At 69.8% G+C, this 57,671-nt stretch carries 48 protein-coding genes, 1 tRNA gene and 3 pseudogenes (2 of these 52 cut by a window edge); 25 read left to right on the top strand and 27 right to left on the bottom strand.

Annotation, left to right across the window (positions count from 1 at the left end):
* Positions 1-723, top strand: partial view of a phosphoserine phosphatase SerB gene (gene serB / locus ACFMQL_RS15345; protein WP_364062116.1) — the 3' portion only. It extends 498 nt beyond the left edge of the window; only the last 723 of its 1,221 coding nucleotides appear in the window; its start codon lies beyond the left edge, outside the window; its stop codon occupies positions 721-723.
* 4 nt (positions 724-727) lie between these two features.
* Here the strand turns inward: serB and ACFMQL_RS15340 are convergent, their stop codons facing one another.
* From ACFMQL_RS15340 to ACFMQL_RS15325, 4 genes are all read right to left on the bottom strand, one after another.
* The gene (locus ACFMQL_RS15340; protein ID WP_364062113.1) at positions 728-1,195 is read right to left on the bottom strand and encodes a histidine phosphatase family protein; all 468 of its coding nucleotides are present in this window, start codon (positions 1,193-1,195) and stop codon (positions 728-730) included.
* 337 nt (positions 1,196-1,532) lie between these two features.
* Positions 1,533-3,848 (bottom strand): sodium-translocating pyrophosphatase, encoded by a 2,316-nt coding sequence (locus tag ACFMQL_RS15335; RefSeq protein ID WP_378785946.1) that lies wholly within the window; start codon positions 3,846-3,848, stop codon positions 1,533-1,535.
* Between the two features lie 1,430 nt (positions 3,849-5,278).
* Positions 5,279-5,725 carry an ATP-binding protein gene (locus ACFMQL_RS15330; RefSeq protein WP_378785945.1) on the bottom strand — a complete coding sequence of 149 codons (447 nt, stop codon included), beginning with the start codon at positions 5,723-5,725 and terminating at the stop codon, positions 5,279-5,281.
* A gap of 1 nt (position 5,726) precedes the next feature.
* Positions 5,727-6,077, bottom strand: a complete 351-nt coding sequence (locus tag ACFMQL_RS15325) for an STAS domain-containing protein (protein WP_043629845.1) — start codon at positions 6,075-6,077, stop codon at positions 5,727-5,729.
* 409 nt (positions 6,078-6,486) lie between these two features.
* Between ACFMQL_RS15325 and ACFMQL_RS15320 the strand changes: the two genes are divergently transcribed.
* The gene (locus ACFMQL_RS15320) at positions 6,487-9,132 is read left to right on the top strand and encodes a DEAD/DEAH box helicase (protein ID WP_378785944.1); all 2,646 of its coding nucleotides are present in this window, start codon (positions 6,487-6,489) and stop codon (positions 9,130-9,132) included.
* Between the two features lie 2,738 nt (positions 9,133-11,870).
* Here the strand turns inward: ACFMQL_RS15320 and ACFMQL_RS15315 are convergent.
* The 3 genes from ACFMQL_RS15315 to ACFMQL_RS15305 all read right to left on the bottom strand — a co-directional run bounded on the left by ACFMQL_RS15315 (position 11,871) and on the right by ACFMQL_RS15305 (position 13,146).
* Positions 11,871-12,290, bottom strand: coding sequence for an Rv3654c family TadE-like protein (locus ACFMQL_RS15315; RefSeq protein ID WP_364062104.1), 420 nt, complete (start codon positions 12,288-12,290; stop codon positions 11,871-11,873).
* Entirely contained in the window at positions 12,287-12,586 is a 300-nt protein-coding gene (locus ACFMQL_RS15310) for a TadE family type IV pilus minor pilin (RefSeq protein WP_378785943.1), read from the bottom strand. The genes ACFMQL_RS15315 and ACFMQL_RS15310 overlap by 4 nt, the downstream gene beginning before the upstream one ends.
* Positions 12,587-12,663: 77 nt before the next feature.
* The gene (locus tag ACFMQL_RS15305; protein WP_364062098.1) at positions 12,664-13,146 is read right to left on the bottom strand and encodes a DUF4244 domain-containing protein; all 483 of its coding nucleotides are present in this window, start codon (positions 13,144-13,146) and stop codon (positions 12,664-12,666) included.
* A gap of 81 nt (positions 13,147-13,227) precedes the next feature.
* On the opposite strand from ACFMQL_RS15305, the gene ACFMQL_RS15300 reads away from it, so the two are divergent.
* From ACFMQL_RS15300 to ACFMQL_RS15290, 3 genes are all read left to right on the top strand, one after another.
* A complete protein-coding gene (locus ACFMQL_RS15300; RefSeq protein WP_378785942.1) occupies positions 13,228-13,410 on the top strand; it encodes a hypothetical protein in 183 nt (60 codons plus the stop codon).
* A gap of 546 nt (positions 13,411-13,956) precedes the next feature.
* On the top strand, positions 13,957-14,328 hold the full coding sequence (locus tag ACFMQL_RS15295; RefSeq protein WP_364062092.1) for a VOC family protein: 372 nt from the start codon (positions 13,957-13,959) through the stop codon (positions 14,326-14,328).
* A complete protein-coding gene (locus ACFMQL_RS15290; RefSeq protein WP_378785941.1) occupies positions 14,325-15,140 on the top strand; it encodes a tyrosine-protein phosphatase in 816 nt (271 codons plus the stop codon). The genes ACFMQL_RS15295 and ACFMQL_RS15290 overlap by 4 nt, the downstream gene beginning before the upstream one ends.
* 115 nt (positions 15,141-15,255) lie before the next feature.
* Here ACFMQL_RS15290 and ACFMQL_RS15285 read toward each other — a convergent pair whose 3' ends face one another.
* The 5 genes and pseudogenes from ACFMQL_RS15285 to ACFMQL_RS15265 form a co-directional block, all read right to left on the bottom strand.
* Positions 15,256-15,777, bottom strand: a complete 522-nt coding sequence (locus ACFMQL_RS15285) for a type II secretion system F family protein (protein WP_378785940.1) — start codon at positions 15,775-15,777, stop codon at positions 15,256-15,258.
* Positions 15,778-16,457: 680 nt separating this feature from the next.
* Positions 16,458-17,171, bottom strand: a complete 714-nt coding sequence (locus ACFMQL_RS15280) for a type II secretion system F family protein (protein WP_378785939.1) — start codon at positions 17,169-17,171, stop codon at positions 16,458-16,460.
* Positions 17,172-18,073: 902 nt separating this feature from the next.
* Positions 18,074-19,255 (bottom strand): annotated as a pseudogene (locus ACFMQL_RS15275) (TadA family conjugal transfer-associated ATPase); the annotation flags it as partial.
* A gap of 176 nt (positions 19,256-19,431) precedes the next feature.
* On the bottom strand, positions 19,432-20,475 hold the full coding sequence (ssd, locus tag ACFMQL_RS15270; RefSeq protein ID WP_364062080.1) for a septum site-determining protein Ssd: 1,044 nt from the start codon (positions 20,473-20,475) through the stop codon (positions 19,432-19,434).
* Positions 20,476-21,743: 1,268 nt separating this feature from the next.
* Entirely contained in the window at positions 21,744-22,523 is a 780-nt protein-coding gene (locus tag ACFMQL_RS15265; RefSeq protein WP_364062077.1) for an oxidoreductase, read from the bottom strand.
* 813 nt (positions 22,524-23,336) lie between these two features.
* On the opposite strand from ACFMQL_RS15265, the gene acs reads away from it, so the two are divergent.
* The 4 genes from acs to ACFMQL_RS15245 all read left to right on the top strand — a co-directional run bounded on the left by acs (position 23,337) and on the right by ACFMQL_RS15245 (position 27,476).
* The gene (gene acs / locus ACFMQL_RS15260; RefSeq protein WP_364062074.1) at positions 23,337-25,310 is read left to right on the top strand and encodes an acetate--CoA ligase; all 1,974 of its coding nucleotides are present in this window, start codon (positions 23,337-23,339) and stop codon (positions 25,308-25,310) included.
* Between the two features lie 373 nt (positions 25,311-25,683).
* Complete coding sequence (locus ACFMQL_RS15255) at positions 25,684-26,109, top strand: phage holin family protein (protein ID WP_378785938.1); 426 nt, start codon at positions 25,684-25,686, stop codon at positions 26,107-26,109.
* Between the two features lie 6 nt (positions 26,110-26,115).
* Entirely contained in the window at positions 26,116-27,036 is a 921-nt protein-coding gene (locus tag ACFMQL_RS15250; RefSeq protein ID WP_364062068.1) for an alpha/beta hydrolase, read from the top strand.
* A complete protein-coding gene (locus tag ACFMQL_RS15245; RefSeq protein WP_364062065.1) occupies positions 27,033-27,476 on the top strand; it encodes a DUF309 domain-containing protein in 444 nt (147 codons plus the stop codon). The genes ACFMQL_RS15250 and ACFMQL_RS15245 overlap by 4 nt, the downstream gene beginning before the upstream one ends.
* Here ACFMQL_RS15245 and ACFMQL_RS15240 read toward each other — a convergent pair.
* Positions 27,473-28,660, bottom strand: coding sequence for a MarP family serine protease (locus tag ACFMQL_RS15240; RefSeq protein ID WP_378785937.1), 1,188 nt, complete (start codon positions 28,658-28,660; stop codon positions 27,473-27,475). The two genes, ACFMQL_RS15245 and ACFMQL_RS15240, sit on opposite strands and share 4 nt — an antisense overlap.
* Positions 28,661-28,763: 103 nt before the next feature.
* Here ACFMQL_RS15240 and ACFMQL_RS15235 point away from each other — a divergent pair, with 103 nt between their 5' ends.
* A complete protein-coding gene (locus tag ACFMQL_RS15235; protein WP_364062059.1) occupies positions 28,764-29,255 on the top strand; it encodes a HEAT repeat domain-containing protein in 492 nt (163 codons plus the stop codon).
* 8 nt (positions 29,256-29,263) lie between these two features.
* On the opposite strand, the gene ACFMQL_RS15230 is transcribed toward ACFMQL_RS15235, so the two are convergent.
* Both ACFMQL_RS15230 and nth read right to left on the bottom strand, forming a co-directional pair.
* Positions 29,264-29,911, bottom strand: a complete 648-nt coding sequence (locus ACFMQL_RS15230; RefSeq protein ID WP_364062056.1) for a CoA pyrophosphatase — start codon at positions 29,909-29,911, stop codon at positions 29,264-29,266.
* A 40-nt stretch (positions 29,912-29,951) separates the two neighbouring features.
* Positions 29,952-30,686 (bottom strand): endonuclease III, encoded by a 735-nt coding sequence (gene nth / locus ACFMQL_RS15225; protein ID WP_364062053.1) that lies wholly within the window; start codon positions 30,684-30,686, stop codon positions 29,952-29,954.
* 268 nt (positions 30,687-30,954) lie between these two features.
* Here nth and ACFMQL_RS15220 point away from each other — a divergent pair, with 268 nt between their 5' ends.
* A complete protein-coding gene (locus tag ACFMQL_RS15220) occupies positions 30,955-31,635 on the top strand; it encodes a Crp/Fnr family transcriptional regulator (protein WP_378785936.1) in 681 nt (226 codons plus the stop codon).
* On the opposite strand, the gene ACFMQL_RS15215 is transcribed toward ACFMQL_RS15220, so the two are convergent.
* The 4 genes from ACFMQL_RS15215 to ACFMQL_RS15200 are packed head-to-tail and all read right to left on the bottom strand — an operon-like array spanning position 31,632 to position 33,904.
* Positions 31,632-32,423: an MBL fold metallo-hydrolase gene (locus ACFMQL_RS15215; RefSeq protein ID WP_364062050.1), complete on the bottom strand. Its 792-nt coding sequence runs from the start codon at positions 32,421-32,423 to the stop codon at positions 31,632-31,634. The two genes, ACFMQL_RS15220 and ACFMQL_RS15215, sit on opposite strands and share 4 nt — an antisense overlap.
* Complete coding sequence (locus ACFMQL_RS15210; RefSeq protein ID WP_378790164.1) at positions 32,420-33,238, bottom strand: NUDIX hydrolase; 819 nt, start codon at positions 33,236-33,238, stop codon at positions 32,420-32,422. Before ACFMQL_RS15210 ends, ACFMQL_RS15215 begins: the two co-directional genes overlap by 4 nt.
* A gap of 55 nt (positions 33,239-33,293) precedes the next feature.
* Complete coding sequence (locus ACFMQL_RS15205; RefSeq protein WP_364062044.1) at positions 33,294-33,752, bottom strand: RidA family protein; 459 nt, start codon at positions 33,750-33,752, stop codon at positions 33,294-33,296.
* Positions 33,749-33,904, bottom strand: coding sequence for a hypothetical protein (locus ACFMQL_RS15200; protein ID WP_364062041.1), 156 nt, complete (start codon positions 33,902-33,904; stop codon positions 33,749-33,751). The genes ACFMQL_RS15205 and ACFMQL_RS15200 overlap by 4 nt, the downstream gene beginning before the upstream one ends.
* A gap of 106 nt (positions 33,905-34,010) precedes the next feature.
* On the opposite strand from ACFMQL_RS15200, the gene ACFMQL_RS15195 reads away from it, so the two are divergent.
* Positions 34,011-34,982 (top strand): ArsA-related P-loop ATPase, encoded by a 972-nt coding sequence (locus ACFMQL_RS15195; RefSeq protein WP_378785935.1) that lies wholly within the window; start codon positions 34,011-34,013, stop codon positions 34,980-34,982.
* A complete protein-coding gene (locus ACFMQL_RS15190; RefSeq protein ID WP_364062035.1) occupies positions 34,979-36,106 on the top strand; it encodes an ArsA family ATPase in 1,128 nt (375 codons plus the stop codon). Before ACFMQL_RS15195 ends, ACFMQL_RS15190 begins: the two co-directional genes overlap by 4 nt.
* Positions 36,107-36,154: 48 nt before the next feature.
* On the opposite strand, the gene ACFMQL_RS15185 is transcribed toward ACFMQL_RS15190, so the two are convergent.
* Entirely contained in the window at positions 36,155-36,451 is a 297-nt protein-coding gene (locus tag ACFMQL_RS15185) for a WhiB family transcriptional regulator (protein WP_364062032.1), read from the bottom strand.
* A 243-nt stretch (positions 36,452-36,694) separates the two neighbouring features.
* On the opposite strand from ACFMQL_RS15185, the gene ACFMQL_RS15180 reads away from it, so the two are divergent.
* Positions 36,695-38,977 (top strand): transglycosylase domain-containing protein, encoded by a 2,283-nt coding sequence (locus tag ACFMQL_RS15180; RefSeq protein ID WP_364062030.1) that lies wholly within the window; start codon positions 36,695-36,697, stop codon positions 38,975-38,977.
* A 324-nt stretch (positions 38,978-39,301) separates the two neighbouring features.
* Here the strand turns inward: ACFMQL_RS15180 and ACFMQL_RS15175 are convergent, their stop codons facing one another.
* Positions 39,302-39,760 (bottom strand): GatB/YqeY domain-containing protein, encoded by a 459-nt coding sequence (locus ACFMQL_RS15175; protein ID WP_364062027.1) that lies wholly within the window; start codon positions 39,758-39,760, stop codon positions 39,302-39,304.
* Positions 39,761-39,869: 109 nt separating this feature from the next.
* Between ACFMQL_RS15175 and ACFMQL_RS15170 the strand changes: the two genes are divergently transcribed.
* From ACFMQL_RS15170 to ACFMQL_RS15140, 7 genes are all read left to right on the top strand, one after another.
* Positions 39,870-40,733 (top strand): metallophosphoesterase, encoded by an 864-nt coding sequence (locus tag ACFMQL_RS15170; RefSeq protein ID WP_378790163.1) that lies wholly within the window; start codon positions 39,870-39,872, stop codon positions 40,731-40,733.
* Between the two features lie 65 nt (positions 40,734-40,798).
* A tRNA-Pro gene (locus ACFMQL_RS15165) sits at positions 40,799-40,872 on the top strand.
* A gap of 366 nt (positions 40,873-41,238) precedes the next feature.
* A complete protein-coding gene (locus ACFMQL_RS15160; protein WP_378785934.1) occupies positions 41,239-42,198 on the top strand; it encodes an MBL fold metallo-hydrolase in 960 nt (319 codons plus the stop codon).
* 404 nt (positions 42,199-42,602) lie between these two features.
* Entirely contained in the window at positions 42,603-43,214 is a 612-nt protein-coding gene (locus ACFMQL_RS15155; protein WP_378785933.1) for a hypothetical protein, read from the top strand.
* A gap of 241 nt (positions 43,215-43,455) precedes the next feature.
* The gene (locus ACFMQL_RS15150) at positions 43,456-43,962 is read left to right on the top strand and encodes a SigE family RNA polymerase sigma factor (protein WP_378785932.1); all 507 of its coding nucleotides are present in this window, start codon (positions 43,456-43,458) and stop codon (positions 43,960-43,962) included.
* Positions 43,959-44,801 carry a hypothetical protein gene (locus tag ACFMQL_RS15145; protein WP_364062015.1) on the top strand — a complete coding sequence of 281 codons (843 nt, stop codon included), beginning with the start codon at positions 43,959-43,961 and terminating at the stop codon, positions 44,799-44,801. Before ACFMQL_RS15150 ends, ACFMQL_RS15145 begins: the two co-directional genes overlap by 4 nt.
* Before the next feature lie 352 nt (positions 44,802-45,153).
* Positions 45,154-45,624, top strand: a complete 471-nt coding sequence (locus ACFMQL_RS15140; RefSeq protein WP_378785931.1) for a lamin tail domain-containing protein — start codon at positions 45,154-45,156, stop codon at positions 45,622-45,624.
* 70 nt (positions 45,625-45,694) lie between these two features.
* Here ACFMQL_RS15140 and ACFMQL_RS15135 read toward each other — a convergent pair whose 3' ends face one another.
* From ACFMQL_RS15135 to ACFMQL_RS15120, 4 genes are all read right to left on the bottom strand, one after another.
* Positions 45,695-46,354, bottom strand: a complete 660-nt coding sequence (locus ACFMQL_RS15135) for a hypothetical protein (RefSeq protein ID WP_378785930.1) — start codon at positions 46,352-46,354, stop codon at positions 45,695-45,697.
* Between the two features lie 143 nt (positions 46,355-46,497).
* The gene (locus ACFMQL_RS15130; RefSeq protein ID WP_378790162.1) at positions 46,498-47,118 is read right to left on the bottom strand and encodes a response regulator; all 621 of its coding nucleotides are present in this window, start codon (positions 47,116-47,118) and stop codon (positions 46,498-46,500) included.
* 32 nt (positions 47,119-47,150) lie between these two features.
* Positions 47,151-48,371, bottom strand: a complete 1,221-nt coding sequence (locus ACFMQL_RS15125) for a sensor histidine kinase (RefSeq protein ID WP_364062003.1) — start codon at positions 48,369-48,371, stop codon at positions 47,151-47,153.
* Between the two features lie 43 nt (positions 48,372-48,414).
* Complete coding sequence (locus ACFMQL_RS15120; RefSeq protein ID WP_378785929.1) at positions 48,415-51,942, bottom strand: protein kinase; 3,528 nt, start codon at positions 51,940-51,942, stop codon at positions 48,415-48,417.
* Positions 51,943-52,210: 268 nt separating this feature from the next.
* Here ACFMQL_RS15120 and ACFMQL_RS15115 point away from each other — a divergent pair, with 268 nt between their 5' ends.
* From ACFMQL_RS15115 to ACFMQL_RS15105, 3 genes and pseudogenes are all read left to right on the top strand, one after another.
* On the top strand, positions 52,211-52,624 hold the full coding sequence (locus tag ACFMQL_RS15115; protein ID WP_364063230.1) for a protein kinase: 414 nt from the start codon (positions 52,211-52,213) through the stop codon (positions 52,622-52,624).
* Between the two features lie 197 nt (positions 52,625-52,821).
* Positions 52,822-53,058 (top strand): annotated as a pseudogene (locus ACFMQL_RS15110) (WD40 repeat domain-containing protein); the annotation flags it as partial.
* Between the two features lie 126 nt (positions 53,059-53,184).
* A pseudogene (locus tag ACFMQL_RS15105) lies at positions 53,185-53,304 on the top strand (hypothetical protein); the annotation flags it as partial.
* 110 nt (positions 53,305-53,414) lie between these two features.
* Here the strand turns inward: ACFMQL_RS15105 and ACFMQL_RS15100 are convergent.
* The gene (locus tag ACFMQL_RS15100; protein WP_364061997.1) at positions 53,415-54,014 is read right to left on the bottom strand and encodes a dihydrofolate reductase family protein; all 600 of its coding nucleotides are present in this window, start codon (positions 54,012-54,014) and stop codon (positions 53,415-53,417) included.
* A 251-nt stretch (positions 54,015-54,265) separates the two neighbouring features.
* Complete coding sequence (locus ACFMQL_RS15095) at positions 54,266-54,709, bottom strand: hypothetical protein (RefSeq protein ID WP_378785928.1); 444 nt, start codon at positions 54,707-54,709, stop codon at positions 54,266-54,268.
* Between the two features lie 125 nt (positions 54,710-54,834).
* Between ACFMQL_RS15095 and ACFMQL_RS15090 the strand changes: the two genes are divergently transcribed.
* Positions 54,835-57,671 carry the 5' portion of a GH92 family glycosyl hydrolase gene (locus tag ACFMQL_RS15090; RefSeq protein WP_364061991.1) on the top strand. Its footprint extends 169 nt past the window's final position, so 2,837 of the gene's 3,006 nt are visible here — the first part of the coding sequence; the start codon lies at positions 54,835-54,837; its stop codon lies beyond the right edge, outside the window.

Raw genomic sequence — 57,671 nt, 5'->3', positions numbered from 1 at the left:
GTCGACGTCGCCGTCCAGCGCACCGGCCTGTCCCGCAGGGCCAAGCGGCTCATCGTCATGGACGTCGACTCCACCCTCATCCAGGGCGAGGTCATCGAGCTGCTGGCCGCCCACGCCGGCTGCCAGGAAGAGGTCGCCCGCGTCACTGAAGAGGCCATGCGCGGCGAGCTCGACTTCGCCGAGTCGCTCAAGCGGCGCGTCGCCCTGCTCGAAGGGCTGCCCGAGTCCGTGTTCGAGCAGGTGCGCAAGCAGGTCGTGCTCACGCCCGGCGCCCGCACGCTCGTCCGCACGCTCAAGCGGCTCGACTACCGCTTCGCCATCGTCAGCGGCGGCTTCACCCAGATCACCGACGCCCTCGTCGAAGAGCTCGGCATCGACTACTCCGCAGCGAACGTCCTCGAAGTCGTCGACGGCAAGCTCACCGGGCGCGTCGTCGGCGAGATCGTCGACCGGCCCGGCAAGGCGCGGGCGCTGGAGCGGTTCGCCCGCGAGGCCGGGCTGCCCATCTCCCAGACCGTGGCCATCGGCGACGGCGCCAACGACCTCGACATGATCGCCGCGGCCGGGCTCGGCATCGCGTTCAACGCCAAACCCGTCGTCCGGCAGGCCGCCGACACCGCGGTCAACACGCCGTACCTCGACTCGATCCTCTACCTGCTCGGGATCTCGCGTGACGAGGTGGAGGCGGCCGACGCCGAGGACGGCGTGCTGACCGCCTCCTGACGGCTCAGTCCTTCTCCGGCGCCCACCGGGAGATCAGGCGGCCTTCGCCCGGGGACAGCTCCTCCCATGGCGACTCCACCGCGATCGCCGCGAACGACCCCGGCCGGAAGCCGTAGTCGCCGCCCGCCAGCCCCAGCGCCAGCTCGTGCACCCCGGGGTTGTGGCCGCACAGCACCACCGTGGCCGCCTCGGGGTCGCAGCGGCGTACGAGCTCGAGCAGCTCGTCCGGGTACGCCTGGTAGATGTCCCGCTCGTAGCTGACCTCGACGCCGGGGAAGGCCAGCTCGGCGGTGCGCCGCGTCCTGACCGCCGGCGAACAGAGCACCACATCGGGGACGAACCCGGCCGCCCTGATCTCCTCGCCCGCGCGCTTGGCGTCCCGCTCGCCCCGGTCCGTCAGCGGGCGCTCGCGATCGGCCAGGCCCGGCACGTGGGCGGCCTTGGCGTGCCGCAGCACGATCAACGTACGCACGAACTCATCCCCTCGACGCCCAGACCGCCAGGCCCACGATCACGGCCAGGATGGCGACCATGGCCAGCAGGATCAAGCCCAGGGCCCTGCCGCCGTTGGGCTGCTGCTTGTCATCCTTCACGCGCCCAGTTTCCCACCGCCGCCCTTGGGTCCCTTCCCCGCCTGTCCGGCGTACGGACCCGCAAAAGGACACCCGCCCGCCACTCCCGGAACCGTCCGCCCCTCACCCCACACCTACGCGTCACCACACCCACCGGCGAGTCCGTGCTCCACCCCCACCCCCACAAAAGGACGCCCGCCCCCGAGCCACGGGGACGGGCGTCTGCCACCGGATGCGTCACGAGGCGACCGGCTCGTGCTCCCGGTTGTTGTCGTTCGCCGGCGCGACGGCCGCCGACCGGCGCTTGGACACGATGATCGCGCCCACCACGACCGCCACCGCGATCACGGTGATGCCGATGCGGAGGGCCGGGTTGCCCGCGTACAGCACCACGGCCGGCGCCACCAGCAGCGCCACCAGGTTCATCACCTTGATCAGCGGGTTGATGGCAGGGCCGGCGGTGTCCTTGAACGGGTCGCCGACCGTGTCGCCGATGACGGTGGCGGCGTGCGCCTCGGAGCCCTTGCCGCCGTGGTGGCCGTCCTCGACGAGCTTCTTGGCGTTGTCCCAGGCGCCACCGGAGTTGGCGAGGAAGACCGCCATCAGCGTGCCGGCCGCGATCGCACCGGCCAGGAAGGCGCCGAGCGGCGCGTACCCCAGCGCGAACCCGACCGCGATCGGCGTCATGACCGCCAGCAGACCCGGGGTGGCCAGCTCGCGCAGCGAGTCGCGGGTGCAGATGTCCACGACGCGGCCGTACTCGGGCTTCTCGGTGCCGTCCATGATGCCGGGCTTGTTACGGAACTGGTCGCGCACCTCGAAGACCACCCGCATCGCGGCCCGGCCGACCGCCATGATGGCGAGGCCCGAGAACAGGAACACCACCGCGGCGCCGATGACCAGGCCGACGAGCACGTTCGGCTGGTCGATGCTGAGGCTGAAGGTCGAGAACGTGCCCAGCGCGTTCTTGACCGCCGCCGTGGCCGCGGTCAGCTCGGTCTCCACCGCCGTACGGAACGCGCCGAACAGCGCGGTCGCCGCCAGCACCGCCGTGGCGATGGCGATGCCCTTGGTGATCGCCTTCGTGGTGTTGCCGACCGCGTCGAGGCTGGTCAGCACCCGCGCGCCCTCGCCCTCGACGTCGCCGGACATCTCCGCGATGCCCTGCGCGTTGTCGGAGACCGGGCCGAAGGTGTCCATCGAGACGATGACGCCGACCGTGGTCAGCAGGCCGGTGCCCGCGAGGGCCACCGCGAACAGCGCGATCGTCACGTTCCCGAAGCCGAGCAGGAACGCGCCGTAGACGGCGCCGCCGATGATCAGCGCGGAGTACACCGCCGACTCCAGGCCGACGCTGATGCCCGCCAGGATGACGGTGGCGGGGCCGGTGACCGAGCTCTCGCCGATCTCCTTGACCGGGCGCCGGTTGGTCTCGGTGAAGTAGCCGGTGAGCAGCTGGATCGCGCTGGCCAGCACCAGGCCGATCAGCACCGCGCCGATCGCGATGAGCCGCGGGTCGGCGTCGGACTGCACGGCGGAGCCGCTCAGGCCGGAGAAGCTGCTCGGCAGGTACCAGAACGCCGCAGCCGTCACGAGCACCGCCGAGATGCCGGCGGAGATGAAGAAGCTGCGGTTGATCGCCGCCATGCCGTTGCGGTCGCGGTCGCGCAGGCCGGTGACGAAGATGCCGATGATCGCCGTGATCACACCGATCATCGGGACGATGAGGGGGAAGACCAGACCCTCCTCGCCGAACGCCACCCGGCCCAGGATCAGGCTCGCGACCAGCATGACCGCGTACGACTCGAACAGGTCGGCCGCCATGCCGGCGCAGTCGCCGACGTTGTCGCCCACGTTGTCGGCGATCGTCGCGGCGTTGCGCGGGTCGTCTTCAGGGATGCCCTGCTCGACCTTGCCGACCAGGTCGGCGCCGACGTCTGCGGCCTTGGTGAAGATGCCGCCGCCGACTCGCATGAACATCGCCAGCAGCGCCGCGCCGAAGCCGAAGCCCTCCAGCACGCCGGGCGCGTCGCCCTGGTAGATGAACACCACGACCGCCGCGCCCAGCAGGCCGAGACCCACGGTGAACATGCCGGCCACGCCGCCGGTGCGGAAGGCGATGCGCATGGCCCGCTTCTCGCCCGCCTCCTTGGCGGCTGCGGCGACGCGTACGTTTCCGCGTACCGCCAGCCACATGCCCATGAACCCGGTCAGCGCGGAGAAGACCGCCCCGACCACGAAGAAGATGGAGCGGCCGATGCGTACGTCCATCTCTCCCGGTAGCAGGAGAAGCAGGAAGGGGATCACGATGACGAAGATCGCCAACGTGCGGAACTGACGGGCGAGGTAGGCCGCGGCGCCCTCCTGGACGGCGCGGGCGATGTTCTGCATTCGTTCGGTGCCCTGGCCGCTGGACAGCACTTCGCGCACCAGGCCACCGGCGACGGCTAGCGCGATGAGTGCGACCGCGGCGACCACGATCACGATGGTGAGATTGTTTCCGCTCAGAACCAGATTGGACGCTGGCTCCAGTGCCAGCATGTGCCTGCTCATCGTTCTCCTCGGCAAGACCGGTCGTCCTGCCCGGGCGGTGCTGCAGTTTTCCTCGGCGGGTGTTCGCGGCACCGTCCGGGTTGTGGGTGCCGCTTCCGGTTGAATCCGCGTTCCGCCGGATCACCTTGGCCGGTGCCGGGAGTCTACGCAGGCAGTCGGCGGATATGAAGGCTCTGAGGCTCGCTAATTGTGCGAGTGTCTGGTAATCCCCTGACAGTGCCCGGGTTTGGGATCTGACAGGATAAATTTCCAAGGTTTTACGGTCACTGCAAGCCATGATTTCGGGCGGCCCGGAACCCCGTATTTTTCGGCCTTCCCGAGCTTCGCGCGCCCCGCTCCGGGGCCTGTCGGCGACCGCGTTGCGGCCGCCTCCGCCCGTCCCTGCGGCGTCCCGGTACGCGCCCTGGCCCTTCCCGCTCGCCGTCCGCGCCCCGCCCCCGCCGCGCGGTGGCCCGCTCCCGGCCACCGCCCAAAAGCCCGCGCAGCCCCTCACTCGTGACTACGCACGACGGCACCCACCCGTTCGACCGTCAATCGGGACGATGGGCGTCACGGCGCCACCACGTACGAACGAACCGGGCCACCGCCCGAGCCGCCCTCCGTGCCAGGCCCCCTCCGACGCTCGCGCTCACGCGATTATCCGGCCCCACTCACGCTCACACCACGCCCCAGCCACTCACGCTCACGCCACGGTCAGGCCCGCTCCCTCTCTCACGCCATGACCAGGCGCTCCTTCTCTCACGCCATCGCCACGCCCGCGCTCATGCGCCGGTCGCCGGTCCCAAGCCCGCACCCACGCACCCACTGGTCATCCCGGCCGCCGCATCACGATCAGCCCTCAGCCTCGACCAACCCCGAACGCGGACGTACCGCAACCGTCCACCACAGCAGCCCCTGGTAAGCCGCCGCCTCCATCACAGACGCTCACCCACACGCAACCTCCGAACCGCCCTACCGCAGGTCCCCGCCACGGACAGCCACCAGCGGCCGCCACGAGAAACCTCGCGAGCTTCGCCAGGAGAAATCAAGAGCCCAACTACAACCGGAAAGCCCCTAGAGAGCCCGAGAATGCCCTACCAGAGGCCCCCAAAGCGCCCTCAGAGGAGCCGAACGCCCGCTCCTGACCGAACCAACCAACCCCCTATGCCCCGCAGCCCTCAGAGGCCGCGCAGGGAACCGAACCTCAGACGCCGCAACGCAGAACCACGCCCTCAGCCGCCCAAAGCAGAACGTGCACTCAGACGCTGAGCACGAAGACGCAGAACCGCGCTCTCAGACACTTAGCACCAACACGCAGAACCGGGCACTCAGACCCTGAGCATCGGGACGCAGAACCGGGCACTCAGACCCTGAGCACCGACACGAACCCGAACCTCAAGGCGAACGAGGCGAACTGCACCCTAGGGCGAACTGCGTGACCTGAACCTGGGTCAGAAGGCGGCGGTGCCGGTGCCGGTTCCGGTGTTGACGGCGGCCGGCCAGCTCATCCGGATGTTCGTCCCCTTTGGGGTGGGATAGACCTCGACATCATCGGCCAACCCTTCGATGACCGCGATACCGAGGTTCGACATGAACGAGTCGGAGAGCATGCCCAGATCGAGCGGTTGTTCCTGCTCGATCTCCTCGCTGGGGGCCGAATCACTGACCGTGACTTCGAAACGCCCTGAATCGTCACGTAGCTCGATGCGGATGGGCTCGCCCGGACAGTGCGCTCGATGCGCCTCGACTGCCCGGGAGCACGCCTCACCCACGGCGAGCCGGACTTCGTCCAGCATCGACTCGTCCACACCGGTGCGGCGGGCGATCGCCGTCGCGACCAGCCGTGCGGTGCGCACGTGTGCGGGGAGAGCGCTGAACGTGAGCTCGACGGTAGCCATGCTACTTGTCTTTGCCGTGAGCTTCCTTGGCCTCGTCGACCGAAGCGTAGATCCCGAAGACCTTGGTCAGACCGGTGATCCGGAAGATCTTGAGGATGCGCTCCTGCGTGCAGACCAGCTCGAGCGAGCCGTCATGCGCGCGAACCCGCTTGAGCCCCCCGACCAGGACACCGAGGCCCGTGGAGTCGAGGAAGTCGACCTTCTCCATGTTGACAAGAAGGTGGAAGTTGCCCTTGTTGACCAGATCGATGAGGAGCTCACGCAATCTCGGCGCCGTGTAGACATCGATCTCACCCTCGACCTCGACGATGGTGAGTCGGTCCTCGGTGCGGTGATCCAACTTCAGATCCACAGATCCTCCAGCGCCTCGCCTGCGAAAGTACTCTTGCCGGCCTGGCAATCTGGAGCGTAGCCCCAGACTGTCCGACCCTGACGCGCGGCATTCAACCACGCGCCTGGCTTGTGTCTATACGAAATCACGATTCCCGGCGACTTTGCCCACGGATGCAAGACTGGAAACAGTGACTTCCACCGGATCCTCCCCAGAACAGACGGCATCACTCCTCCGCCACCTTCTAGGAGTGCCCTCGCGTCGTGAGCGTGTCACCCATGTGGAGCATGTTCCCGCACGTCAGGCGGGTCAAGTGCGCTGGCCGGACTGGGCTCCGGAAGTCCTCGTTACGCGCTTGGCGAACCGCGGGGTGACAGGACTCTGGCCCCACCAGTACGAGGCCGCCGACCTGGCATTCCGTGGCCGAAACGTGATCATCTCCACGGGTACGGCGTCGGGCAAGTCGCTCGCGTACCTCACCCCGGCCGTGGCCGCCTGCCTCGACGGCGGCACGGTCCTCTACCTGACCCCCACCAAGGCCCTTGCCGCCGACCAGCTCCGCAGCCTGCGCGAGCTGCGCATCACGCAACTTCGCGCGGCCACCTTCGACGGCGACACCCCGTTCGAGGAACGCACCTGGGTACGCCAGCACGCCAACTACGTGCTGACCAACCCCGACATGCTGCACCGCAGCATCCTGCCCCGGCACTCGCAGTGGTCGTCGTTCTTCCGCCGCCTGCGCCTGGTCGTCGTGGACGAGTGCCACGGCTACCGCGGCGTCTTCGGCTCCCACGTCGCCCAGATCCTGCGCCGCCTCCGCCGCGCCTGCGCCCGCTACCACTCGCACCCCACCTTCATCCTCGCCTCGGCGACCGCCAGCGAGCCCGGCGTCTTCGGCAGGAGGCTGACGGGCCTCGAGATGGACGAGGTGACCGTGGACGCCTCCCCCAAGGGCGCCACCACCTTCGCGCTCTGGGAGCCGCCTCTGACCGAGCTCCGGGGCGAGGGAGGCGCTCCCGTACGCCGGACGGCCACGGCGGAGGCCGCCGACCTGCTGGCGGACCTCGTCCTGGCCGACGTACGCACGCTCGCCTTCGTCCGCTCACGCCGAGGCGCGGAAACCGTCGCCCTGACCGCCCGCGCCAAGCTGGCCGACGTAGCCTTCTCCCTCCCCTACACCCCGACCCACACTGGGCCGGCCACAGACGCGAAGACCGGTTCAACCGCGAACCCACCCGCACACCCAACGACGACCACACACGCACAGACCACCCCCACCCCTGCACCAACCACAGACCCGAAGACCGGGCCGACCACGAACGCACCCGAAGACGCAACGACGGCCACACACGCACAGGTCACCCCGACCCCTGCACCACCCACAGACGAGAAAACCGGTCCGACCCCGGACACACCCGCACACCCAACGACGGCCACGCACGCACAGACCACCCCCACCCCTGCACCACCCACAGACCCGAGGACCGGTTCAACCCCGGACACACCCGCACTGGCCACGCATGCGGAGGCCACGTACACGGGGGCCGCCCTGCCCCCTGAGCCACCCGCAGACGTGAGCGCCACCGCGGACCCGGGCACCCCTTCAGACCCTGAGACGACCGCAGACGCGCATCCAGGCCGCCCCCGCGAGCGCGGGGATCAACCCTCCACGCAGCCGGGGCAACCGCCGTCGTCCCTCACCTGGGCGATCCCGGAGCAGGCCGAGACGGACTTCAACGACCTCGCCGACCTCCCCAACAAGATCGCCGCCTACCGGGCCGGCTACCTCGCCGAGGACCGCCGCCTCCTGGAGAAGGCACTCCGCGAAGGCACGATCATGGGCCTGGCCACCACCAACGCCCTCGAGCTCGGCGTGGACGTCTCAGGCCTCGACGCCGTACTGATCGCCGGCTGGCCGGACACCCGCGCCTCGTTCTGGCAGCAGGCAGGCAGGGCGGGCCGCGACGGCCAGGACGCGCTGGCCGTACTGATCGCCCGGGACGATCCGCTGGACACCTACCTCGTGCACCACCCGGAGGCGCTGTTCGGCCGCCCGGTGGAGGCGATCGTCCTCGACCCCGACAACCCGTACGTCCTGGGCCCTCACCTCTGCGCAGCCGCGGCCGAGATCCCGCTGACCGAGGACGACCTGCCCATCTTCGGCCCCACCACCGCCAAGGTCCTTGAGGACCTGGTGGCGGAGGGCATGCTCAGGAAGCGTCCGGCGGGATGGTTCTGGACCAAGCGCGAGCGGGCCACGGACCTCGCCGACATCCGAGGCGGTGGAGGAAACCCGATCCAGGTCGTGGAGTCGTCCACAGGCCGTCTCCTGGGCAGCGTGGACGAGCCCTCCGCGCACACCACCGTGCACACGGGCGCGATCTACCTGCACCAGGGCGAGACCTTCCTGGTGGAGCTCCTGGACCTGGAGGCCGGAGTGGCCCTGGTCTCCAGCGCCAACCCGGACTACACGACCTTCGCCCGCGACATCACCGACATCTCCATCCTTTCCACAGAACGCTCCCAACCTCTCGGCACCGGCACCCTCCACTTCGGCGAGGTGGAGGTGACCCGGCAAGTCGTCTCCTACCTGAAGAGGCGCCTCCAATCTGGCGAATCACTCGGCGACGAGCCCTTGGAGCTGCCGCCCCGTACGCTCCGGACCCGCGCCGTCTGGTGGACGCTGCCCGCCTCGGCCGTGGCCCCGCTAGCCGAGGCCGGCATCGATCTCGGCGGCGCCGCCCACGCCGCCGAACACGCCTCCATCGGCTTGCTCCCGTTGTTCGCGACCTGCGACCGCTGGGACATCGGCGGCGTCTCCACCGAACTGCACGCCGACACGGGCTTGCTCACCGTCTTCGTGTACGACGGCCACGAGGGTGGCGCCGGCTTCGCGGAACGCGGCTACGCCCGCGCCACCGACTGGCTCACCGCCACCCGCGAAGCCATCCTGTCCTGCGAATGCGAACGCGGCTGCCCTTCCTGCATCCAATCCCCGAAATGCGGCAATGGCAACGAACCCTTGGACAAAAGAGGCGCAATCCGCCTCCTCAACATCCTGCTATCCCCACAATGATCGAAAAAGAAATCCCGATAAGAAGTAGCTCACTGAATCTCGCCACAACACCCTGCCCCGTGCCCTAAACTCTATGCCAACCCACCCCTCCACCAGCACCGGTGCTGGACATTTCAGCTCACCGCTGAACTGCCCATTTCATAGACCAGGACATCCTTCTCGCGGCCGGACCAGTGGCGCAGCTCGCGTGACATGTCCAGGTGCGTGAGGACGGTCTTGACGCAGATGCGTCCGATGCCTGACTTTCCTTATTGCTTTGGGTCGGCGACAAAAGCGCCGTCTCGCCATGGGTCATGAGGGACCGCAGCCCGCGACGCAGGGCACAGAGGACGACGACACCTTAGGGCCATGCCCTAAGGTGCACCACTTTCCAGGCCCTCCGGTGCACCAGCTTCAGCGCGCTCACGTCAACGCCACCGCTGTGCACCGCCTTGAACAACGGGTGCGAGGACCGCGCCCTCAGGGCCATGACGACTACAGCACCTACCTGACGCTTGCACCGAACAACTCACCGCAAAGCCTCACTCCCCATCAGCAGGAATACCCCTTTCCCTGCTCTCCCCGACCCTTCGTATCTTTCCGGAAAGCGGCTAGTGCCCACCCCTCCTTGCCCTCCGCCCTTATAGCCGCCGTGGTCAACCTCGCCGGATACATCGACTTTCTCCCGAGGAAAACGCCCAGAATGCACTGTCCTCTAGAGAATCGGACACAGGCGGCAAGAAACCCCTATGCCGAACCACCTGCCCCTGAACCACCTGCCCCGAACCATCTGGCCCCGCCGCCCGCACCGCCGAACCATTTGACCCTGCCGAACGATCTGACGCTGCCATCCGCACTGCAGAACCATCTGGCCCTGCCGAACGATCTGACGCTGCCGTCCGCACTGCAGAACCATTCGGCCCTGCCGAACGATCTGACGCTGCCGTCCGCACTGCAGAACCATCTGGCCCTGCCGTCCGCGCTGCCGATGAGGACTCGTGACGGCCACCCATCACCCCCGCAGCCAGAGAGCGCCGTCGAGCCCAGGCACCTGCATGCGCCCCAGCAGTGCCAAGGCGACGCCGACCGCAACGTACAGCCCGTACCGACCGACGCTTCCGAGCGAGGACTCACCCGACGCGGCGTTCATTCCGTCGCTCCGCCCCGCAGCGGAATCCGCTCCGCCCCTGGGCTCGCCCGTGCCCGCATCCGAGCCGTCTTTTCCGCCCCGCCTCACATCGGAGCGAGGGGGAAGGTTCACGTTCCGATCGGCTTCGGGCGTTTCGGGGCGCGTCGCCGATGCGCGGTTCGCCGGCTTGTCCGACGGCTGAGCCTGTGCTTTCCCGGCAGCACGGGCAGCGGGTCCACCTCCGTCGGTCCGTCGTTCCGCGATTGGCGGCCCACCTGTGTCGGCCGACCTCTTCTTCGCCGGCTTGGCGGAGGGCGCGGGCGGGAAGCTGACGTACGCCATCGCCGACTCCCCCGACCCGATCGATCCGCCGCTTCCGTCGCCCCTGAACGCTTCGACCGCGAACCCGACCTTCTTGCCCACCGCCCCGGCCGGCACCGCCAGCTCTGCCCTGTACGAATCCCCGGAGCGAGCACGCACGTTCGACAGGCAACCGCCCCCTGACTCCGGACAGCGTGCTGGACACCTCGTACGACGGAAGGTCCGGCCCTGGCCCCTTGCGCCAGGTCACGAGGACTTTCCTCGTCCACTTTCTGCTGACGTTCACCTCCGTCGGCACCGGGGCGGGTCTGCGCAGAGTGAACGTGCTGCCGGCGTACGTGGTGCCGGTGATCTCGCCCTTGAGGGGAACGGTGAAGGTTCCAGCGGGGGTGTCGCCGGCATCGAAGGTCCCGGAGATCGTCTGATTGCCGCCGCCGGTGCCGATCACTTGGCTGGGCGTGGAGGGCCCCTCGACGTACAGACCCACCTTCAGCTGTATGAGTCCGGCCCGCGCGCAGACCGGCACCGATGAGCTTGTGACCACCTCACCGGCGGGCGGCGAAGTGATCTCCCCGGGAAGGGCCGCCCCGCCCGCCGCGCCCTGCTTGCACGGTGAGGTTGGGTGGGCCTGCGGGCTTGCACGTCACGGCTGCGTGAGCAGGGACGCCGAACGTGAGGAAACCGGCTGCGATCGCTCCTGTGACCGCCACTCTGGCGACTACCGTCACGACGCTTCCCTCCGCCGAGAGCCTCGCGCCGCTCAAGCACCCTCGGGGCGCCCATGGGACGACCGGAAGTGCAGTCCGCCCGGCAGACAACGGTCACCGACCGGGCGTGTAGGGCAGCCAACCGTCGTGGAGCGTCCCGGTGCGTCGCAGCGCCGATGGGCTCACCCCCTCCCGACCAAATCGGCGGCCCGCCCTGCCGAAAGCTGGGTGTGGACGCGGGGAGCTCGTCGTAGCGCAGCACACTGCTGGCCGGGTGAGCTCGGCTCTTGGCAGCGGTGGAACGTCCGTGCCTGGTGGTCCCGCGGCGCTTCTTGCTCACGGTCGCGTCCACAACCTGATGGACTTCCGGGTCGGCGATGCTGAACTCTCGTACGGGCTTGGTGAACTTGAGTCGGGGTTGCCTTGTCATTCCGCGGGCTCGCTGGACGAGCAACAGTGCGGGCTGGTGACCCTGCCGGCTTTCAGGTCGCTACGCAATTTGGTGTTCAGGGGCACGCCCTTCGGGTCGTTGCCAAGGTGCTTCGCGGGCTCGTGGCCTCCCCGCGCCCGTCCCTGGGCTCTGGGCGGGAGGGTGGAGTTGGCTAGTGAGGGTTGTTCGGGGGTGTAGGAGGTGCTGGGCCGGCTCGGGATCTTCCGTTCAGCGTTATCTGGCCTAATAGCGGGAGTGACAGGGGCAGGGTGGTCCAGACGTCGGCTCTGTCATCTGTGATCTTGCACTTGGTCAGCTTGGCGCCGTTCTGGGCGGCGAGTTCGGTGGCCCGGACGCACGCGCCCTCCGGGTCGATCAGGGCGAGCTTGGCCGCTGCCAGAGCGCCGAGGTCGGCGGCGCTGTTGACGCGGTGCTGGGCCACGCGTACGGAGCCGACCGTGGCGAACGCCATGGCGACCGCCATCAGCAGGCCCATGAGGGCCACACCCCAGAGGGTGGCTGATCCGCGTTCCTTGACATTGGTCACTGGGTTCTCCGGTTCGGCTTTCTCCGGTTCGGTAGGGATGGTCATGGCTCGGTGACCGCGGTGGCGGCGGCTGATACCTGGACGGCGGGCAGCGACCCCGCCCAGGGCGGGCGGACTTCGACCGTGACCTGCACCTTGGTGAGGTCGGGGTCGCGGGTAACGGCTATCTCGGCGTTCGGTCTTGTGGCTGCACGGACGTAGTCACGGACCTGATCGAGCGGCTCTCCCCTGGCGGCCGCCCGGGCTGCGGCGCGGGCGGCGTCCACACATTCGAGCTGTACGCCGACCGCTTGGATCGCCCACAGGGCGGCGGCCAGGACGACCATGAGGGCGGGCAGCATCGCGGCGGTTTCGGCGGTGACCGAACCCCGCGATGCCTGCCCGCGAGCGCCTCTACGCGTCCGCGCGAGGCGAAGGATCATTCCTTGGCCGTGTTGAGGGCTCGGTTGATCAGCGACGTCAGCATCTCCTGGACCTCCGAGCTGCTCACCACCTTGAACAGGAGCGCGGCGAACGCGCAGGCCGCGATCGTGCCTACCGCGTACTCGGCGGTGGACATGCCGCGTTCGCGGTTGACGGCCGCGTAATGGAGCCACTGGGCGACGCTGGGCCAGGAACGTCTGGCGGTGCTACGGGTGCGCGTGGACGTCGAGGCTTCTGTTAGTTGGGGTGATCCGCTGCTCTGCGGGTTAGGTGCTGCGGATCGGTGGCTTGTCGGGTGGGGTGCCGCAGTGCTGGTCGAGGACGCGGTTTGGTGGGTGCGGGTTGGGCTGGGCGGCGCGGTGTTGAGCGGCTGGGTGGCTCGTCGCGTGTTGTGCTGTGTGGCTTGACCCGCTTGCCCGAGTCTGGCGGACGGGGTGCGCCTGTGGTGGTCTGGGGTGGCTTTGATGTCGTCTGGCATGGTGGCGGGACTTGGCATCGTGCCTCCAGGTGTTGAGGGCCGGAGTTGTCCGGCGGGGGTTCAAAGGGTGGCGGAGGCGGGGTGGCGGGCGATGGCCCGAGCGGCGTTCTGTGGATGGCCCGCCAGACGGTAAAGGTCTGTGGATCGCCGGTGCTGCGGTTCGCGACGCGGCTCAAGCTGGTGACGATCCGCATGGGGGTCGCGGTGTTCGTCGCGATCCTCATCGGGAGTGACGGTGGTCGCCGCCATCGTCATCGGGAGTGACGGTGGTCGGCGCGATCCTCATCGGGGGTAACGGTGGTCGGCGCGATCCTCATCGGGGGTAACGGTGGTCGGCGCCATCGTCATCGGGGGTAACCGTGGTCGACGTGACGATGGGCATCGCGGGGATGGCCCTTCTCATCTGCCGAGTACGCGTATTCGTCTGCCGGGCATAGGGTGCGGGCGAGGATGCGCTCTTCCGTGCGGGCGGCCAGCGCTCCTTCGCCCGCCCACGAGTTCGCCCGCCCCACGAGTTCGCCCAGTCCCAGGAGTTCGCCCTGCCCACGCATTCGCCCCGCCTACGAGCGGTTCACACAGCTGCGCCCGCCGGTGTACTGCCAGGCCGACGACTACGGACGCCGGCATGCCGCGCCTGCGGTGCCTGTGGCCCGAGGTGTCGTACATCGCTTTGGCGGGCGCTACTCGGGAAGTCCGGCCTCCTGGTGCATGGGGACGTATGGCCCTGGGTGGGCGCGGTGTGGGAGGCGATGAGTTTTTCTTGTTGCCGGGGTCTACAACGGCGACACTCGACTCCCCGTGGAGGGTGACATGGCGCTGGACCTCTTCGTCGGCATTCCCGTTACCGACTACAACGCGGCGCTCTCGTGGTACGAGCGGCTGTTCGGTGAGCCGCCGTCATTCGTGCCGAACGATATCGAGGCGGTGTGGGAGCTCGCGGAGCATCGGTACGTCTACGTCGTCCACGCCCCGGAGCGCGCCGGGAACGCGCTGGTGGTGTCGTTCTCCGACGACCTGGGCGAGCGGGTGGCGGCGATCGCGCGGCGTGGCATCGAGCCCGTCAAGCGTGAAACGTACGAGAACGGCGTCACCAAGGTCATCTACGAAGACCCCGAAGGCAATGAGATCAGCTTCGGTGGCATGGCGGCCGATCAACGTCCAGGTGGCGAAGAACCAAAGTGAGGGCGGCTCTGTCTCATCGATTGGCAGCGGCGGGCGAAGTGCGGTCTTCTCCCCCATTGGTCTCGCCTCTGGGAGGGTCTGTGCGTGGTGGACGGCACGTCGGATGGGAAGGGTGCTTCAACGTACGGGACCTTGGCGGGGTCGCCGTGCGTGGCGGTGGGGCCATCCGCACAGGGGCTCTGATTCGGTCTGATAACCCGGAGCGGCTTACTCCGGAGGGGTGGCGGGCTCTCGTCGATTACGGCGTTCGGACCATCGTCGATCTGCGGAACGAGGATGAGCGCCACGGTGACTTGAATCCTCGGCCCGAGATGCTGACGACCGTTCATGTGCCGTTGGACGACTCCGCGGACACGGCGTTCTGGAACGAGATCTGGGAGAACGAGCTCGACGGGTCTCCGCTCTACTACCGGGTCTTCATCGAGCGGAAGGCGCGGCTGTGCGCCGCTGCCGTCGCGGCCATCGCACGTGCCCGGCCTGGAGGGGTGCTGGTGCACTGCGGGCTCGGGCGGGATCGGACCGGGCTCATCGTCATGCTGGTGCTGGCGCTGGCCGGAGTCGCGCCTGAGGACATCGCCGCTGACTATGAGTTGAGTGCGGCTCGACTGCCTCCCTTGTTCCGGGCCCTTGGTATGGCGGATCAAACTGAGGAGATCCGGCGGATTCTTGCTCGTAAGGGCACTACTGCTCGGGATGCGCTTCTCGACGCGTTGGACGGGCTGGATGTGGAGAAGCATCTGCGGGCAGCGGGGCTTACCGATGGGGATGTGGCTGCGCTTCGTGCACGGCTGATCGGTCTGCCTGACTCTTAGCTCTGCGCTGCACTGCTGGGGCGACTGTCTGGTGCTTGTGCTCCGGGCTCCACCGGCTGGCGCTCGATCCGTCGCTCAACCTCGCTTCCCCCGGCCGGTTGGACGGTTGGCGTGTTCACGGCAGGACGATGGTCGAGGCCAGGCCGGCCACCACTGGGATGATGCCGAGGAGTACGAACGCCGGTAGGAAGCACAGGCCCAGCGGTGCCACTGCTTTCACGCCCACTTTTCTCGCGGCGGCGACCGAGGCTGCTCTGGATGCTTCTCTGGCGTCGTCGGCCAGGCGGGTCAGTACGTCGGCTACTGGGGCGCCGCTCTGAGCGGCTCGGCTCATGGCTCTGGACAGGTTGCCCATCGACGGTTCTTTGGCCAGGTAGGCCCAGGTGGGTTCCGGATCGGCGCCCAGGCGTAGTTGGGTGCTGACCCACATCAGGCGCTCGCCCAAGGGGCCGCCGATTGCGGTCGCGGCGATCTCGGTGGCGGCGCTCACCGGGCGTCCTGCTCGGAGGCAGGCCGTCATCAGGTCGGCGGCGAAGGGGAGGTCGGCGGTGATCCTGCGCTGATCGTCCTTGGAGTGGGATGGGGCTTTGCGGTGTAGGTAGAGGGCCACGGCCGGGGCGATGAGTGCGCCGGCCATCAGGCCCGGGATGCCGCCGATCAGGACTGCGGCGAGCAGTCCCGTGCCTGCTGCCGGGAGGGTCGCTCTCTTCGTGAGGCGGCGCTTGGTGGGCTCCGACCAGGTGGGGTCTGGGGCTGGTGGATGGGCGGGGTCTTGCTCGGGTACGGGGTGGGCGCTGCTCGGTTGTGGGCGTAGGCGGGCGAGGCGTTCAGCGGGTGTCCGTGGGGAGACCCAGAGCCATGCGGACATGGCGGCACACAGGGCTGACAGCAGAGGAAGCATCGGTGGGTCCAGGTTGGGCGGATGGGCGGTAGTCAGCGGTCAAGTGAGCTAGGAGTGTGCGGTTGGGAGTTGTGCTGCTGGGTTGAGAGCTTGAGGTCGCGGGTCGAGCGAGGGCTGGAGGCCATGGGTCCGGCAAGAGGTGAAGGTCGCGGGGTCCGAGCAAGAGCTGCAGGTTGCGGGTCTGGGCAGGGGCTGGAATCGAGGTTTAGGCAGGGCTGGAGATTGAGGTTGGGGCTTCAGGCTTCTGAGGTTGCGCTAGATGTCGGGTCGGCTGGACGTCGCGGGCTGGGGTCAGACCTCCGAAGTTGAGGGCTGGGGTCGAGTCTTGGGCGTTGCGGCTGTGGTCAGGCTTGAGCGTCGCAGGCTCAGGACAAGCTTGAGCGTTACGGGTTGAGCTTCCGTGTTACGGGTTGAGGTCAGGATTGGGCTTGGGTGGCCATGCGGTTGGTCCACAACAGGCCGCAGACGTCCAGGGTCACGCCGGCTACCAGGCACATCAGGCCCGGGATGCTGCCGAACAAGAAGCTCAACGGATGCATGTTGAGCGCGGCGGCCATGAGGAGGCCCAGGGCGGGGAGGATGGCGAGCATCCTGGCCGTGGTGCGGGGACCGGCCAGTTGAGCGGCCACATCCTCGCGGTGGGCTTGGGCGGCTCGTAGGGTCTGCGCCACTCTGTCGATGAGGGCGGCCATGCCCGCGCCCACCGTGGTACCGACCTCCCAGCACGCTGCCAGTTGATGCAGGCCCTCGCCGCCCTGCGGTGGAGCGGCCGCTCTGAGGGCTGCTGAGACGTCACCGCCGTCTCTTGCTGCGGCGATGACAGGGCGGAGGAGGTCGGGGTCGGGGACATCCACTGCGGCTATGGCTCTGGTCGTCGACTCTGCCGGGGTGCGTCCAGCGGAGAGCTCTGCTGACAACGCCTGGCACAGTTCGATGCACGCCTTTCGCCAGGCTTCGGCTCGGCGGGTGGGGCTGGGGCGAGCGAACAGCCTGGACAGCGACGGTCGGGGGCGGTGTGCAGGCTGGTTCGCGGTCAGCAGTCTTGTCAGGCGAGTGGTGGCTGTGGTGGGGGCTGTCCACAGCCAGAGTGCACAGGCTGTAGACAGCGCGGCCAGCAGGGCGTTGATCATCGGCGATTTCCAGATCGTCCCATGGGTGGTGGTCGTCCGCGGGTAGCGGTCGTCCGCGGGTAGTGGTCGTCCGCGGGTAGTGGTCGTCCGCGGGTAGTGCTCGTCCGCGGGTAGTGCTCGTCCGCGGGTAGTGGTCGTCTGCGGGTGGTGGTCGTCTGCGGGTGGTGGTCGTCTGCGGGTGGTGGTCGTCTGCGGGTGGTGGTTACTGCGCCGGTGCGACAGCGGGCCCCGGCGGTATTACCGGTTTCGGCGGAACTGCGCGGTCAGCGACGTGGTCGGCTCAGGAGCCGAGCCGCGCTGCTTCAGCGGGTTGCCCCAACGGTGCGGTCGGTGTCGGTCCGGCCACCGGGCCTCGGTGGGTTGGCCGATGGTGGTGAACCGGGCCGCCTTACAGCGACGGTCTGCGCCGACAGTGCGGTAGCCGCGATCGCGGTAGGCACGGTCGCGGTAGGCGCTGGTTCGGTCGCCCGCTTCGGGGGTGAAGCCGGTGGTGGTGGTGATGCAGGGTGCTGTGAGGCCGTAGTCCGGGGCGGCGGTGCAAAGGGCGGCGAGGGCGTGGGCTGGGGTGCTGGTGCAGGGGGCTGCGAGGGCGTGAGCTGGGGTGCTGGTGCAGGGGGCTGCGAGGGCGTGGGCTGAGGTGGTGGTGCAGGGGGCTGCCAGCGTGTGAGCTGAGGTGGTGGTGCGGCCTGCACCGGTGCCGCTGGTACCGGTGAAGCTGATAGCGGTGCCGCTGGTACGAGCCTGGCTGGTGACCGTGCGGCAGCTTCCCCTGGGCGACATGCGTTCTCCCGCGACGTCACACGCGTTTGTGCCGGATAGGCCGGTTGTGGCTGACCAGCAGTGGCTTGCGATAGCGGAGTTCTTTGTGGCGTTGCTGATGCGGTGGTGGTGGGTCGGTGTTGTGGGGTTTGGGTGCGGGTGGCCAGGGCTTCGTAGGCGGGGCCGGGGTGGGCGGTGCCCTGGGCGGTGAAGGTCAGGGCGGGGATGGATTCGACCAGGCCCGAGGGGGTTCTGGTGAGCAGGCAGATTTCGGCTATGCGCCTTCTGCCGTCTTGGCGGTCACGGGTCAGGTGGATGACAGCGTCCAAGGCGGCGGCCAGCTGGCTGTGGACCGCCTCCCTTGTCAGGCCGGCCGCACAGCCTAGGGCTTCGAGGCGGGGCGGTACGTCGGCCGCCGTGTTGGCGTGGAGGGTGCCGCAGCCGCCCTCGTGGCCTGTGTTGAGCGCGGCCAGGAGATCCACCACTTCCGAGCCCCGCACCTCGCCCACCACCAGGCGGTCAGGGCGCATTCTGAGCGCTTGCCGTACGAGATCGCGCAGGCCCACCTCGCCCGCACCCTCCAGGTTGGGTGGGCGGGTTTCCAGGCGCACCACGTGGGGGTGGAGGGGGCGCAGCTCGGCGGAGTCTTCCACCAGGAGGAGGCGTTCGCCCCGGTCGGCGAGGGAGAGCAGGGCGGAGAGGAGGGTGGTTTTGCCGGTTCCGGTGCCTCCGGTGACGAGGAAGGCGAGTCTCGCGGTGACCATGGCGGTCAGGATCGGGATGGCGGGTGGGGTGATGGTGCCGGCTTGGACGAGGTCGGACAGGGTGAAGGTGCGGCGGGGCGGTAGGCGCAAACTGATGCAGGTGCCGCCGGGGGCCACTGGTGGGAGCACGGCGTGGAGGCGTACTCCCCCTGGGAGGCGGGCGTCCACGTACGGGGAGGCGTCGTCGAGGCGCCTGCCCGCCGCCGTGGCGAGGCGCTGGGCGAGGCGGCGTACGGCTCCGTCGTCGGCGAACGTGATGGCGGTGCGGTGCAGGCCGGCGCCGTCGTCGATCCAGACCTCGCGGGGGCCGTTGACCAGGACGTCCGTCACGTCGGGTCGGGCCAGCAGCGGCTCCAGAGGGCCGGCGCCGATGAGGTCGGCGCACAGGGCACGGGCCACGGCGAGGATCTCGGCGTCCCCGTAGACGGCCTTTTCCGCTCTGAGCGCCACCGCCACCTGAGCCGCGGTCGGCTCGACGCCTGCCCTGGCCAGGCGTACGCGAACGGCCTCCACCAGTTCGGGAGAGACGGACTCAGCAGGAGCGGCCGGGCCACCGTTCATGCGGCCACCAGCGGTGGGAGCGGTACTCATGCCACGGGGAGCGGTCGGGTCAACGGTCATGCGGCCGGGTGCGGGCAAGTCGGCGTTCATGTGGTCGGGAGCAGTCTGTGCGGCGTTCGTGCGGCGGAGAGCAGTTGGGGCGGTGCTCAGGCGGCCTGCGGTGGTCGGGGCGGTGCTCATGCGGGTGGGAGTAGGTCGCGGAGTAGGGACGTGCACAGTGCGCCGAGCACCGTACGGGGGCCCAGTCTGGGGAGCTCGCCCCGATTGAGGGTGGCGGTGAGTCTGGGCTGGTCGGCGAGGGTGCCGGCGGAGGGGATGCCCAAGGAGGAGACGGCCAGGTCTTCGTCCAGCACACCGGGGCGCAGGACGGCGCGGACGTCGAGAGTGTGCTTGCGTACCTCGGAAAGCACCTGGACGGTGGAGAGGATGCCGCGTACGTCGGCAGGCGCCACCGCGAGGGTGGTCTTGGCCCTGGCGAGGGCCTCCGTCGCGGCGGGGTCGAGGTGCCGGGGAAGGTCGACGACCACAACGTCGAACCCCCGCCGGCCCGCTTCCAGGACCGAGCGCATGGCCTGTGCGGGGATCGGGGCGACCTCGCCCCGGTGGAAGGAGAGCACGGCCAGGTCTCCGAACGATGGGAGCGCCGCCTGGAGGGCGCTGGAGCTGATCCTGCCCTCCCGCGCCACCAGATCGCCCCAGCGGGAACCCTTGGCCTCCTCGTGGCCCAGGAGGGCGTCTATGCCTCCGCCCAGCGGGTCGGCGTCTATCAGGAGGGTACGGAGGCGGTCGCCCGAAGCTCGAAGCGCCAGGCAGGCCGCCAGGACGCTCGCGCCCGCCCCTCCCCTGCCGCCGATCACGCAGATGATCGAACCAGATCGAGGGTCGGGCTCCATCGCGTCGGCCAGGCGGTCGACGAGGCGGCGTTCGTCGGCGGGGAGGGTGAGGACGGTCTGCGCTCCTACCGCCACGCATTTTCGCCACGTGTCAGGGTCGTCCGGGGCTCTGGTGACCAGCAGGACCTGGTCGCGGGACGGAGGTGAGGTGGCGGCCACGGCGTCCGCCTGGTCCGCGCCGATGGCGATGAGCGGGGCCAGGTTCCAGAACGGGCGGGCGGCGGCTGGGGCGTGTGCCACGTCCAGCTGGGCTCCGGCGGCGGCCGCTATGCGGACGAGGTCGTCGAGCAGGGCGTGGTCTTCGGTGATGACCAGAGGGCGGTGCATGGTCGGGTCGGCCTCCCGGGTGGTTCTTACGGGTGGTTCTTACGGGTGGTTTCAGGTGGTCTCGGTGGTCTCGGGCGACATCGGGCGATCTCGGGCGACCTCGGGTGGTCTCAGGCGATCTCGGGTGACCGCTCGGGCTGTCTCGGGTGATCGCTCGGGTGATCGCTCGGGTGGTCTCGGGTGGTGCTCGTCGTGGGAGGTCCGAGCTTCGTCGAGCGGGGCGGGGTTGCGTAGGGCCGAACGGGGTTCTGGGGATGGCGGCCTGGCTGGTCTCCCTCTCCTGTGGATGCGTCTGTCCCCTGTGGATGCGTCCGGGCGTGCGGGTGTCCGCAGGCATAGGGGTGTCCGGGGGCATGGCGGTTCCCGCGGCACGGTGGTTCCCGCAGCACGGTGGTTCCCGCAGCACGGCGGTCCTCCGCGGCACGGCGGTTCCCGCGGCACGGAGGTCCTCCGCGGTGGCAGTGGTGGCGGTGCTCGTGCTCGTGCTCGTGAAGACGGTGTCGGTCCCCGCAGGTTGAAGTGTTCTCCGTGGGACCGTGTCGGTCCTGGCGCGGCGGCTCAGGGGCTCCAGGGTGCCCCTCCGTACGAAAGCTCTGGGACGCCCCTCCGTACGAAAGAACGGCTCGGCTCGCGAAAGCGGAAGCGCCGCATCGCTCGGGCGAGCGGGGCGCAGCGCGCGGCGGCAAGGCAGCGGGAAAGGCGTCAGGAGGCCCGAGGAAAAGGGGCGACCCCCGCCGGGGGGAGAGCGGGGGTCGCCTGATCGGTCCGGCTCCGGGGGGGTAGAGCCGGTCCCGTTTCAGAAGAAAGCTTTCATCACTAGACCGGAGCCTGGCAAGGGACTCGCAAAGCCATCCCGAGCAAGACCGCTCCAGTTTCGGGCGATACCACCGTATGCTGCCCGATCCACTCGAGTTTCGTCGAGGAGCAATCTGGAATTTCCGCCAAGTTTTTTCGTCCTGGCATAACGATCACATAAAGATGGTCACGGAGAGTGACCGAACGGCTGGCGCGACCCATGGATGAGTAAAGGTCTTGGGGCCAGGGCTTCCCATCTGCGCGGATTGGACATAGAACGGTGTTACGGACCACCTTGTCCGGGTGCATCGACCGGGTACCCACGCGCGACCAGCCGCGGGAGGCGCGTCGTGACGGGCTTGTCCCGCTCCGACGGAAGAAGGTGCACGCTTGGTAACCCGGTGCGATGCACGGCCGACGGCGTCTCGTGACAGGGACGCCGTCCGCTATGTGCGATCCCCCTTGGTGCCGGATCAGCCCCGCTGCATGGCCTCACAGATTGCAGTCGTCTCGCGAACGCCCAGGCTTACCGCAGAGGCACAGTGCTGTACCCAGGCGGCGACGCCCTCCTTGGTGCCCGTCAGGTACGCCCTGAGCGCGTCCGCGTAGGGCAGCTCCAGATGCCCCACCTCGACCGCCACCAGCGACTTGGGGTCCAGGCCGTACTCGACCAGAGTCAGCCTCCCCGCCGCCCGGGCGACGACGCCGTCGGCCGTGCCGAAGGGGCGCAGCACCGCCAGCTCCCCATGCACCACGGCGGCGAGCACGATCGCGGGGGCCTTCGTGGGGCGTTCAAGCAGCGTGAACAGGGTCTCCATACGGGCCGTCGTGTCCACGACGCCCGGCGCCGGGCCCAGCGAGAGCGGATCCGGGGCCTCGTCCACCGATCGGGGACGTCCCAGGCCCTCCTGGTCGGTCAGGCCGGCGGCGGCCACCGTGTGCAGCCTGGCGAGCACCTGCCTGGGAGCCTTGCGCCAGGTCTGCCCCAGGCGGCCCATCTCGGCCGACGCGCGCAGCGCCCCCTGGACCAGCGGGTCGTGCACCTCGTCGCGGCGCAGGGCGTCGAGGGGTACGTCCGTGCCCTCGATGGCGGCCGACGCACGGGCCCCACGCAGGGACGACTCCGCGGACACCGCCGGGCTGGCGCGGCGCAGGACGCGGTGCCGGTAGAGCCGGTCCACGGCCTGCCGGGCCTCGTCCACCGCCTCGGGCACGCCGGGGAACTGGGCGATGACGGCCAATGGGTCACTCACGTCCCCGACCTTACCTGCGAGTAAGGGGCCTGCAGGACCTCGCGTGGTGCGTTGTGCTCATGTGCAGCCGTACGGACCGGTGGGCGCCACATCATGCAGGCGCGCGGGCACGAACGTGTAGCCGACGCCCGGCCGACGTGTAACTGACGCGTGGCGGGTATGCAGACGTGCATGCGCGCAGGTGCACGCCTCGCGGTGCACATGTGCATCGCCGCTTGTCAGAGGTGCGCGGGAAGCTGGGAGGCTGGCGCAGGAAGCTGGGAGGCTGGCGCGCAGGAAGCTGGGAGGCTGGCGCGCAGGAAGCTGGGAGGCTGGCGCGCAGGAAGCTGGGAGGCAGGTGCGCAGGAAGCCGGGGGTGGGTCGCACCACGATGTGCAGGCGGGCCCTCGGACGGGGGGTTTCCCCTGGTTTCAGTGGGGACATGGGCCAGAGCAAGGCGGGGCGAGGCGGTGCGGACCGGAGTGGCTACCGTTGCGTACGGTAGGCCCATGGGAAGGTCGAACGGGCCCGAGAAACGCCCGCAGAGCGCCCATGACCGACGATCCAGGCATTACCCGCGCCACGCCCGCACCGTTGTCCGGATCCCCGAAAACCACCACAAGGGGGACCCATAAAGGATGTTGATTCCCCGGTCCCCGCATTCTGAAGATTTCAGGATGACAACGTTTCAATAGCGTTTGTCATGCGCGCAGATAACCCGCCGACCCGCCGCGCCGCACGGTACGGACCTGTCTAGACCTCTTGTGTACGGAGGCCGTGAGCTGGTGAAGTGGGACACGAACCTATCCATTCTGGCCATAGAAGGAGCACGAGGTGGCCCCGGAGACCGCTGGTAACGAAACCCAGGCGCTGTCCAACCTGCTGCAGGAGAATCGCCGGTTCGAACCGCCGGCTGACCTGGCGGCGGCCGCGAACGTGACCGAAGCCGCGTACGGCGAGGCCGCAGCGGATCGTCTCGCGTTCTGGGAGCGCGCGGCCGATCGGCTCACCTGGGCCAAGAAGTGGGACAAGACTCTTGAGTGGAACGCGCCGTTCGCGAAGTGGTTCGTGGGCGGTCAGCTGAACGTCGCCTACAACTGCGTGGACCGCCACGTCGAGGAGGGGCGCGGGGACAAGGTCGCCTACTACTGGGAGGGCGAGCCAGAAGGCGACACCCGTACGCTGACCTACAGCGACCTGCAGCGCGAGGTCAGCAAGGCCGCGAACGCGCTGCAAGAGCTGGGCGTCGGCAAGGGCGACCGGGTGGCGATCTACATGCCGATGATCCCCGAGCTGCCCATCGCGATGCTCGCCTGCGCCCGCATCGGGGCGATCCACTCGGTGGTGTTCGGCGGGTTCTCGGCCACGGCGCTGAAGAGCCGGATCGACGACGCCGACGCCAAGGTGGTCATCACGGCCGACGGCGGCTACCGCAGGGGCAAGCCGTCCGCGCTGAAGCCGACGGTGGACGAGGCGGTCGCCGAGTGCCCGCAGGTGGAGCACGTCGTCGTCGTACGGCGTACCGGCCAGGAGATCTCCACCACCGACAAGGACATCTGGTGGCACGACCTGGTGGACCGCCAGAGCGACCAGCACGAGGCGCAGCCGCACGACGCCGAGGACCCCCTGTACATCCTCTACACGAGCGGCACCACCGGCCGGCCGAAGGGCATCCTGCACACGACCGGCGGCTACCTGACCCAGACGGCCTGGACGCACCACGCGGTCTTCGACCTCAAGCCGGAGACCGACATCTACTGGTGCACGGCCGACATCGGCTGGGTGACCGGCCACTCCTACATCGTGTACGGCCCTCTCGCCAACGGCGCCACCAGCGTCATCTACGAGGGCACGCCGGACACCCCGCACCGCGGCCGGTTCTGGGAGATCGTGCAGAAGTACAAGATCACGATCCTCTACACGGCGCCGACGGCGATCAGGACGTTCATGAAGTGGGGCGACGACATCCCCGCCAAGTACGACATGTCCAGCCTGCGCATCCTGGGCTCGGTCGGCGAGCCGATCAACCCCGAGGCGTACGTCTGGTACCGCAAGCACATCGGCGGCGACCGCTGCCCCGTCGTCGACACCTGGTGGCAGACCGAGACCGGCGCCATCATGATCAGCCCGCTGCCCGGCGTCACCGCCGCCAAGCCGGGCGCCGCCATGCGCCCGCTGCCCGGCATCAGCGCCGACGTGGTGGACGACCAGGGCAACAGCGTGCCGGACGGCGGCGGCGGCTTCCTCGTCGTCCGCGAGCCGTGGCCGTCCATGCTCCGTACGATCTGGGGCGACGACCAGCGCTACATCGACACGTACTGGAGCCGCTTCGAAGGCATGTACTTCCCCGGCGACGGCGCCAAGAAGGACGAGGACGGCGACCTGTGGCTGCTGGGCCGCGTGGACGACGTCATGCTCGTCTCCGGCCACAACATCTCCACCACCGAGGTGGAGAGCGCGCTGGTCAGCCACCCGAAGGTGGCCGAGGCCGCGGTGGTCGGCGCGACCGACCCGGTGACCGGCCAGGCCATCGTGTCGTTCGTGATCCTGCGCGGCGGCGCGGAGGAGAGCGAGGACATCGCGACCGAGCTGCGCAACCACGTGGCCAAGACGCTCGGCCCGATCGCCAAGCCGCGCCAGATCCTGGTGGTGCCCGAGCTGCCCAAGACCCGCTCCGGCAAGATCATGCGGCGCCTGCTGCGCGACGTGGCCGAGAACCGCAGCATCGGCGACGTCACCACGCTGGCCGACAGCACGGTGATGGACCTGATCTCGCAGAAGCTCCCGTCCGCCAAGTCCGAGGACTGAGCCTCCTCAGGTTCCACGTGAAACGGCCGCTCCCGGCGCACGCAGCAGCACAGCGCGCGCCGGGCAGCGGCCGTCGCGGTTTCTCAGAACGTCGAACCCCACTGATCAGAACGTCGAACCCCACTGAGGGGGCGAAGCCGCAGCCCGCCGCCCCGAGCGCTATCTTGTCCGATCAGGTAGTTCTGGGAGTGATGGCGGAACCGTGCTCGGTAAGTTCCTCGGCGTGTTCGGCGGCGCCTGGCGGCCCTCGTGGCCCGGCCTGGCGAGACTGTCGAAGGAGCAGGCACGGCGGCGGTGCTGCTTGACACGCGGGTACGCAAGCGTCGCGCTGATGATGTTTGACACGGCCAACCGGCCTCGATAGGAGACGTTCATGCCGCAGACTCCCGAGGAAGAATCGCTGGGCTCGCTGGTCGCCCAGGCGAGCAGTCACATCTCGGCCTTGATCCGCTCGGAGATCGAGCTGGCCAAGGCCGAGTTCAGGTTCGACGCCAAACGGGTGGGCACGGCGGTGGGGATGTTCGCCGGAGCCGCGTTCATGGCGCACCTGTGCCTGATCCTCGCCTCGTTCACGATCGCGTACGCGCTGGCCCAGGTGATGCCGCACTGGCTGGCCTTCCTCATCGTGACGGTGCTGTACTTGCTGGTGGCGGGCCTGGCGGTGCTGTTCGGCGTGCGCCGGCTCAAGGGCCTGGCCGGGATGAAGCGGACCACGAGATCGATCAAGGGGCTGAAGGAGATCGCCACGCCCGACGAGCAGGAGCGGAGCCGGCGCTCGCCCCCGATCGGGAGCCGGTGACCCGCGATGGCACCTGACGAGTCGGTCGTCCACATCGAGGGCCCGTGGACGCACCGCGCGGTGCACGCGGGCGGCACCCGCTTCCACGTGGTCGAGGCGGGCGAAGGCCCGCTGGTGCTGCTGCTGCACGGGTTCCCCCAGTTCTGGTGGACGTGGCGGCACCAGCTCGTGTCGCTGGCGCGGGCGGGTTATCGCGCGGTCGCGGTCGATCTCCGGGGGTACGGCGGCAGCGACAAGCCGCCGCGCGGCTACGACCTGCCGACGCTGGCGACCGACGCGACGGGCCTGATCAGGGCGCTCGGCGAGACCGGCGCGATCGTGGTGGGCCACGACTGGGGCGGGCTGCTGGCCTGGACGATGGCCGTGCTCGACGCCAAGTGCGTGCGCCGCCTGGTCGTGGTCTCGGCCCCGCATCCGCTGCGGCTGCGCAGCGCGCTGGTCACCGACCCGTTCGGTCAGCTCAAGGTCAGCGCGTGGCGGCTGGGCTTCCAGCTTCCGCTGCTGCCGGAGTACCGGCTCACCCGGCGGGACGCGGCGCTGGTGGGGCGGCTGCTCGACACCTGGTCGCGGCCGGGGTGGCCGGGGCCGGATGAGTCGCGTACGTACCGGGAGGCGTTCCGCATCCCCGCCGTGGCGCACTCGGCGCTGGAGTACCACCGCTGGTTCGGCCGCTCGCAGCTGCGCCCCGACGGGCGGCGTTACGCCCGGCTCATGCGTACCGAGATCGAGGCCCCCACGCTGCAGCTGCACGGCGCGCTCGACCCGAGCGTGCTGCCGCGCACGGCGCAGGGGTCGAGCCGCTACGTGGCGGCTCCCTACCGGTGGCGGCTGCTCGAAGGCGCCGGCCACTTCCCCCACGAGGAGATCCCCGACGTGTTCGACACCGAGTTGCTCGGTTGGCTGAACGACCCGGAGCCCGACCGATGAGAGACCGCGATCCCGACGGCAGGCCGCGTAACGCCAGGCCGCGCGACGCGTACGGCCGGCCGCTGCCCTACGGCTCGCAGGGCATGCCGCGCGTCCCCGACGACTACGCCCCCACCACCGAGCAGGCCCTGGCCGACGGCCGCCGCTTCCTTGAGCAGGGCCTGCCGTTCAACGCGCACGAGGTGTTCGAGGGCCGCTGGAAGTGCGCGCCCGACGACGAGCGTGACCTGTGGCAGGGGCTCGCGCAGATCTGCGTCGGGCTGACGCATCTGCAGCGGGGCAACGGGCGCGGCGCGGTGACGTTGTTCAGCAGGGGCGCGGCCAAGACGCAGTCGTACGGCGGCGCGTACGACGAGGTCGGCAAGGCGGCCTCGAACCTGACCCAGGACAGCGACCCCGGCGCGGCCATCGCGCTGATCCTGGCCAAGCTGCCCCGTTAGTCGCACTTACGGGTGCTGGCGGGCGTGGTGTCGTTGCGGCCGGCCGCCGCGTCGGGGGCGACCTCCTCGGCCGTCAGCACGTAGCCGGTCTGCTCCTCGTTGATGGCGGCGGCGAAGATCACGCCGTAGACCTTGCCCTCGGGGGTGAGCAGCGGGCCGCCGGAGTTGCCCGGCAGCACCTGGCCGCGGATCACGTAGACCTTCCGCCTGACCGTGGTGTCGCGGTAGATGTCGGGGCCCTCGGCGTCGAGCTGGCCGCCGATCCTGGCGGGCTCGGCGGTGAAGCCCTTGCCCTTGGGGAAGCCGGCGACGATGGCGCTGTCGCCGCGCGAGCCGTCGCCGTCGAAGGCGAGCTGGGGCAGGTCGAGGCCGGGCACGTAGAGGATGGCGATGTCGCGGCGCGGGTTGTAGCGGACGACGGTGGCGGTGTGGCGGTTGTCGGAGGCGTCGATGACCTCGAGGTTGCGGGTCACGCCGGCCACGACGTGGGCGTTGGTCATGATGCGGCCGGGCGCGTAGACGAAGCCGGTGCCCTCGATGTGCTTGTTGCAGCTTTCGGCGTTGCCCTGCACCTTGACGATGGCGCGGCGGGCGCGCCGCAGCTCGGCGCCCTGCAGCACGCTCTGGTCGGGCGGCTGCACGTCGATGAGCCAGGCGCCGATCGCGTCGAAGACCGGCGGGAACTCCGAGCGGTCGATGAACTTCTTGAACGGCTGCTGCCAATTGCGCGCGGCCTGCGGGATGGCGTCGTCGACGGTGGTCAGCAGCGCGGAGTTCTTCACCTGGTCGACGAGCGGGGTGAAGGACGTGGAGACGATGAGCGAGCCGATCAGCCAGGCGATGACCAGCACCGACAGCGCGCTGGCGAACGTGCCGCCGACCGCGTCGGCCACCTTGGCCGGCTCCCACGTGACGTGGCTGCGGACGACGGCCCCGAGCGTGGACGAGGCGAACTGCCCGATCGTCGCCGCGAGGAACACGATCACGATGGCCAGCAGCGCCTGCGGGGTGTCGCCATCGACCAGGGCCTTGGCGATGGGAGGCGCGATGAACACGCCGAGCACGGCGCCGCCCACGAACCCCACGAAACTCATCGCCCCGATGATGAAGCCCTGGCGGTAACCCGAGACGCCGAAGGCGATCACCAGGCCGATCAGAATGAGGTCAAGCAGATCACCGCGCACGCTTCAAAGCTAACCAGCAAGTGGGTCAAGTGTGCACGTGTTCGATCAGGATGGCGTCACCCCGCTGGCTACCTTGAGCGGTATGCCGCCGGACGGGGGAACAGTGCGCGAACTCATCCAGGCAGCTCTGCGTGACACCGATCCCGATGGGGCCCTGCGCTGGCACGTGATCTCGTTGCTGCGCGAACGGGGCGACCTGGAGTCGTTCATCGAGGCCAGGCGGCTGTGCGCCGCCGACAGCGTCGCCGAACGGTTGCTCGGCGTGGACATCATGGGCCAGTTGCGCCCCTTCGTGGACCGTACGCTTCCCGTGCTGCGCTATCTGGCGGCCAGCGAGGACGACGCGATGGTGCTGTACTCGGTGCTGATCGCCTTCGGGCACCTGGCGGACCCGCGCTCGCTCCCGTCGGTGATCGAGCTGGCGGCGCACGATGATCCCAGGGTGCGGTACGGCGCCGCGTACGCGCTGCAGCACGTGCTGGGCGAGCCGCCGGACCGCGCCGGGCTTGAGACGCTGCGGGCGCTCGCCGGCGACGAGGACGCCGACGTGGCCGGCTGGGCGGCCCTGGGCGTGGCGCTCAGGTCGGGAGCCTAGGCGGCTACTCAGCGGGTGCTGAGCCTGACGGCATCGGGCGGCAGCTCCTCAACCCGCGTCGAGTCCCACGGACGTTCGAGACCGCCCTCGCGCAGCACGGTGTCGAGGATCATCGCGGTGAACCCCCACACCAGCATCCCCCGCACCCGGAACGCGGGCCCCGGCAGGCCGCCGCGCGGGTGGCGGAGCATGAGGCGGTTGGCCGGATCGACCAGCTCGGCGATCGGCACCCGCTCGACGGAGTCGACCTCGTCGGGCGAGGCCGCGTGCACCGCGGACGGCTCGCGCCACCAGGCGATCACCGGCGTGACGCGGTTGTCGCTGTAGGTGAGGTAGAGCTCGGGCATCGTGCAGATGACGTGGACCCCGCGCGGGTCGGCGCCGGTCTCCTCCTCGGCCTCGCGCAGCGCGGCCTCGATCGGCCCGGCGTCCTCGGGATCGACGCCGCCGCCCGGGAAGGCCGGCTGGCCCGCGTGATTGCGCCCGCGCGTGCTGCGCTGGATGAGCAGCACGTCGGGGCCGTTGGGCCCCTCGCCGAACAGCATGAGCACCGCGGCGGCCCGCCCGCGCCCGTCCGGTGGCCGGAGGGGGAGTGGGACTCTGATCCGCTGCGCTTGCGCCGCCAGTCGCTCCAGCCATTCGGGCACGTGGGTCACGCATCCTCCAACACGCGGTGGTACCGATCACTTCCCCGGGTCAGGAGAACGGGCCGGATCTGACGAGCTTCTCCGCCTGTGCGGGGTCGGTGGGCCCGGTGCCGTACGAGGGGCACAGCGCGGCCAGCGGGCACACCCCGCACGCGGGCCTGCGGGCGTGGCAGATGCGGCGGCCGTGCCATATCACCCGGTGGGAGAAGATCGTCCACTCGCTCTTGGGCAGCAGCTCGCCCACGGCGTGCTCGATCTTGACGGGGTCGGTCTCCTCGGTCCAGCCGAAGCGGCGTACCAGCCGCTGGAAGTGGGTGTCGACGGTCAGGCCCGGCACTCCGAAGGCGTTGCCGAGCACCACGTTGGCCGTCTTGCGGCCCACGCCGGGCAGCGTGACCAGGTCTTTCAGCCTGCCGGGCACCTCGCCGCCGTAGCGCTCGCAGATGGCCTGCGCCATGCCGATGATGCTGTTGGTCTTGGCGCGGAAGAAGCCGGTGGAGCGGATGATCTCCTCCATCTCCGCGCGGTCCGCCGCGGCGTAGTCCTCCACCGTGGGGTACTTCGCGAAGAGCACGGGGGTCACCATGTTGACCCGCTTGTCCGTGCACTGCGCGGACAGGATGGTCGCGACCAGCAGCTCGAGCGGGTTGGAGAAGTCGAGCTCGCAATGGGCGTCGGGGTAGGTCTCCGCGAGGATGCGGTTCATCCTGCGCGCCCGCCGGACCAGGGCGAGCCGGCTCTCCGGTTTGCGCCCCGCCGCTTTCGTCGCCGCGTTCGTCGCCATGCCGCAAGAGTAGAAGCTTCCGGGGACGGTTGAACCCATGTCAGGCGCTCAGAACGGCGGCGGCCTCGGCCGACGACCCGTGGCACACGGCCGGTCGAGCTCGAAAGGTGGTCCCGGTCACGATCCGGGAACGGACGTCCGGTACCTTTCCCTCCTGACCCTCCCGGACTTCACAAGTCCGGACAAGGCACAACCACTCTGGCGTTCCCCTAACCTGTAGACGCACGCCTGGAGTGGGGTGAGTCACAATGGCAGCAGAGGAGGCAGAGTGAACACCGAAGATGTGCTGGGCAAGGCCCCCCTGTTCGCCGCGCTGGACCGCGAAAGCGCCGCGGCGCTGCGCACGAGCATCACCGAGGTCCAGCTGTCCAAGGGACAGACGCTCTTCCACGAGAACGAGACCGGCGACCGGCTCTACGTCGTGCTCGAAGGCAAGATCAAGCTGTCCCGCACCTCCCCCGACGGGCGTGAGAACCTGCTCAGCGTGCTCGGGCCGAGCGAGATGTTCGGCGAGCTGTCGCTGTTCGACCCGCGGCCCCGTACGGCCACGGCGACGGCGCTGACCGAGGTCCGCCTGGCCGGCCTCGGCCACGACGACCTGCGCCCCTGGCTGACCGGCCGTCCCGAGGTGGCGCTCCACCTCCTCCGCGCGCTGGCCCAGCGGCTGCGCCGCACCAACGACGTGCTGGCCGACCTGGTCTTCACCGACGTCCCCGGGCGGGTGGCCAAGCAGCTTCTCGACCTCGCCGAGCGGTTCGGCACCAAGACCGAGGACGGCCTGCGGGTGCACCACGACCTGACCCAGGAGGAGCTGGCGCAGCTCGTCGGCGCCTCCCGCGAGACGGTCAACAAGGCCCTCGCCGACTTCGCCGGACGCGGCTGGCTGCGCATCGAGGCCAAGGCCGTGGTCATCCTCGACGTCGAGCGCCTGCGCAACCGTTCGCGCTAGCGCCCGTCGAGGTAGTCGAGCTGGGCGGCCACCGACATCTCGGCGGCCGGCCAGAGCGAGCGGTCGACGTCGGCGTACACGATCTTGACGATCTGGCGCGGCGTGCGCGCGCCCTGTTCGCGCGCCGCCCTGATCTGGTCGAGCCGCTGCCTGCGGTGTGCGATGTAGCCGTCGAGCGCGCCGATCGGGTCGGGCAGCACCGGGCCGTGGCCGGGTAGCAGCGCCCGCGCCTCCAGGCTTTCGGCGGCGGCCCTGAGCTTGTCGAGGCTGCGCAGGTAGTCGGCGAGGCCGCCGTCGCGGGCGACGATCGTGGTGCCCCTGCCCAGCACGGTGTCGCCGGTCAGCATCGCCCGATCGGCGGGCAGCCAGAAGCACAGCGAGTCGAACGAGTGGCCGGGCGTGCCGTACACCCGGATCTCCAGGTCGCCGACGGCCACCACGTCGCCGTCGGCGAGCCCCTCGTCGCCGAGGCGGTGACGAGGGTCGAGGGCGCGTACGGGCGCGTTCACCATCTGAGCGAACGCCTTCGCCCCTCCGCTGTGGTCGAAGTGGCCGTGGGTGAGCAGGATCGTGGTGACCCGCCGCTCCCCCAGATGGTCGCGTACGCGCCGCAGGTGGCCCTCGTCGTCCGGCCCCGGATCGACCACGATGACCTCGTCGCCGGTGCCGATCACCCACGTGTTGGTGCCGTCGAGCGTCATCACCGACGGGTTGGGCGCGAGCAGGTTCTCCGCGTGCTCGGTGCGCGAGCCGTCGGGCGAGCCGATCGGGATGTACAGGCCGCTCATGACGCCACCACCAGCCGCAGCTCGCCGTCCACCTCGACGGCCCTCGGCATGATCGTCACGATGTCGCGCGGCGTCGCCAGCACCTCCGCCACGTCGGCGCAGCCGGCCAGCTCGCTCAGCGTCCGGTACGTCGGCGGCATCAGGAAGATCTCGCCCCGGTGCGCCAGCTCGACGGCCTCGGCCGGCCGCTGCCAGACGACCCGGTCGGCCTCGCCGCCCACGTCGCGGGTGCGCTGGCCTTCGGGCAGCACGGCGACGAAGAACCGGGTGTCGAACCGCCTGGTCTCGACCTCCGGCGTGATCCAGTGCGCCCACGCCTTGAGCAGGTCCGTACGCAGCACCAGCCCCCGCCGGGACAGGAACTCGGCGAACGACAGCGAGCGGTCGATCAGCGCGAGCCTGTCGGCCTCCCAGTCGTCGCCCGTCGTGTCGTCCACGACCGAGTCAGGTCCTGGACCGGCCAGCAGCACGCCCGACTCCTCGAACGTCTCGCGCACCGCCGCGCACACCAGCCCGCGCGCCACCGCCTCGTCCGCGTGCAGCACCTCGGCCCACTCGGCGGGCGACGGCCCGGCCCATGCGACCGCCTGGTCGGTGTCGCGCGCGTCGACCGAGCCGCCGGGGAAGACGTACGCGCCGGCGGCGAAGGCCATGGTGGCCTTGCGCCGCAGCAGATAGACCTGTGGATGGCCCCCGGGCCCCGGGCGCAGGAGCACCACCGTGGCGGCGTCCCGCGCCGGAACCGGCTGGAGCCGCCCGGCCATGACCTCCCTGGCCCGGGCGGCGAGCTCGGCTGGTAGCAGCATTCCCGGCATCGCGGTCACATGACCTCCTCTAGAACTTCACTCGGTCATGGTGACATATGCCCATTCAGCCGACTTCGGCGATCAGCTCCACCTCGACGGGAGCGTCCAGCGGCAGCGCCGCCACGCCCACCGCGCTGCGCGCGTGCCTGCCCGCCTCGCCGAACACCTCCGCGAGCAGGTCGCTGGCGCCGTTGGCCACCTGCGGCTGATCCACGAAGTCCGGCGCGCTCGCCACGAACACCACGACCTTCACGATCCGCCGCACCCGCGACAGCTCACCCAGCTCGGCCTTCAGCGCGGCCAGGGCGTTGAGCACGCACTGGCGGGCCGCCGCCTTGCCCTCGTCCACGCCCAGGTCGGCGCCGAGCTTGCCGGTCTGGTGCAGCTTGCCCTCCAGGATCGGCACCTGGCCCGAGGTGTAGAGCAGGTCGCCGGTGCGCACGGTGGGCAGGTAGGAGCCGACCGGCGTGACGGGCGGCGGCAGCGTGTATCCGAGCTCCTCGAGCTTCTGCTCAGGCGTCACTGCTTCTCCCTCTTGAAGTAGGCGACGAGCTGCTCGGGATTGGCGCCCTGCACGATCTGGACGAGCTCCCAGCCGTCGGCGCCGAAGTTGTCGAGGATCATCTTGGTGTTGTGAATCAGCACGGGTGCTGTCAGGTACTCCCACTTCTTCATGGGGGCAGCTTATTGTGAGCAATCTCAAATGGTGGTCGCAGGCTTTCGACAAGTGACCGTTCGGTAGCCTCAAGTCGTGGACTCGACGGACACACATTGGGCCGACGTGCGGCTTCATGTCGTCACCGGCAAGGGCGGCACGGGCAAGACGACCGTCGCCGCCGCCCTCGCCCTCGCGCTGGCCTCGGGCGGCCGCAAGGTGCTGCTCGTCGAGGTGGAGGGCAGGCAGGGCATCGCCCAGATCTTCGACCTGCCGCCGCTGCCGTACGAGGAGCGCAGGATCGCCGTCGCGCCCTCCGGAGGCGACGTCTACGCGCTGGCCATCGATCCAGAAGAGGCCATGCTCGAGTACATGGAGATGTTCTACGGGATGCGCCGGGCCGGCCGGGCGCTGACCAAGATGGGCATCGTCGACTTCGCCACCACCGTGGCCCCTGGCTTCCGCGACGTGCTGGTCACCGGCAAGACCAGCGAGGCCGTGCGCAGGCGCGGCAAGAACGGCCGCAGGGTCTACGACGCGGTCGTCATGGACGCGCCGCCCACCGGCCGCATCACCCGCTTCCTCAACGTCACCGAAGAGGTGGCCGGCCTGGCCAAGGTCGGGCCCATCAAGAACCACTCCGAGCTCGTCAAGGGCGTCGTGAAGTCCGCCGAGACGGCCGTGCACTTCGTCACCCTCCTGGAGGAGATGCCGGTCCAGGAGACCCTCGACGGCATCTCCGAGCTGCGCGCCGCCGGGCTGCCCGCGGGCGGCGTCTTCGTCAACATGGTGCGCGAGTCGCAGCTCCCCCAGCCCGTACTCGACGCCGCCGCCCAGGGCCGCTTCAACCCCGAGGAGCTGGTGCTCGGGCTCAAGGCCGCGGGTGTGGCCGACGGCGCGCAGGCCGGCGAGCTGGCCAGGGCGCTGGGCGAGGAGGTCGTCGAGCACGCGCACCGCACCGAGCTTGAGCGTGCCGAGCGCGAGACGCTGGCCGGAGCCGGGCTGCCCCGCTACGAGCTGCCGCTGCTCGCCGACGGCGTGGACTTGGCCGGCCTGTACGAGCTGGCAGAGAGCATGCGCACCCAGGGAGCAGCGTGAAAAAGCCCCCAGCACTCGACCTCGACGCCATCCTCGACGACCGGGGCACCAGGATCATCGTCTGCTGCGGCGCCGGCGGCGTGGGCAAGACCACGACCGCGGCGGCGCTCGGCCTGCGGGCCGCCGAGCGCGGCCGCCGCGTGGTCGTGCTGACCGTCGACCCGGCCAGGCGGCTGGCGCAGTCGATGGGGCTGACCGAGCTCGACAACACTCCGCGCCTGGTCAGCTCGCCCGAGGGCGGCGGCCAGCTCTACGCGATGATGCTCGACATGAAGCGTACGTTCGACGAGATCATCGAGGCGCACGCCGACCCTGAGCGGGCCCGCCAGATCCTGTCGAACCCCTTCTACCAGTCCCTGTCGTCCAGCTTCTCCGGCACCCAGGAGTACATGGCGATGGAGAAGCTGGGCCAGCTCCGCCGCTCGGACGAGTGGGACCTGATCATCGTCGACACGCCGCCGTCGCGGTCGGCGCTCGACTTCCTCGACGCGCCCGAGCGGCTCGGCCGGTTCCTCGACGGCCGCTTCATCCGGCTGCTGACCGCGCCTGCCAAAGCCGGAGGACGCAGTGCGTTCCGGCTGCTCAACGCCGGATTCGGGCTCATGGCGGGAGCGATGACCAAGCTGCTGGGCGCGCAGGTGATCAAGGACCTTCAGACGTTCGTCTCCGCGCTCGACGCCGTCTTCGGGGGGTTCAGGCAGCGGGCCGAGATGACGTACCGGCTGCTCCAGGCCCCTGGCACGGCCTTCCTCGTGGTCGCCGCGCCCGAGCGCGACGCGATGCGCGAGGCCTCCTACTTCGTGGAGCGCCTGGCCGAGGAGCGCATGCCACTGGCCGGTCTGGTGGTCAACCGGGTGCACGTCTCGCCCGCAGCCGGGCTTTCAGCCGCCCGCAGCGCCGCCGCCGCGGAGGACTTGGAGTCGAGGGGCGAGCACGAGCTCACCGCGGCCGTGCTGCGGCTGCACGCCGGGCGAATGCAGCTCGCCGCCCGCGAGAACCGCGAGCAGGAGCACTTCGTCTCGGCCCACCCCACGGTGCCCGTGGTGCAGGTCCGCGCCATGTCCGAGGACGTCCACGACCTGGCGGGGCTGCGCCAGATCGGGAACCTGCTGGCCACCGCATAGAAGTACGGCCGGCGGCGGCGCCGGCCGTACACGGTCGCCGGGCTGGGATCAGCCCGCGATCAGCTCATTGGTGCGTTCGTACTCGTTCTTGGCGGACTCGAGCAGGTCTCGCCACGAGGTGACGTCAGGGCGCCGTCGAAGCAGCGCGCGACGTTCCCGTTCGGTCATGCCGCCCCACACCCCGAACTCGATGCGGTTGTCCAGCGCATCGGCGAGGCACTCAGTGCGGACCGGGCAACCCCGGCAGATGAGCTTCGCCCTGTTCTGCGCGGCGCCCTGCACGAACAGGGCATCCGGATCCGCACCCTTACAGGCGGCACGGGAGGTCCAATCCGTGATCCACATTTTTCGACCCCACTCCCCTTAGGTGGTCAGTCGTCATTTGGGGCCGACGGGCGCGGGCGCCGAGCCTCCGTATTCAGTTGCCGCAGGGAGAACGTACGCAACCAGACGTTCGGGCCGACAGACCCCAGAGGACCAATTTCTCGCGGGTGATGTTGACCGGGAATGACTAGTCACCCCCGTCAGTCAAGGTGAAATGGTGTCCTGCTACCGATTCGGTCTGGGTTTCGACGTACTCTTAGAGACGTGCAAGCCCAGGGCAAACGTCGTTCCAACCCCATCCTCAGCGTCCTGCGCCTCCTCATCGCGGGCTCGGCGGCTGGGGTGCTCGCCGCCGCCGTGGCCCTTCCGGCGGTAGGCGGAGTGGGCATGTCGACCAAGACCGCAGTCGAGGGACTCAACCTCAAGCCCGAGGAACTCGACGAACCTCCTCTGCCGGAGCGCACCGAACTCTACGACGCGGACGGCAACAAGATCGCCCAGTTCTACTTCGAGAACCGGGAGTCCGTCACCCTCGACAAGGTCGCCCCGATCATGCGCGAAGCCCTGATCGCGATCGAGGACTTCCGTTTCTACCAGCACGGGCCGATCGATGTGGAGGGAACGGCCAGAGCGCTGATGAAGAATCTCACCAGCGGCGGCGTCACGCAGGGTGGATCGTCGATCACCCAGCAGTACGTCAAGCAGGTGCTGGTCAACAAGGCCGAGACGCCTGAGGAGCAGGCGGCGGCCATCGCGCCCACGATCTCGCGCAAGCTGACCGAGCTGCGCTACGCCATGGCGATCGAGGAGAAGTACACCAAGGACCAGATCCTGGAGAAATACCTCAACATCGCCTACTTCGGTGCGGGCGCCCACGGCATCCAGGCCGCCGCCAAGAGGTTCTTCGACAAGCCGGCCTCCAAGCTCAACCTGACCGAGGCCGCCACGCTCGCCGGCGCCGTGCAGAACCCGGCGCGCACCGACCCCAACGTCAGCGCCGAGTCGCGGCAGCGCCTGCTGGAGCGGCGCAACATCGTGCTCGACCGGATGGCGGAGCTCGGCAAGATCACGCCGCAGGAGGCGGCGAAGGCCAAGAAGAAGAAACTGGGCTTCAAGGACGTCAAGGCGCCCGGCGGCTGCGAGGCCAGCAAATACCCGTACTTCTGCCTCTACGTCCAGTACGAGATCCTCAACAACGAGGACTTCGGCAAGAACCGCGAGGAGCGCAGGAAGCTGCTCCAGCGCGGCGGCCTGCAGATCAAGACCACGCTCGACCCCAAGATGCAGGCGGCCGCCGAGAAGGCGATCAGGAAGTACGTCAGCCCCAAGGACAAGCCCGTGGCCTCGCAGGCCATGGTCGTCCCCGGCACCGGCGAGATCAAGGCCATGGCCGCCTCGCGGAAGTTCGGCCGCAGCAAGAAGAAGAACGAGATGAGCTACAACATCGTGGCCGACGCCGCGCACGGCGGCGGCCACGGGTTCCAGCAGGGCTCGACGGCCAAGGTCTACACGCTGGCCGCCGCCCTGGAGGAAGGGCTCAAGTACGGCGACGGCTTCCCCTCGCCGGCCGGCTACAAGGCCCGTGGCTACAGCACGTTCAAGAACTGCAAGGGCCAGAACGTCGGCGACCCGTCCCACACCGTGCGCAACTCCAGCGAGGGCGGCGGCGGCTTCAAGACGCTGGAGACCGGCACCTGGGGCTCGGTCAACACGTTCTTCATGCGGCTGCAGGAGAAGGTCGGGCTCTGCGACGTCGTCAAGATGGCCAAGAAGCTCGGCGTCAAGCGGGCCGACGGGCAGAAGCTGTCGGAGGTCGAGACGTTCACGCTCGGCGTCAACGAGGTCGACCCCGTCACCATCGCCAGCTCCTACGCCGTCTTCGCCTCCCGCGGCAAGTACTGCAAGCCGCTCGCCATCACCGAGATCAAGGACCGCAACGGCAAGGTCAAGCAGTACAAGCCCAAGTGCAACCAGGTCCTCGAAGAGGAGGTCGCCGACGCCGTCAGCGGCATCCTGTCCGGGGTGTTCACCAAGGGCACGATGACCGAGGTCGGCGGCATCGGGCGCGACGCGGCCGGCAAGACCGGCACCACCGACAACTACATGTCGGCCTGGTTCTCCGGCTACACCCCCAACCTCGCCTCCGCCGTCAGCCTGGGCGACCCGCGCGGCACCTCGGCCCACAAGCTGATCGGCGTCACCATCGGCGGGCGCTACTACCCGTACGTGTACGGCTCGTCGATCTCCGGGCGCATCTGGAAGGACTCCATGATCCAGGCGCTCAAGGGGATCGAGCCGGCCGAGTTCAAGCCGGTCGACAAGTCGCGGTTCGGCGGGTGCACCGACCACTGCGCGCCCAAGCCGAAGAAAAAGAAGAAGGACGACGACGGCGGCAACCCGTTCGACTTCTTCGACCGCGACCAGTTCGGTGACGGGCCGCAGGACCGGGGCGACCGCGGGCGCGGCGGCTGGGGCGACAACGACCGTGGCCGCGGGCGCGCCGGCGACAACGGGCCGCCGTTCACCATGCCCGACGGCCGACGCTGAGAGTCTCTGAGACGCCCTGAGACGCTTTGAGGCCTCCTCCCTTCGCGGGTGGAGGCCTCAAAGCTGTTGAATGCCTACGAATGCCGCCTGACGGGCCGCTGGGGCGCAGAGAGGCGCCGGAGGCCGTACGGGGAGGCATGGGGACGCTCCGGGCGAACCAGAGCCGTACAGCGGGCCGTGGACCGGGACACCGTGCGGCGAGTTCCGTCACCCGGTACCGAACCCGCGAAGCCCGGGCCGCGTGCCGAAAGCCCGGTAGGACCGAAAGGAGCCCTGCCGAAAGGGGCCCTGAACCGAGACCGCGTACCAGAAGCCCCGTAGGCCCTACTTACCGGTGAGGCGGGCACGCACCAGGGCGGCCACCCTGCCACCCTCGGCCCGGCCGGCGACCTTCGGGTTGACCGCCTTCATGACCTGGCCCATGGCCTGCGGCCCCGAGGCGCCGGTCTCGGCGATGGCGGCGTCGACCAGCGCGGCGAGCTCCTCGTCGGACAGCTGCGCGGGAAGGTACTCCTCCAGCACCGCCTGCTCGGCCAGCTCGGCCTCGGCCTGCTCCGTGCGGCCCGCGTTGCGGAACGCCTCGGCGGCCTCGCGCCGCTTCTTCGCCTCCTTGGTCAGGACCTTGATGACCTCGTCGTCGGTCAGCTCCCTGGCCTCCTTGCCCGCGACCTCCTCGACGTTGATCGCGGCCAGGGCCATGCGGACCGTACGCAGACGTACCTCGTCCTTGCTCTTCAGCGAGGCCGTCAGGTCGGCCTTCAGCTTGTCCTTCAATGCGCTCATGCGCTTTATCTTGCCGCCTGCGCGGACCACCCCGTCGCCATCCGGACTCCGCTGGCCGGATGTCGGGCATCATGAAGGTGTGAGGAAAGCCGTCGCAGTGCCCCTGTCCATGCTCGGTCTCGGCCTGGCCGGGCTGGGCTACGCGTCCGTCGTCGAGCGCAACTGGTTCCGGCTGCGCCGCTTCGACGTGCCCGTTCTCGAGCGGGGGCAGCGTCCCGTACGCGTCCTGCACCTGTCCGACCTCCACCTGACGCCGCGCCGCACCATGCTGATCAACTGGGTGCGCTCGCTCGGCGCCCTGGAGCCCGACCTCGTGGTCAACACCGGCGACTCCATCGCGCACCCCGAGGCCGTTCCCGCGCTCCTGCACGCCCTGGAGCCCCTGCTGTCGCGTCCTGGCCTGTTCGTGTACGGCTCCAACGACCTCTACGCGCCGCAGCCGAAGAACCCGGCACGCTACCTGTGGCGCACCTCCAAGAACGACCGCCGCCAGCACACGCCCAACCTGCCCTGGGAGGAGCTGGGGGCCGGCATGGCCGCCGAAGGCTGGCTCGACATGAACAACACCACGGCCCGCATCAAGGTCGGCGACCTCGACGTGGCCGTGGCCGGCATCGACGACAGCCACATCAACCGCGACCGCTACGACCTCGTCGCCTGCCCGGCCCCCGCGGACGCCGACCTGCGCCTCGGCGTCATGCACTCGCCCGAGCCGCGCAACATGTCCCGCTTCGCCGCCGACGGCTACCAGCTCCTGCTGGCCGGCCACACGCACGGCGGCCAGCTCTGCATCCCGTTCTACGGCGCCCTGGTCACCAACTGCGGCATCGACCGCGCCCGCGTCAAGGGCCTCAGCCGCCACGACAACGCCTGGCTGCACGTCTCCGCCGGCCTCGGCACCTCCCCTTACGCCCCCGCCCGATTCGCCTGCTTCCCCGAGGCCACGCTGCTGACGCTCGTGCCCCGGAGATAAAGGCGGTCACAAGCACTTGGGAAGTCCGCTAGACTCTTACAAGCACGCACACGACGGGCGTGCACCGGGGTGTAGCGCAGCTTGGCAGCGCGCTTCGTTCGGGACGAAGAGGTCGTGGGTTCAAATCCCGCCACCCCGACACAGTTGCCGCAGGCAGAGGGTCTGATCCGCACAGCGGATCGGGCCCTTTTCCGTGTCTGGACGTCGATGGGTAGCGTCCTGGTGGCCAGGTCGCCGGAGAATGCGTCCAGCCACTCATCCACGTGATCCGCACGCAGCTGCCACAGCTTCGGCTTCCCCAACCTGGGGATGACGCGCGTCTCCGCGAGGATGCGCATCTAGGTGACGGTCCTTCCCGATGATGTCCACCCGGGGGTGGGATCAGGTCCGACCTGGCGCGATATCGGCTCCCTTATCGGTCGGCGATGAAGATCGCTATTGGACATGCGGAAACGAGGTCTGCTTCGCTGTCCGAACCGTCTTCCGAGAAAGCAGGTATTGGTTGATGCCGTCCCGTCGTACCGTGCTGGCCGCCGCCGCCCTGCTACCGCTGGCGGTAGGCGCGCGCCCGGCATCAGCCGCGCCCAAGACCGTGCAGGACTATTACGACCGCGCGGCCAAGCTCGCCGGCGACGACCCCGTACTGAAGGCCCTGGTCAAGGCGCTCTCCCCCGACCTCCAGATGCCGGCCGTGCAGCCTGTCAAGCCGTTCAAGATCTTCGACAACGTCGCGGTGGTCGGCACCACGTTCGTCCAGGCCATGGCGCTGCTCACCTCGAAGGGCGTCATCCTCATCGACGCGATGGGCTCACCGGACGACGCCAGGAAGATCATCATTCCCGGCCTGCGTGCCGTCGGCGTGAACCCCACCCACATCAAGTACGTGGTGGCCGCCCACGGTCACGACGACCACTTCGGCGGCGCACAGTACCTCGCGGACACGTACGGAGCCCGGGTCATGATGCACAAGGCCGACTGGGACCTCATCGCCAAAGAACGCCCTGAGCACGCCCCCAAGCGCGACCTCGAGATCACCGACGGCCAGAAGCTGACCCTCGGCGACGCCACGATCGTCTTCCACCACAGGCCGGGCCACACCCCCGGTACCGTCTCGCCCGTCTTCCCGGTCCGCTGGAAGGGCCGCCGCCACACCGCGATCCTGTGGGGCGGCACCAACCCGCCCGCCACGACGGCGGCCAAGCGAACGTACCTGTCCTCCGTACGTACGGCCGCCGTCGCGATGCGTAAGGCCGGCGTGGACGTCGAGCTGAACAACCACGGCGGCGCCGACTACGGCCTGACCCGCATCGAGCAACTCCGTGCGGGAGCCACGAAGAACCCCTTCATCATCGGCCCGGCCAGGACGCAGCGCTTCATGAAGGTCATGGAGACGATGCTGCGCGGCCGCATCCTCCAGGACCAGCAGAAGGCCGCGTCCGGCCGCTCAACACCCACCTGCTGCTGACGCCGCTCATTCAGCGGAAAACCACCGCGTCGCCAAGCCGCTCAAGGAGGGAAAAGAGGCACGCCCCACACTTTCCGGACTTCCTCCCTCCCCTCAGGCCGGCGGACACTTCGAAAGACGAGATCGAGTCCGTCCTGGCCACACCACGCACTCCGCCGCGCCCACCACGAGTGCCCCGGTCGGCGTGCATGGGTATTCGATGGCTGGGCCAGGGGGGTGAACGATGAGGAGGATCTGCGTGTTCGCCTTTTGGGCGCTCCTTTTAGCGCTCCTCATCGCGATATTCGCAGGGATCGTCATGAACGGAGTCGAGAAGCCTCCGTGGCCGCCGAGCGGTCTATGAGACTCCTGCTGCTGAGCCGGCCGGTTCGTGAGTGCACTGAGCCGATGTGACGTCAGGTGCGGTGTCCGGTGACCTCTGCGGCGCTCTCTGGAATCATGAAGCGAAAGGCAGCATGACCGAGGGAGGGCATGTGGCCGGACGTAGCCATTCATACGACTACGGCGGGTCGTCCGGGTCCGGATGCCTGGTCTTCCTCCTGGCGATAAGCGCCGTCCTCGGCTACTTCATCGTCAGCTCGGACCCGACCGACGGGTTGGATTACGCGTCCGGCGATGCACCGGTGGAAATGAAGAGGGCGCTCTGCTACTCCGACTCCGGTCCCTGCCCACCGCCCGGCTTCAAATGGACCGTGCCCGCTTCAGGCGTCATCCGGACCCGGTTCGAACGCGAGGACATCCACGACCGGACGAAACTACGAGGCTGGTTCCGCCTGGATGCGCGCCTCTTCATCGAGGAGCAGCAAGAGGTCCGGGACTGTCCGGCCGTGGTGGACTGGTCATTACTGGTGGACGGCAAAGCCATAGCGCAGGGCACGGTCACGGCGGGCAGCGGAGACCACGAGGTCACCGGCACTCCGCCGCGCGACGCCCGATTCATGCGGCTCACCGCGCGGCGTACCGACTCCTTACCCTGTCGCGGCACCTTCCAGTGGATCTCCGCGGGCCTGGACTGACGGCCGTCCTCCCAGGCGTGGCCTCCAGCTGAGGACGGCGGTGGCTTCAGATCTCGACCAGGTGCTCGGGGACATGGCCCGCGCCGGCTCCTCCCTGCCGGCATCGAGACGTCCCGCCGCCGCTTCGGCGCCTGACTTCCGCATCCGCGCCTTGGAGCAGCCCCTGCCGCAAGGGTTGTTCGCCGGTACGCCATAGGTCCGGTGAAGCGTCGCGTCTTAGGAGGCGAACCGAGGAGATGTGTTGAACAACGAGCAGAAACGCGACTTCGCAGACTTCGTAGCGGCTCGATCGGACAGCCTCATCAGGCTCGCCTACGTCCTCACCGGCGACCAGGACACGGCCGAGGACCTGCTCCAAACCGCGCTGACCAAGACCGCGAGCCGCTGGAACAAGATCCGTGACAACCCCGAGGCGTACGTGCGGAAGGTCATGTACCACGAACAGGTCAGCCGCTGGCGAAGTCCCCGCTGGGGCAGGGAGAAATTGGTGGACTCGCCCCCTGAGCGGATGGCGAGTGACCGTACGGCCGAGGTAGACGACCATCTTGCCCTGCAGCAGGCCCTGCGCGCGCTGCCACCGCGCAAGCGCGCCGTGCTGGTGCTGCGCTACTACGAGGATCTCCCGGAATCCGAGGTCGCCACGATCATGGGCTGCTCGGTGGGAACCGTACGCAGCCAGACCCATCAAGCCATCACCCGGCTCCGCGAGCTGGTCCGCAAGCCCGTCATGCTGGAGGCCTGGAAATGAACGTCGATGAGAAGACCATCGCCGCTGAGCTGCGGCGGCTGGCGGACGCCTCCCGTCCCGTGAACGAGCAGGCCATGGTGGCGCGGGCCGTCGCAGGGGCGAGACGCCGCCGCCTGACCTGGTCGCTGGCCGCGAGCGCGGTCGCCGTCGCCGCCGGCGCGCTGATCGCGGTCCCGCTCACCCTGGGCACGACCACGGCGACTCCTGCGAGCGGTCCCGCCGGCCTGCCGGCCAACACCTCCGCGCAGCTCCAGTCCGTACGGGACTGCATGCCGCTGGGAGGGCCGGTGGACGGCATGGACACCCGCAAGCGATACCCGGCGGACGCCGACGTCAAGGACTTCCGCGAGCTGGTGGTGTACCGCGACGACGTCGGCTCGACCGCGCTCGTCGGCAGCGAGACCGGCTTCGTCCTCTGCACGCCGCAGAAGGACAAGGAAGCGTTCCCCAGCTCCCCCGTCTTCACGCCGTGGGGGTCCGCCCTGCCCGGCGACCTCGACGCGGGCGTCTCCGGGCCGCTGACCGTGGACGCGTACACGACGGAGACCGACTCCAACGCCATGTCGGACGACGACCAGAGCGGCGGCCGCTACCGCGTCGTGGCGGGGCGCGTGGCGCGGGAGGTGACCCGCGTCGAGATCGACTGGGCGGACGGCAGGCGCACGGACGCCGCGGTGGCCGGCGGCTTCTTCATCGGGCGGGTGCCCGCGCGCGTGAACGCGGACGGCAAGCACCTCGACACCCCCGCCGTGACCGTGACCGCGTACGACCAGACGGGCGAGGTCATCGACCGCAGGGCAGAGGTACCGTACGCACCTCTCGGTCCGGTATCACGCTGAACCACCGCCCAGGTGACGACCTGAAGCGCATCCGCCCTCTTTCAGGGAGGGCGGCTTGCCCCGGACCGTCCCGGCCAGGCTCGGCATCATCTCCCACAGGGGTCGGGGCGGGGAGCGATCCGGACACGGGCGAGATCCTCGGGCATGAAGAGGATCTTCCAGGTCCCCAGGGGCATGGTCGCAGGATCACCTGGGCGGATGGCGGCCGATCAACGCGACATTGTCCCGTCCGTTCCTCGACTCAGAGTCAGGACGCGCATGGGACATCAAACCGATACGGAACGGTCCATTCCTTTCTCAGCAACATCAATAGGATCGTTCCATTCCATCTCACTCCCCAGGAGGCGTCCCTGTGAGTGTTCGATCTCTGCTGACCGCCGCCCTGTTATCCGCGTCCGTCGTCGCCGTCGCGCAGCCGGCGTACGCCGCCGCGCCTGCCGTCAAGATCACGAAGATTTACTACGACTCGCCCGGCTCGCCGGACGACGGCGGGAACCGTAGCCTGAACGGCGAGTACGTCCAGATCAGGAACATGACGAAGAAGGCCGTCAACCTCGCGGGCTGGACCATCCGCGACGCGACCCGGCGGCCGGACCACGTCTACACGTTCGGCAAGTTCGTCCTGAAGCCCGGCAAGACGGTCACCCTGCGCACCGGCAAGGGCACGAACACCAGCACCACCCGCTACTGGGGCAGGAGCGGCGGCACCCTCGCCTACATCTGGAACCAGGTCAGCGACACCGCCTACCTGCGGAACCCGGCCGGGAAGCTGATCGACTCCTGCTCGTACAACTCGTCGCGGCAGGACTACAAGATCTGCTGAGCCCGTTCCACATGTAGGGAGCCGACCGCCGTTCTGGAGGGGGACGGCGGTCCGGCATGCGCGGTCCCGATCAGCGCGTACGGACGACGGCCAGTACGGCCATCAGGGCGAAGACCGCGCCCACGAGCAGCGCCGAGGCGACCCCGACGAGCAGCGGCGGGAGGAAGAGGGAGCCCGCCGCGCAGGCCGCGCCGAGAGCCGTCAGCGCCAGGCCGCCCTCGCGGTGCGACCGCTGCCAGGCCGCGATCAGCCTGCCGATCGAGCCGTCCGGCACGGCATCGGACGAGCCCATCGCGGGCAGCGCGCGTCCCAGGATGATCAGTACGATCCCGAGCGCCACCCCCATCACCCGCTCCACCGGGATGTCGTATCCCGCCTCCTTGGCCAGCGCTACGGCTTGGAGCGTCACAAGCAGCAGGGGCAGGACGACGAAGAGCACGTTCAGAGCCCGCGCCTGCGCGTGCGGCGGGGCGATGAGCAAGGGAGGGAAGTGACGGGCCAGCCTGCGCTGGACGATCAACCCCACGGGCGTGAGCGCGGCGACGATGAGCAGCCCCGCGGGCAGGGCGCCGGCCATGACGAGCCGCGGCACCGTGGCGCCCGCGCGGGTATCGGTGGCCTCGCGGGTGACGATGTGTTCGGGCAGGGAGTCCCACAGCGCCCAGGCGATCGCGATCATGGCGAGGAAACCGGCGGTGGAGACGATGACGCCGGCCCATGGCGGGCGCACCGCACGGGGCCGGCGGGCTCGTGGTGCTGCATGCGAGCACCGTAGATCGCGGGGTTCGGACGCGGCATCCACCGCGCGACATGGATCAGGTCATGTCCTGACGGCCGGGCGGGCATGACCGGAGTCATGGCACCGCCGTACGCCTATCGGTGCCGGGTGACCCAGACCGCGAGCTGGGTCCGGTCGCGCAGGCCGAGCTTGCGCAGGCAGCTCGAGATGTGGTTCTTGGCGGTGCCCTCGGTGATATGGAGGCGGCGCGCGATCTCCCTGTTCGTGGCGCCCGAGCCGACCAGCAGGGCGATCTCGTACTCGCGGCCGGTCAGCCCGCAGGGCGGCTCATCCGGTGAGGGTCCGGTACGGGGGACGGCGCCCTCGCGTACGGCCGCGACCAGGCGTTCCGTAGCGGCACCGCCCAGCACGGTCTCGCCGCGCGCCACCCGCCTGATCGCCGACACCAGTTCGTCGGGCGGGGTGTCCTTGAGCAGGTGCCCCTTGGCCCCTGCCCGCAGGCCGCCGAAGATGTAGTCGTCATCGTCGAACGTCGTCAGGATCACCGGCGCGATGTCCGGATACTCCGTACGCAGCCGCGAGACCAGCTCGACCCCGTCCATGACGGGCATGCGGGCGTCCACGAGCGCCACGTGGGGGTGCTCGGCGGGCGGGGTACGCGACAGCAGCGCGAGCGCGTCCGCGCCGTTCTGCGCGGATCCGGCCACCTCGATGCCCGGCTCGATCTCCAGCAGCTTGCGCAGGCCCTCCCGCATCAGGACCTGGTCGTCCACCAGCAGCACCCGGATCACGTCGGCGTACTCCCCATCTCGGTCGCTCGCACCGGCACCACGGCCTGGAGGGTGAAGCCGGCGCCGGGCTCGCTGCGCACGTCCAGGGTGCCGCCGATCGACTCCAGGCGTTCCCGCAGGCCGCGCAGCCCGAAGCCGCTTTCCGTCGTGTCCGGTTCGGCTCCTTCGCCGTCGTCGGAGACCGTCACCCGCACCCGCTCGGGTGTGCCGTCGAGTGCGACCGCGACGTGCCCGGCCTTGGCGTGACGCAGCGCGTTGGTCAGGCCCTCCTGGATGACGCGGTAGCAGGCGAGCACGCGCTCCTCGTCCAGGTCCGGCCAGGTGCCCGTCACGGTGAACGCCACGTCGGTGCCGTACGACCGCGCGAGGGCGCGCAGGGCTTCGACGCCCGTACGGCCCTCCATGCGCAGCGGCCTGAGCGCGCGCACCCAGCGGCGGGTCTCGGCCAGGGCCTCCAGGGTCAGCTCCTTGGCCTGGCGCACCTCGTCCCAGGCGGCCTCGGGGCGCGCGGTGCGGAAGCGCTCGGCGTTCGCGAGGCCCATGTTGATGACCGTCAGGTAGTGGCCGACCGAGTCGTGCATGTCCCTGGCCATCCTGGCGCGTTCCTCGGCGATGGCGAGGTCACGCGTACGGGCGGCGTAGCGCCGCAGCTCGGCGTGCGCCTCCTCCAGGTCGGCCAGGAGCCGCCGGGTCTCCTCGGCCCGGCGCTGGGACTCGATCATCGCGGCCACCACGACCATGATGATCAGACCGAGGAGCAGCACCAGCACTCCGTCGATCACGGCCCCGAGCGCCGACCTTCCGGGGTTGAGCAGGCCGAGTACGACGCCGAACAGCGCGGCCGTCGCCACGTACCCGATGCTGCCGCGCCGCCCGAACACGATCAGCGCGTTGCCGACCGCCACGCTCACGATCAGCGGCGCCACGATGCCGCCGGCGGGAAGGAGCAGCAGGCTCGCGGCCAGGAACGCCACGGTGACCGCCCTGCGCGGCGGCGCCGGCCGCCGCCGCCACGGCAGCAGCGGCCAGAGCACGCAGATCAGCGGCAGCGCACCGGCGCCGGCCAGTGGGAACGCCTTCGCCAGAGGCCAGCCGAACTCGTCCAGCCTCCACAGCGCACCCGCGACCGTCACGGCGCTGATGAACGCGGAACCCCAGAAGAACACGCTGAGCACCAGAGGAGGGCGGTCATCGGTGAAGCCCGCCCAGCGGCTCATCTCCCGTAAGGACCCGGCGCCCGGCACAAAGCGAGCCTAACCGTCAGCACGTGCGACGGTAGGGGACCTCCGGGATGTGCCGCGCCCATTCGGCCTCGGTCAGGCCGCCGCCCGCCCGGGCGCACACGGCCGCCGTCACCTCGGCCTCGTCGAGCCGCAGCGTACGGATCGAGCTGTCGGCGCCGACCGTGGTGATCGACTTGCCGTCCGGGGAGAAGGAGAGCGCGAGCGCCTCATGTCGGTGCCGGTCGATGGGCAGCCCGACCGGGCGGTGGTCGGCGGCGTCCCACAGGCGCAGGGTGCTGTCGGCGCTCACGGTGGCGATCATCGATTCGTCCGGGGAGAACGCGGCCGCGTACGCCGGCATGGTGTGGCCCGCGAGCGGCGGGTTCACCGGCGTGCGGCGCTCCATGTCCCACACCCAGACGCGGGCGTCCACCTCGGGGCCGATCTGGGTGGCGCAGGCGCACTCGTTCTCGCCGCGCACGATGAGCAGCCTGCCGTCGCGGCTGAACGCCAGCGGCTCGCTGCTGTGCTCGCGCGCCATCGGGTTGCCCGGCTTGCGCACGGCCGCGGGCGACGCGGCGGAGGAGTCACCCGAGCCGACCTCCCACAAACGGGTCTCGGTGGGACTGCCGAGCGCCACGACGTGCCCGTTCGGGTCCCATTCGACGACCGTCGCCAGGAGCTCGCCGGGGGTGCCCGCCTGTGCGACGGTGCGCAGGGTGTCGGCGTCGAGGATCATCACGCGCCAGTCGCTGGTGGCGATCGCCAGGCGCCGGCCGTCCGGGCTGAACGCCACGGAGAGCACTTCGCTCACGCTGTCCGGATCCTTCGGCAGGGCCCGCGTGCGTTTTTCCTTCGCCGTCGCCACGTCGATCAGGGACACGGTGAGCAGGTCGCGGGCGGTGGCGATGGTCGTGCCGTCGGGTGAGAAGGCGAGCGGCGGCCTGGTGATGGTGGTGGCGTTGAGCCCCTGCCACTGCACGTTCCATTTGCCCTTGATGTCGCCGCCGTGCTGCCGGCGGGTGGCCGGATCCCACAACCGGATGGCGTCCCCGGTGATGGTCGCCAGTGTGCGGCCGTCAGGGCTGAAGACCGCGCCTCGGACCAGGCCGTTCGGCGTTCCAGCCGCGGTGAGCAGCGACGACGGGCGGGTGAACCACCCGACGTCGAGCATGCGTACGCTGCCGTCGAGCCCGCCCACCATGAGGGTGTCGCCACCGTCGCGGAACACCAGATGAGTGGGCGCGAAGCCGGGATAGGAGAACTGCCTGAGCGCCGTCATGCTCTTGACGTCCCAGAGCTGCACCGCCCAATTGGAGGCGGTGGCGAGCACCGTCCCCGTCGGATCGAAGACGGGCAGCACCAGACCGCCGTCGCCGGATGGGCCCATGTGCTCGGGCAGGGTGCCGACTTTGGGCGGCGTGTCGCCGCTGATGCTCGCGACCGCGACGGTCTCGCCCGTGGCCACGCCGATGAGAGTTCCCGTCTTGTTCATGGCGGCCGGCACCGGGCCGTTGAGCTCCTCCACTTTCTGCTTGGAAAGGTCGATGACCGCGACGTCCTCGCGAGTGGCGCCCACCCGGGTGACCCGTACCTTGCTGCCCTTGATCGCCGCCTCCAGGTGCGGCGACCGCACCTCGGTCAGGCTCGGCAGGTCGTACGTACGGCCGTCGCCGTCCACGAGGTAGCGGCCCTGCCAGCCGAGGCTCATGGTCTTTGCGGGCGGATCGAGCCGCTCGCCGGCCTCGGCGTTCCACACCTGGGTCTCCCCCTCGCGGATCGGCTTGATCAGCAGGACGCCGCCGTCGGCGCTCAGCTGGAGCTCGGAGTCCTCGGGGTTCACGCCTTCGACGCGGAACGTCCGCTTGAGCGTCCCCTTCACGGTGTCCCAGATCTGCACCTCCTGGCCGAGGAGAACTGCCTCGGTGCCGCCGTCCCCGCTGAAGGCGTGCACGTCCACGCTCGGCGGGCTGAACACCTTCGTCTCGGTCTGGGTGGACGAGGCGAGCAGCGCGGAGCGGGTTTCGACGCGGGGCGCCATCGCGTACGCGGCCACGCTCAGCTTCATCGCGGTGGCCGGGTCGGACTGGCGCAGGTCGTTCGCGCGGGTGGCGACGTTGAGCGCGACGGCCTCGTCACGCCGCTTGTCGGCCTCGACGCGGCGCTCCTCGGCGATGGCGCGCTGGGTCTGCGCCACCCCGGCGAGCGCCAGCGAGATCGCGAGCATCGTGGCGAGCGTGATGACGGTGGCGCGACGCCGCCTCGCGCGCCTGCCCGCCGCGCGCATGCTCGCGTCCAGGAAACGCTTCTCGCGCACGTTGAGCGTGATGTACGGGTGCGGCTCGGCCGCCCAGCGCGTGGCCGCGTCGAGTGAGGAGCCGCCGAGCAGGTCGCCGTCCTTATGGCCGTTGGCCTCCCACTCACGGGCCGCCTCGCTGATCCGCAGGTGCACGGCGTGGCCTGGCCTCTCGGCGGCGAGCCAGCCGCGCAGCCGCGGCCAGCCGTGGACCAGGGCCGCGCTCGCCGGGCGCATCGATCCGCCCTCGCGTACGAGCAGGCCGCGCTCCACCAGCCTGTCGAGTGCCGGCATCGGGCCCAGGTCGGCGAGGTCCACCGTGCGCGGCTCGCCGTCGGCGCCGTACAGCCGCAGCATGGCCAGGGGCAGCGCGGCCTGCTCGTCCTCGCTGAGCGACAGGTAGAGGTCCTCGGCGATCTCCCCCAGCTCAGGGGTACGCCGCTCCAGCCCGGCGGGCGGCTCGACCACGCCCGCGGAGCCGAAGCCGACCAGCGAGAGCAGCAGGTCGGGCGCGGGCGGCCGCTCGTCCGGGTCTTTGGACAGCGCCTTGGCCACCAGCGGGCGCAGCGAGTCGGGCACGCCGTCGAGGTCGGGCTCGGCGGTCAGGGCCTCGTGTATGGTCGCCGCCATGTTGTTCCGCTGGAACAGCACCCGCCCCGTCGCGGCGAACACCATGATCATGCCCCAGGCGTAGACGTCGGCGGCCGGGCGCGGGGTGGTTTCGCCGCGGAACAGCTCCGGGGCCATGTACGCGGGCGTCCCCGCCAGGCCGCTGGTCATCGTCGACGACGCCTCAAGGACGCGCGCGATGCCGAAGTCGATGACGCGCGGGCCGTCCGGCGCGAGCAGCACGTTCTCGGGCTTCAGGTCGCGGTGCACGACGCCGGCGCCGTGGATGGCGGCCATCGCGGTGGCGATGCCGATGGCGAGCCGGTGCAGCGCGTCCCCCTCGTACGGGCCCGCCTGCGCCACCGCCGCGCGCAGGCTGGGACCGTCGACGAACTCGCTGACGATGTACGGCCGCTCGGCGTCGAGATCGACCTCAAGGATCTTGGCGGTCGAGAAGGACGAGACCCGCCGCGCCGCCGCCACCTCCTTGGCCGGTGGGCGGCGTATGCCTCCCGGATGCAGCACTTTGATCGCCACCCGCACGCCCGCCGGGTCGTACGCCTCGTACACGACCCCCTGGCCGCCCGCGCCGACGCGGCGGGCCAGCGCGTACGCACCGATGTGGGTCGGATCGTCGTGGGTGAGCGGCGTCAGACTCATGCGGTCTCCCGGGCAAGCGTGATCATTTCGTCTGACGCGACCGCACCGCCGTTGGTTCGGAAACCCCGATTCCGCCGGGGATTCGGACCACCCGCGCGGGTCTCGCGGACGCTCCGCAATCCCGGTTGCGCCCGTACGCTGGAGCAGGTCGGCCCTTACCAGGTGGTGCGCAAGCTGGGCGGCGGCGGCATGGGCGAGGTCTACCTCGGGCGCTCGCCCGGCGGGCGAGACGTCGCGCTGAAGGTGGTGCGCCCCGAGCTGGCCGACGATCCCGACTTCCGGCGGCGCCCGCGCTCTCGACGCCACCTCGTACACGCGCACCTCCACCGTCCTCGGCACCGCCGCGTACATGTCCCCCGAACAGGTGACGGCTCTGCCCGTGGGGCCGGCCGCCGACGTGTTCTCGCTGGGCTGCGTGCTGGCGTACGCGGCGACCGGGCGCAGCCCGTTCGGCGAGGGCCCGCCGTGGGCGATCACCCACCGCATCGTGTACGAGGAGCCCGACCTGTCCGGCGTGCCCGAGCCGCTGGTCAAGCTGATCGCCTCCTGCCTGGAGAAGAACCCGGACGCCCGGCCGGAGCTCGACCACGTCCTGGAGGTCTGCCGCCCGCTCAGCCCGAAGACGAGCCGGAAGGCCCGACTCCCCCGGGAAGCCCGGCCCCGGCGGACCCGGCGGCCCTGACCACCCCGGCGAGCCAGGGCGGGCACGGCGGCGGCCCCGGGCGGACGCTGCGCGAGACCCTCGTCGAGTCTCCGCACGCTTCCACGAAAGCCGATCCCGCGAAGCGCAACAGGGGAGCGCTGTTCGCGCTGGGCGCCGCCCTCGGGGCCGCCGCGCTGCTCGCCGGTCCGTGCCCGTACGGCATCTGCCTGTACGACGTGCGCAGCGGCCGCCGTGTCCGGACCATGCCCGGGCACCCCGCCGCGATCGAGGACCTGGCTTTCAGCCGTGACGGCAAGCTGGTGGCCGGCGCGAGCGGGGACAGGACCGTCCGGCTGTGGGACCCCGCCACGGGAGAACACGTCAAGACGCTGACCGGGCACCTCGGCAACGTGCACGCGGTGGCGTTCACCCCCGACGGGGAGTCCCTGGTGACCGCCGGTGATGTGACGGTCCGCAGGTGGAATGTGGTGCCCGGCACCATGATGACCGAGCTTTACCCGCAGGCGAACGAGGAGATGTACGGAGCCGCCTTCTCCCCCGACGGCACCACGTACGCGGCCGGGACGGCGTCCGGCGAGGTGTTCGTCTGGGACGCCACGACGAACGGGCTCCGCTTCACCCTGCGCGGGCACGACGCCACCGTGCACGACATCGCCTACAGCCCGGACGGATCGATGATCGCCACCGCCGGCAACGACGACTTCGTCATGCTGCGGATCGACCGAGTTCGCCTTCTCCGGCGCCTTCCGCCGCGAGTACGGCGTCTCGCCGAGCCACTACCGCCGCGCTCAGATCCACCCGGGGCTCGCTACGACATGCGCTCCTTGACGTCGTCGTACCCGACGGTGCCGGGCGAGGGGGCGGGCGCGTACAGGAGGTTCAGCACGCCGGTCGTGAACGTCTCCGACGACACCAGCCGCAGCGGCACCGGCTCGCCCTCGTCGAACAGCCGCATCCCCTTGCGCACGGCGATGGGGTGGACCATCAGGTGCAGCTCGTCGAGCAGCCCGGCGGCGAGCAGCTGGCGGACGACCGAGACGGAGCCGCTCATCCCGATGGGACCGCCCGGCTCGTTCTTCAGCGCGGTGACGGCCTCGACGAGGTCGCCCTGCAGCAGCTCGCTGTTGCGCCAGGTGAACTCCAGCCGCTGCCGGGACACGACGATCTTGCGGGCGTCGCCGAGCACCTTGGCGAAGGAGGCGTCCACGTCGCCCGCTTCCTCGCGCGCCGGCCAGGCCCCCGCGAAGCTGTCGTACGTCTTGCGCCCCAGCAGGAGCGTGTCCGCCTTGCTCAGCCCCGCGTAGACGGCCGCGCCCATCTCTTCGTTGAAGTACGGGAAGTGCCACTGGTCGGGCGCCTCCACGACGCCGTCGAGCGAGATGAACAGCTGCGCGGTGATCTTCCGCATATCGGCCTCCTTCAGGAAGTTCCCGGTGTGTGCCGATATGGACCACGCGGGCCGCCAAAACTCATCGGCCGAAACTCATCGGTACGCACAGGCTCGTGTCCATCGGTACGCACAGGCGCGCATCGCGCGGGCCCGCCGCCCGCATCAGCCGAGGCGGGCGGCGGGCCGGCGCCGCGGGACGCTACTTGTCTCCGGACGACGACGGTTCGGGCGACGACGAGGACGAGGAAGGACGAGGACGAGGGCGAGCCCTACTTCTCGCCGCCCGGCTTCTCGCCTTCCGGTTTCCCGCCGTCCGACTTCCCGCCGTCCGATTTCCCGCCGTCCGACTTCCCGCCGTCCGACTTCCCGCCGTCCGACTTCCCGCCGTCCGATTTCCCGCCGTCCGACTTCCCGCCGTCCGACTTCTCGGCGGACGGCGTTGCGGTGGGTGAGGCTGTGGCCGTGGGAGTGGCCGTCGTGGAGGGTGCCGTGCCGGCTGCGGGTGAGGGGCCGTCGGCCGTCACATACGCCAGCACGCCGATCGCCACGAACACCACCGACAGCACGGCGGCGGAGCCGTAACCGATCTTCCGTCTGAGACGCCGGCGCTGCTCACGCCGCTTCGCTTCCTCGCGCCGCATCGCGGCCCGCCTGCGCTTCGCCTTTCTCTCTGACATGGGCTGCTCCCGAGGTACGGTCTCGGCCGTCACCATAGAAGGCACCGTGTAATGCGGATCTAAGACTCGGAAGATGCCAGATAACGCCCCGAAGTTGAAGATTTCTCCGGTCTTACAAGGGCGTTCACCGTGTGGTTAAGGTGGAGCAGTGTGATCACGAGGTGTTCTCTCCCCGTTCGTGGCTCGCCACGGCGTTAGCAGGTGCCGTCCTGGCCACCGGGCTCGCCGTGCCGGCCGACGCAGCAAGCACCCCCTCCCAGCCTCCGAAGGTCACCGACCCCGTCGCGTACGTCGATCCGCTGATCGGCTCGGCCGGGGGCGGCAACACCTATCCCGGGGCCGTCGTGCCGTTCGGGATGATCTCGTGGAGCCCGACCAACACGGCGGGCGACCAGACGAACGCCGCCGGCTCCAACGGCTACTCCTACAACACGCCGCGCGTACGCGGGTTCGCGCTGACGCACGTCAACGGCGCGGGCTGCCACCCCGGGGCGGCGGGCGACGTGCCGATCATGCCGTTCGCCGGCGAGGTGACCTCGTCGCCGACGGCCGACACGACCGACGCGGTCTACGCGAGCTCGTTCGACCACGCCGACGAGAAGGCCGTGCCCGGCCGGTACACGGTCACGCTCGACTCCGGTGTGAAGACCGACCTCGCGGTCACCACCCGGGCCGGGATCGGCGAGTTCACGTTCCCGAAGGGCTCGCCGGCGAACCTGCTGTTCCGGGTGTCCAACTCGCTGAACGGCAGCGAGGACGCCGAGATCACGATCGACCCGAAGGCGCGTACGGTGACCGGCTCGGTCCTCACCGGCGCCTTCTGCGGCCGCCGCGCCAACGGCGGCGAGAACAACCGCAAGAGCTACTACCGCCTGCATTTCGTGGCCGCGTTCGACCGCGCGTTCTCCGGCCAGGGCACGTGGGTGAACGGCGAGCTGCGCAAGGGCGCGAAGACCGCCTCGGGCGGCGAGGGCTACGCGACGGGCGCCGACCGTGCGGGCCGTGGCTCCGGCGGGTACGTCAGCTTCGACACCTCAACGGACGCCGGCGTGCGGATGCGGATCGGCATCTCGTACACGAGCCTCGACGCCGCCCGCCGCAACCTGGACGCGGAGATCTCGCGCCGCGACGACGTGGACGCGGTGGCCGCCAGGGCGCGCCGCGCCTGGAACGACGCGCTGCGCTCGATCGAGGTGACGGGCGGCACGCCCGACCTGCTGACCACGTTCTACACCGCGATGTACCACGCCTACCTGCAGCCGAACGTCACCAGCGACGTGGGCGGCACCTACCTGGGCAGCGACGGCGAGGTGCACCGCCTGGCCAAGGGCCAGAAGGTCCAGTACGGCAACTTCTCCGGCTGGGACCAGTACCGCGCGCACACCCAGCTCCTCGCCCTGCTCGAACCGCAGGTGGCCGGCGACTACGCCCAGTCGCTGTACAACCTGGCCAGGCAGAACGGCGGCGTCTGGGACCGCTGGGTGCACATCAACGGCCCCACGCACGTCATGACCGGCGACCCGTCGGCGCCCGCGCTGGCCGGGTTCTACGCGCTCGGCGTGCGCAACTTCGACGTGCGCGGCGCGTTCGACTCGCTGTACAAGCAGGCGACGGTGCCGCACGAGTCGGGCCTGTCGGACAAGGGCTGCCCGGGACAGTGCGAGGGCCAGCGGCCGAACCTGGCCGAGTACCTGCGCCTGCACTACGCCCCGCAGGACACCTGCCACTGCTGGGGCGGCGCGGCGGAGACGCTGGAGGACGCGACCGCCGACTTCGCGCTCGCCGACTGGGCCGCCCGGCTCGGCCGCCGCAAGGAGCGCGACGTGCTGCTGCCGCGGGCGAGCTGGTGGCGCAGCACGTTCAACCCGTCGGCCGGAGCCGAGGGCGGCTACCAGCAGGCGCGCAAGGCCGACGGAAGCTGGGTGTGGCCGTTCTCACCGACCTCGGAGACCGGGTTCGCGCAGGGCACGAGCGCGACGTACACGTGGATGGTGCAGCACGACGTGTCAGGACTGGCCGCCGCGATGGGCGGCAGGCAGGCGGCGGCCGCGCGGCTGGATGCGTTCTTCCACAAGCCCGACGGCTCGTGGGCGACGGGCGGCGACGGCTTCCGCTACGACCCGACCAACGAGCCCGGCATCCACGTGCCGTGGCTGTACAACGCGCTCGGGCAGCCGTGGAAGACCCAGGAGACCGTGCGCGCGATGGCGTCGCTGGTCTACAAGACCGGCCCGAGCGGCCTGCCGGGCAATGACGACCTCGGCACGATGTCGGCCTGGTACGTCTTCGCCGCGCTCGGCATGTATCCGCAGACGCCCAGCAGGGCCGAGATGCTGCTGTCCAGCCCGATGTTCCCGAAGGCGCGCATCAAGCGCGGCGACGGCCGCACGATCACGGTGAACGCGCCGCAGGCCGGCCCCGACGCGATCTACGTGCAGAGCGTCAGGCTGAACGGCAAGCCGTACGGCAAGTCGTGGCTGCCCGAGTCGCTGCTGCTCAAGGGCGGCGAGGTGACGGTGAACGTGGGCACGACGCCGAACAAGGAGTGGGCGACCGCGGAGTCCGACCTGCCCGTTGACCACGTGGAGCCGGCGCGGGAGCCGATCCCGAACCTGCCCGAGGCGTGCGAGCCGGTCGGCGACGGCTGCGCGCAGCGGCTGCAGTACGACGTGGACGGCGTCGCCACCACCGACGCGCGCGACCAGGGCGACCTGGACGGCAAGGGCTGGAGCTTCCCCGCCGAGCAGCTTCCCGAGCCCGGCGTGCGCGACGGCTTCCTCATCCCCGAGACCAAGGGGACGGCGGGCAACTTCCACAGCCTGCGCGGGCAGCGCACCTACCTCACGCCCGGCCGCTACAGCGCGCTCGACCTGCTGGTCACGGCGGTCAACGGGGACCAGCAGACGGAGCTGACGATCGCGTACGCGGACGGCACCACCTCCACGGCACCGCTGAAGGTGACGGACTGGGCGGCCTCGTCGGCGCACTTCGGCGAGGA

This window comes from Nonomuraea fastidiosa (assembly GCF_042751225.1).
In the GTDB taxonomy this organism is placed as follows: domain Bacteria; phylum Actinomycetota; class Actinomycetes; order Streptosporangiales; family Streptosporangiaceae; genus Nonomuraea; species Nonomuraea fastidiosa.
The sequence above is the reverse complement of the archived record's forward strand: the minus strand, read 5'-3'. Positions and strand labels throughout refer to the sequence as shown.

Bases quoted from the DNA above. Each gene is read 5' to 3' on its own strand.
- ACFMQL_RS15335 (WP_378785946.1), bottom strand. From the start codon at position 3,848: ATGAGCAGGCACATGCTGGCACTGGAGCCAGCGTCCAATCTGGTTCTG.
- ACFMQL_RS15330 (WP_378785945.1), bottom strand. From the start codon at position 5,725: ATGGCTACCGTCGAGCTCACGTTCAGCGCTCTCCCCGCACACGTGCGC.
- ACFMQL_RS15315 (WP_364062104.1), bottom strand. From the start codon at position 12,290: ATGACCATCCCTACCGAACCGGAGAAAGCCGAACCGGAGAACCCAGTG.
- ACFMQL_RS15310 (WP_378785943.1), bottom strand. From the start codon at position 12,586: ATGCTGCCCGCCCTCATGGTCGTCCTGGCCGCCGCCCTGTGGGCGATC.
- ACFMQL_RS15305 (WP_364062098.1), bottom strand. From the start codon at position 13,146: ATGCCAGACGACATCAAAGCCACCCCAGACCACCACAGGCGCACCCCG.
- ACFMQL_RS15295 (WP_364062092.1), top strand. From the start codon at position 13,957: ATGGCGCTGGACCTCTTCGTCGGCATTCCCGTTACCGACTACAACGCG.
- ACFMQL_RS15285 (WP_378785940.1), bottom strand. From the start codon at position 15,777: ATGGCCGGCGCACTCATCGCCCCGGCCGTGGCCCTCTACCTACACCGC.
- ACFMQL_RS15280 (WP_378785939.1), bottom strand. From the start codon at position 17,171: ATGATCAACGCCCTGCTGGCCGCGCTGTCTACAGCCTGTGCACTCTGG.
- ssd (WP_364062080.1), bottom strand. From the start codon at position 20,475: ATGCACCGCCCTCTGGTCATCACCGAAGACCACGCCCTGCTCGACGAC.
- ACFMQL_RS15255 (WP_378785938.1), top strand. From the start codon at position 25,684: ATGCCGCAGACTCCCGAGGAAGAATCGCTGGGCTCGCTGGTCGCCCAG.
- ACFMQL_RS15250 (WP_364062068.1), top strand. From the start codon at position 26,116: ATGGCACCTGACGAGTCGGTCGTCCACATCGAGGGCCCGTGGACGCAC.
- ACFMQL_RS15245 (WP_364062065.1), top strand. From the start codon at position 27,033: ATGAGAGACCGCGATCCCGACGGCAGGCCGCGTAACGCCAGGCCGCGC.
- nth (WP_364062053.1), bottom strand. From the start codon at position 30,686: ATGGCGACGAACGCGGCGACGAAAGCGGCGGGGCGCAAACCGGAGAGC.
- ACFMQL_RS15215 (WP_364062050.1), bottom strand. From the start codon at position 32,423: ATGAGCGGCCTGTACATCCCGATCGGCTCGCCCGACGGCTCGCGCACC.
- ACFMQL_RS15210 (WP_378790164.1), bottom strand. From the start codon at position 33,238: ATGCCGGGAATGCTGCTACCAGCCGAGCTCGCCGCCCGGGCCAGGGAG.
- ACFMQL_RS15200 (WP_364062041.1), bottom strand. From the start codon at position 33,904: ATGAAGAAGTGGGAGTACCTGACAGCACCCGTGCTGATTCACAACACC.
- ACFMQL_RS15185 (WP_364062032.1), bottom strand. From the start codon at position 36,451: ATGTGGATCACGGATTGGACCTCCCGTGCCGCCTGTAAGGGTGCGGAT.
- ACFMQL_RS15175 (WP_364062027.1), bottom strand. From the start codon at position 39,760: ATGAGCGCATTGAAGGACAAGCTGAAGGCCGACCTGACGGCCTCGCTG.
- ACFMQL_RS15170 (WP_378790163.1), top strand. From the start codon at position 39,870: ATGCTCGGTCTCGGCCTGGCCGGGCTGGGCTACGCGTCCGTCGTCGAG.
- ACFMQL_RS15160 (WP_378785934.1), top strand. From the start codon at position 41,239: ATGCCGTCCCGTCGTACCGTGCTGGCCGCCGCCGCCCTGCTACCGCTG.
- ACFMQL_RS15145 (WP_364062015.1), top strand. From the start codon at position 43,959: ATGAACGTCGATGAGAAGACCATCGCCGCTGAGCTGCGGCGGCTGGCG.
- ACFMQL_RS15130 (WP_378790162.1), bottom strand. From the start codon at position 47,118: ATGCGGGAGGGCCTGCGCAAGCTGCTGGAGATCGAGCCGGGCATCGAG.
- ACFMQL_RS15125 (WP_364062003.1), bottom strand. From the start codon at position 48,371: ATGAGCCGCTGGGCGGGCTTCACCGATGACCGCCCTCCTCTGGTGCTC.
- ACFMQL_RS15120 (WP_378785929.1), bottom strand. From the start codon at position 51,942: ATGAGTCTGACGCCGCTCACCCACGACGATCCGACCCACATCGGTGCG.
- ACFMQL_RS15100 (WP_364061997.1), bottom strand. From the start codon at position 54,014: ATGCGGAAGATCACCGCGCAGCTGTTCATCTCGCTCGACGGCGTCGTG.
- ACFMQL_RS15095 (WP_378785928.1), bottom strand. From the start codon at position 54,709: ATGGTGACGGCCGAGACCGTACCTCGGGAGCAGCCCATGTCAGAGAGA.